The organism is Paracoccus aurantiacus, from assembly GCF_007993065.1.
Lineage (GTDB): Bacteria > Pseudomonadota > Alphaproteobacteria > Rhodobacterales > Rhodobacteraceae > Paracoccus > Paracoccus aurantiacus.
The window spans coordinates 1-57,671 of sequence record NZ_VOPL01000014.1 but is presented as its reverse complement, the minus strand read 5'-3'; the positions used below and the strand labels follow the sequence as shown (position 1 = coordinate 57,671).

General features: G+C 61.6%; 53 protein-coding genes (1 of these 53 running past the window's edge). 17 read left to right on the top strand and 36 right to left on the bottom strand.

Annotated features, from left to right (window positions below; translation table 11 throughout):
- The 14 genes from FQV27_RS18155 to FQV27_RS18090 form a co-directional block, all read right to left on the bottom strand.
- Positions 1–820, bottom strand: partial view of an acetyl-CoA C-acyltransferase gene (locus FQV27_RS18155; protein WP_147101322.1) — the 5' portion only. It extends 371 nt beyond the left edge of the window; only the first 820 of its 1,191 coding nucleotides appear in the window; its start codon is at positions 818–820; its stop codon lies beyond the left edge, outside the window.
- Positions 821–928: 108 nt separating this feature from the next.
- Complete coding sequence (locus tag FQV27_RS18150) at positions 929–2,905, bottom strand: TRAP transporter permease (RefSeq protein ID WP_246133175.1); 1,977 nt, start codon at positions 2,903–2,905, stop codon at positions 929–931.
- A gap of 133 nt (positions 2,906–3,038) precedes the next feature.
- Positions 3,039–4,184: a TAXI family TRAP transporter solute-binding subunit gene (locus tag FQV27_RS18145; protein WP_147101319.1), complete on the bottom strand. Its 1,146-nt coding sequence runs from the start codon at positions 4,182–4,184 to the stop codon at positions 3,039–3,041.
- A 604-nt stretch (positions 4,185–4,788) separates the two neighbouring features.
- Complete coding sequence (locus FQV27_RS18140; RefSeq protein WP_147101316.1) at positions 4,789–5,430, bottom strand: 3-oxoacid CoA-transferase subunit B; 642 nt, start codon at positions 5,428–5,430, stop codon at positions 4,789–4,791.
- Positions 5,427–6,092, bottom strand: a complete 666-nt coding sequence (locus tag FQV27_RS18135) for a 3-oxoacid CoA-transferase subunit A (RefSeq protein WP_147101312.1) — start codon at positions 6,090–6,092, stop codon at positions 5,427–5,429. Before FQV27_RS18135 ends, FQV27_RS18140 begins: the two co-directional genes overlap by 4 nt.
- Complete coding sequence (locus tag FQV27_RS18130) at positions 6,085–8,055, bottom strand: TRAP transporter permease (RefSeq protein ID WP_147101309.1); 1,971 nt, start codon at positions 8,053–8,055, stop codon at positions 6,085–6,087. The genes FQV27_RS18135 and FQV27_RS18130 overlap by 8 nt, the downstream gene beginning before the upstream one ends.
- 72 nt (positions 8,056–8,127) lie before the next feature.
- On the bottom strand, positions 8,128–9,243 hold the full coding sequence (locus FQV27_RS18125; protein ID WP_147101306.1) for a TAXI family TRAP transporter solute-binding subunit: 1,116 nt from the start codon (positions 9,241–9,243) through the stop codon (positions 8,128–8,130).
- 479 nt (positions 9,244–9,722) lie between these two features.
- Positions 9,723–11,276: a L,D-transpeptidase family protein gene (locus FQV27_RS18120; protein WP_222611735.1), complete on the bottom strand. Its 1,554-nt coding sequence runs from the start codon at positions 11,274–11,276 to the stop codon at positions 9,723–9,725.
- A complete protein-coding gene (locus FQV27_RS18115; RefSeq protein WP_147101303.1) occupies positions 11,269–12,288 on the bottom strand; it encodes an ABC transporter ATP-binding protein in 1,020 nt (339 codons plus the stop codon). Before FQV27_RS18115 ends, FQV27_RS18120 begins: the two co-directional genes overlap by 8 nt.
- A complete protein-coding gene (locus FQV27_RS18110) occupies positions 12,281–13,258 on the bottom strand; it encodes an ABC transporter ATP-binding protein (protein ID WP_147101301.1) in 978 nt (325 codons plus the stop codon). The genes FQV27_RS18115 and FQV27_RS18110 overlap by 8 nt, the downstream gene beginning before the upstream one ends.
- Complete coding sequence (locus FQV27_RS18105; protein WP_147101298.1) at positions 13,255–14,073, bottom strand: ABC transporter permease; 819 nt, start codon at positions 14,071–14,073, stop codon at positions 13,255–13,257. The genes FQV27_RS18110 and FQV27_RS18105 overlap by 4 nt, the downstream gene beginning before the upstream one ends.
- A 10-nt stretch (positions 14,074–14,083) precedes the next feature.
- Positions 14,084–15,016, bottom strand: a complete 933-nt coding sequence (locus tag FQV27_RS18100; RefSeq protein ID WP_147101296.1) for an ABC transporter permease — start codon at positions 15,014–15,016, stop codon at positions 14,084–14,086.
- A gap of 58 nt (positions 15,017–15,074) precedes the next feature.
- Positions 15,075–16,712 (bottom strand): ABC transporter substrate-binding protein, encoded by a 1,638-nt coding sequence (locus FQV27_RS18095; RefSeq protein WP_147101293.1) that lies wholly within the window; start codon positions 16,710–16,712, stop codon positions 15,075–15,077.
- A 38-nt stretch (positions 16,713–16,750) separates the two neighbouring features.
- Positions 16,751–17,692: a serine hydrolase gene (locus FQV27_RS18090; protein ID WP_147101291.1), complete on the bottom strand. Its 942-nt coding sequence runs from the start codon at positions 17,690–17,692 to the stop codon at positions 16,751–16,753.
- A 131-nt stretch (positions 17,693–17,823) separates the two neighbouring features.
- Here FQV27_RS18090 and FQV27_RS18085 point away from each other — a divergent pair, with 131 nt between their 5' ends.
- From FQV27_RS18085 to FQV27_RS18075, 3 genes are all read left to right on the top strand, one after another.
- The gene (locus FQV27_RS18085; RefSeq protein ID WP_186827379.1) at positions 17,824–18,753 is read left to right on the top strand and encodes a LysR substrate-binding domain-containing protein; all 930 of its coding nucleotides are present in this window, start codon (positions 17,824–17,826) and stop codon (positions 18,751–18,753) included.
- 122 nt (positions 18,754–18,875) lie between these two features.
- Positions 18,876–19,274, top strand: a complete 399-nt coding sequence (locus FQV27_RS18080) for a DUF2177 family protein (protein ID WP_147101283.1) — start codon at positions 18,876–18,878, stop codon at positions 19,272–19,274.
- On the top strand, positions 19,271–19,933 hold the full coding sequence (locus FQV27_RS18075) for an SDR family NAD(P)-dependent oxidoreductase (RefSeq protein ID WP_246133174.1): 663 nt from the start codon (positions 19,271–19,273) through the stop codon (positions 19,931–19,933). The genes FQV27_RS18080 and FQV27_RS18075 overlap by 4 nt, the downstream gene beginning before the upstream one ends.
- A 71-nt stretch (positions 19,934–20,004) precedes the next feature.
- Here the strand turns inward: FQV27_RS18075 and FQV27_RS18070 are convergent, their stop codons facing one another.
- The 7 genes from FQV27_RS18070 to FQV27_RS18040 all read right to left on the bottom strand — a co-directional run bounded on the left by FQV27_RS18070 (position 20,005) and on the right by FQV27_RS18040 (position 27,597).
- Positions 20,005–20,736 carry an SDR family NAD(P)-dependent oxidoreductase gene (locus FQV27_RS18070; protein WP_246133173.1) on the bottom strand — a complete coding sequence of 244 codons (732 nt, stop codon included), beginning with the start codon at positions 20,734–20,736 and terminating at the stop codon, positions 20,005–20,007.
- 40 nt (positions 20,737–20,776) lie between these two features.
- Positions 20,777–21,934 (bottom strand): SAM-dependent methyltransferase, encoded by a 1,158-nt coding sequence (locus FQV27_RS18065; protein WP_147101275.1) that lies wholly within the window; start codon positions 21,932–21,934, stop codon positions 20,777–20,779.
- Positions 21,927–22,715, bottom strand: a complete 789-nt coding sequence (locus tag FQV27_RS18060; RefSeq protein WP_147101272.1) for a DUF1365 domain-containing protein — start codon at positions 22,713–22,715, stop codon at positions 21,927–21,929. Before FQV27_RS18060 ends, FQV27_RS18065 begins: the two co-directional genes overlap by 8 nt.
- The gene (locus FQV27_RS18055; protein WP_147101267.1) at positions 22,712–24,007 is read right to left on the bottom strand and encodes an NAD(P)/FAD-dependent oxidoreductase; all 1,296 of its coding nucleotides are present in this window, start codon (positions 24,005–24,007) and stop codon (positions 22,712–22,714) included. Before FQV27_RS18055 ends, FQV27_RS18060 begins: the two co-directional genes overlap by 4 nt.
- A gap of 385 nt (positions 24,008–24,392) precedes the next feature.
- Positions 24,393–25,277, bottom strand: coding sequence for a hypothetical protein (locus tag FQV27_RS18050; RefSeq protein WP_147101264.1), 885 nt, complete (start codon positions 25,275–25,277; stop codon positions 24,393–24,395).
- 72 nt (positions 25,278–25,349) lie between these two features.
- Positions 25,350–25,697 (bottom strand): hypothetical protein, encoded by a 348-nt coding sequence (locus FQV27_RS18045; protein ID WP_147101260.1) that lies wholly within the window; start codon positions 25,695–25,697, stop codon positions 25,350–25,352.
- Positions 25,698–26,233: 536 nt separating this feature from the next.
- Positions 26,234–27,597, bottom strand: a protein-coding gene (locus FQV27_RS18040; RefSeq protein ID WP_147101258.1) for an IS3 family transposase whose coding sequence is annotated in 2 segments (ribosomal slippage) — positions 26,234–27,249 and positions 27,249–27,597 — 1,365 coding nt in all. Because the reading frame shifts where the segments join, the coding sequence is not laid out codon by codon here.
- 142 nt (positions 27,598–27,739) lie between these two features.
- Here FQV27_RS18040 and FQV27_RS18970 point away from each other — a divergent pair.
- Complete coding sequence (locus FQV27_RS18970; RefSeq protein ID WP_186827378.1) at positions 27,740–28,180, top strand: helix-turn-helix transcriptional regulator; 441 nt, start codon at positions 27,740–27,742, stop codon at positions 28,178–28,180.
- 66 nt (positions 28,181–28,246) lie between these two features.
- Here FQV27_RS18970 and FQV27_RS18025 read toward each other — a convergent pair whose 3' ends face one another.
- Positions 28,247–29,218 (bottom strand): LysR family transcriptional regulator, encoded by a 972-nt coding sequence (locus FQV27_RS18025; RefSeq protein ID WP_147101252.1) that lies wholly within the window; start codon positions 29,216–29,218, stop codon positions 28,247–28,249.
- Positions 29,219–29,352: 134 nt separating this feature from the next.
- Between FQV27_RS18025 and chvE the strand changes: the two genes are divergently transcribed.
- From chvE to FQV27_RS17960, 13 genes are all read left to right on the top strand, one after another.
- Positions 29,353–30,408, top strand: coding sequence for a multiple monosaccharide ABC transporter substrate-binding protein (chvE, locus tag FQV27_RS18020; RefSeq protein WP_147101250.1), 1,056 nt, complete (start codon positions 29,353–29,355; stop codon positions 30,406–30,408).
- A 59-nt stretch (positions 30,409–30,467) separates the two neighbouring features.
- Positions 30,468–31,988 (top strand): multiple monosaccharide ABC transporter ATP-binding protein, encoded by a 1,521-nt coding sequence (gene mmsA / locus FQV27_RS18015; protein ID WP_147101247.1) that lies wholly within the window; start codon positions 30,468–30,470, stop codon positions 31,986–31,988.
- A gap of 4 nt (positions 31,989–31,992) precedes the next feature.
- Complete coding sequence (mmsB, locus tag FQV27_RS18010) at positions 31,993–33,180, top strand: multiple monosaccharide ABC transporter permease (RefSeq protein ID WP_147101245.1); 1,188 nt, start codon at positions 31,993–31,995, stop codon at positions 33,178–33,180.
- Positions 33,180–34,175 carry an AraD1 family protein gene (araD1, locus tag FQV27_RS18005; protein ID WP_281290038.1) on the top strand — a complete coding sequence of 332 codons (996 nt, stop codon included), beginning with the start codon at positions 33,180–33,182 and terminating at the stop codon, positions 34,173–34,175. Before mmsB ends, araD1 begins: the two co-directional genes overlap by 1 nt.
- A gap of 9 nt (positions 34,176–34,184) precedes the next feature.
- Positions 34,185–35,927, top strand: coding sequence for an L-arabinonate dehydratase (araD, locus tag FQV27_RS18000; protein WP_147101242.1), 1,743 nt, complete (start codon positions 34,185–34,187; stop codon positions 35,925–35,927).
- Positions 35,927–36,838 carry a Gfo/Idh/MocA family protein gene (locus FQV27_RS17995; protein WP_147101241.1) on the top strand — a complete coding sequence of 304 codons (912 nt, stop codon included), beginning with the start codon at positions 35,927–35,929 and terminating at the stop codon, positions 36,836–36,838. Before araD ends, FQV27_RS17995 begins: the two co-directional genes overlap by 1 nt.
- Positions 36,839–36,909: 71 nt before the next feature.
- A complete protein-coding gene (gene ytfQ, locus FQV27_RS17990) occupies positions 36,910–37,869 on the top strand; it encodes a galactofuranose ABC transporter, galactofuranose-binding protein YtfQ (protein WP_147101238.1) in 960 nt (319 codons plus the stop codon).
- Between the two features lie 61 nt (positions 37,870–37,930).
- On the top strand, positions 37,931–39,439 hold the full coding sequence (locus FQV27_RS17985) for a sugar ABC transporter ATP-binding protein (protein ID WP_147101235.1): 1,509 nt from the start codon (positions 37,931–37,933) through the stop codon (positions 39,437–39,439).
- Entirely contained in the window at positions 39,439–40,449 is a 1,011-nt protein-coding gene (locus tag FQV27_RS17980) for an ABC transporter permease (protein ID WP_147101232.1), read from the top strand. The genes FQV27_RS17985 and FQV27_RS17980 overlap by 1 nt, the downstream gene beginning before the upstream one ends.
- Positions 40,446–41,420, top strand: a complete 975-nt coding sequence (gene yjfF / locus FQV27_RS17975) for a galactofuranose ABC transporter, permease protein YjfF (RefSeq protein ID WP_147101230.1) — start codon at positions 40,446–40,448, stop codon at positions 41,418–41,420. The genes FQV27_RS17980 and yjfF overlap by 4 nt, the downstream gene beginning before the upstream one ends.
- Positions 41,417–42,259 carry an SMP-30/gluconolactonase/LRE family protein gene (locus FQV27_RS17970; RefSeq protein ID WP_147101227.1) on the top strand — a complete coding sequence of 281 codons (843 nt, stop codon included), beginning with the start codon at positions 41,417–41,419 and terminating at the stop codon, positions 42,257–42,259. Before yjfF ends, FQV27_RS17970 begins: the two co-directional genes overlap by 4 nt.
- The gene (locus tag FQV27_RS17965; protein ID WP_147101226.1) at positions 42,256–43,236 is read left to right on the top strand and encodes an aldose epimerase family protein; all 981 of its coding nucleotides are present in this window, start codon (positions 42,256–42,258) and stop codon (positions 43,234–43,236) included. Before FQV27_RS17970 ends, FQV27_RS17965 begins: the two co-directional genes overlap by 4 nt.
- A gap of 115 nt (positions 43,237–43,351) precedes the next feature.
- Complete coding sequence (locus tag FQV27_RS17960; RefSeq protein WP_147101223.1) at positions 43,352–43,630, top strand: SH3 domain-containing protein; 279 nt, start codon at positions 43,352–43,354, stop codon at positions 43,628–43,630.
- Between the two features lie 67 nt (positions 43,631–43,697).
- Here FQV27_RS17960 and FQV27_RS17955 read toward each other — a convergent pair whose 3' ends face one another.
- From FQV27_RS17955 to FQV27_RS17890, 14 genes are all read right to left on the bottom strand, one after another.
- Entirely contained in the window at positions 43,698–46,325 is a 2,628-nt protein-coding gene (locus tag FQV27_RS17955; protein ID WP_246133172.1) for a nitrate reductase, read from the bottom strand.
- A 9-nt stretch (positions 46,326–46,334) separates the two neighbouring features.
- Positions 46,335–47,186, bottom strand: a complete 852-nt coding sequence (locus FQV27_RS17950) for a formate/nitrite transporter family protein (RefSeq protein WP_147101221.1) — start codon at positions 47,184–47,186, stop codon at positions 46,335–46,337.
- Between the two features lie 22 nt (positions 47,187–47,208).
- The gene (gene cynS / locus FQV27_RS17945; protein WP_222611734.1) at positions 47,209–47,673 is read right to left on the bottom strand and encodes a cyanase; all 465 of its coding nucleotides are present in this window, start codon (positions 47,671–47,673) and stop codon (positions 47,209–47,211) included.
- 13 nt (positions 47,674–47,686) lie between these two features.
- Positions 47,687–48,022, bottom strand: a complete 336-nt coding sequence (gene nirD / locus FQV27_RS17940; protein ID WP_147101218.1) for a nitrite reductase small subunit NirD — start codon at positions 48,020–48,022, stop codon at positions 47,687–47,689.
- Positions 48,019–50,451: a nitrite reductase large subunit NirB gene (nirB, locus tag FQV27_RS17935; protein WP_147101215.1), complete on the bottom strand. Its 2,433-nt coding sequence runs from the start codon at positions 50,449–50,451 to the stop codon at positions 48,019–48,021. The genes nirD and nirB overlap by 4 nt, the downstream gene beginning before the upstream one ends.
- 14 nt (positions 50,452–50,465) lie before the next feature.
- Positions 50,466–51,671 carry an MFS transporter gene (locus FQV27_RS17930; protein WP_147101212.1) on the bottom strand — a complete coding sequence of 402 codons (1,206 nt, stop codon included), beginning with the start codon at positions 51,669–51,671 and terminating at the stop codon, positions 50,466–50,468.
- A gap of 466 nt (positions 51,672–52,137) precedes the next feature.
- Complete coding sequence (locus FQV27_RS17925) at positions 52,138–52,836, bottom strand: HpcH/HpaI aldolase family protein (protein ID WP_342779898.1); 699 nt, start codon at positions 52,834–52,836, stop codon at positions 52,138–52,140.
- Positions 52,837–52,929: 93 nt separating this feature from the next.
- A complete protein-coding gene (gene hpaH, locus FQV27_RS17920; RefSeq protein ID WP_147101209.1) occupies positions 52,930–53,712 on the bottom strand; it encodes a 2-oxo-hept-4-ene-1,7-dioate hydratase in 783 nt (260 codons plus the stop codon).
- A 7-nt stretch (positions 53,713–53,719) separates the two neighbouring features.
- A complete protein-coding gene (locus FQV27_RS17915; protein WP_147101206.1) occupies positions 53,720–54,613 on the bottom strand; it encodes a dioxygenase family protein in 894 nt (297 codons plus the stop codon).
- The gene (locus FQV27_RS17910; protein WP_246133171.1) at positions 54,610–55,143 is read right to left on the bottom strand and encodes a Gfo/Idh/MocA family protein; all 534 of its coding nucleotides are present in this window, start codon (positions 55,141–55,143) and stop codon (positions 54,610–54,612) included. The genes FQV27_RS17915 and FQV27_RS17910 overlap by 4 nt, the downstream gene beginning before the upstream one ends.
- 20 nt (positions 55,144–55,163) lie before the next feature.
- On the bottom strand, positions 55,164–55,604 hold the full coding sequence (aroQ, locus tag FQV27_RS17905) for a type II 3-dehydroquinate dehydratase (protein ID WP_147101200.1): 441 nt from the start codon (positions 55,602–55,604) through the stop codon (positions 55,164–55,166).
- On the bottom strand, positions 55,601–56,395 hold the full coding sequence (locus tag FQV27_RS17900) for a sugar phosphate isomerase/epimerase family protein (RefSeq protein WP_147101197.1): 795 nt from the start codon (positions 56,393–56,395) through the stop codon (positions 55,601–55,603). Before FQV27_RS17900 ends, aroQ begins: the two co-directional genes overlap by 4 nt.
- Positions 56,395–57,099, bottom strand: coding sequence for a GntR family transcriptional regulator (locus FQV27_RS17895; RefSeq protein ID WP_147101194.1), 705 nt, complete (start codon positions 57,097–57,099; stop codon positions 56,395–56,397). The genes FQV27_RS17900 and FQV27_RS17895 overlap by 1 nt, the downstream gene beginning before the upstream one ends.
- Positions 57,100–57,492: 393 nt before the next feature.
- On the bottom strand, positions 57,493–57,671 hold a 179-nt coding region (locus FQV27_RS17890), incomplete at its 5' end, for a 5-deoxy-glucuronate isomerase (protein ID WP_186827278.1).

Here is a 57,671-nt window from a genome sequence, read left to right as displayed (position 1 = left end):
CTCGGGGCTTTGGCCCAAGTTCCTTGCCGCCGATCAGAAGTGCCGCTGCGCCGTCATTCACGCCCGAGGCATTGGCCGCCGTGACCACCCCGCCTTCATAAAGCGAGCGAAGCGACGCCATTTTTTCCAGCGAGGTATCGGGTCTTGGATGTTCGTCCTCGCTGACCACCGTTACCTTGCCTTTGCGGCCGGGAATTTCGATGGGGTGAATTTCGTCCTTGAAGAAGCCCGCCGCCCGCGCGGCCTCATAGCGCTGCTGGCTGCGATAGGCATAGGCGTCACACTGCTCTCGCGAGATGTCGTAATCCGCTGCCAGATTATCGGCGGTCTGCGGCATCGCGTAATCGCCGAATTCTGCCGCGACGGTCTTGTTCGGAAAGCGCGTGCCGATGGTGGAATCGTAGATGACCGGCTGGCGATCCCAGGCCGAGGGCGACTTGGCGACCACGAAGGGCGCGCGCGTCATGCTTTCAGTGCCGCCTGCCAGATACAGGTCAGCCTCGCCCACGGTGATCGAACGCGCGGCATCCAGCGCCGCCGCCATGCCCGAGCCACAAAGGCGGTTCACCGTCTGGCCGCCCGCCTCGACATTGATCCCGCTCAGCAGACCGACGAAGCGCGCGACGTTGCGGCTGTCCTCGCCCGACTGGCAGACATTGCCCATGATGACATCTTCGATCCGCTCGACCGGAAGGTCAGAACGTTCGACAAGCGCACGGACCACCTGCGCCGCCAGATCGTCGGGGCGGATGCCGGACAGGGCACCTGCATGGCGGCCAAAGGGGCTGCGAAGACCATCATAAATATATCCGTTGAGCATCAGCTACATTCCTTTCGCTTGCGACGGCGGCGCGGCGGCCTTCACCCGTCCTGATTTCTGAATTCGCGCAGGGTTCGGCCCGCAGCTATGGCAGGCCGGGGGTTTCAGTCATTCCGCCGCCTCCACCGCTGGCAGCACATGGCCCCGCTGCCGGGCGACGAGGATCGGCACTGCCGCCAAAGCTGCGCCAAGCAAGGCCGTGATGCCGAATCCAATCCCCGCAAAGGGCATCGCGGGCATGGCAAAAAGGAACCCGCCGAACACCAGCATCGCCCGCAGCGGCAGTTCGAACCGACCGGCCAGCGTGCCAACGAAGGTGACGTATCCCTGCAACCCCATGCAGATCATGCCGACGCCGATGAAGGCACAACTGACGGCCAGAAACACCTCCAGCGCAGGGGCGTGGCCGATCAGGGACGGGTTCAGCACGAACAGGAACGGCACCAGATAGATGATACTGCCGAGCCGCATCGCCTCGAACCCGGCGCGCATGGGGCTGCATTTCGCCAGTGTTGCTGCCGCATATGCGCCAAGCGCGACGGGCGGGGTGATATAGCTGACCATGCCCCAGTAAAGAATGAACAGGTGCACGGAGAGGCGGTTCAGGCCACCCGCTTCCAACGCCGGCGCGAGCACGATGGCAAGGAAGATGTAACAGGCCGTGGCGGTCATCCCCATGCCGAAGATGAAGGCCGTGAAGGCGCCCATCACCAGCAGGATGAAGACATTGTCACCCGCAATGAACAGCAGCTCGTTCACCAGCGTACCCGCCAGCCCGGTCGCGGAAAACGACCCGACCACGAGGCCCACGCCAAGGATGATCGCGGTCAGTTCAGCCAGGCTGGAGCCGATGCCCAGCAGAATGTCGCAGAATTTTCGGAAACCGATGCGGGTGCGGCGAGAGATCTGGTTGATGACCAGCAGCAGCGCGACCGAATAGAACGGCGCCGCAGTTTCCTGCCGCATGACGACCATCATGAAGATCAGCAAGCCGAAGACCAGCACATAGGGCCAGCCGTTACGCAGCGTGTCGCGCAGACGCGGCACCTCGTCGCGTTCCAGCCCGCGCAGGCCCCGGCGCGCGGCATAGGCGTCGATCTGGGCGAAAAGCGCGAAATAGAACAGCGCCGAAGGGATGATCGCGGCCAGAACGACCTCGGTATAGGGGATCGCCAGGAACGAGGCCATGATGAAGGCTGTGGCCCCCATGACCGGCGGCATCAGCACACCCCCGGTCGAGGCACAGGCCTCGGTCGCGGCGGCCGTGTTGGCGGAAAAGCCCGTGCGTTTCATGGCCGGGATCGACACCGCGCCGGTCGTCAGCACGTTGGAGATCACGCTGCCCGACATGGAGCCCATGAACCCGCTGCCGAAGATCGACACCTTGGCCGCGCCGCCGCGATAGCGGCCGACCAGCCCCAGGGCGAGGTCGTTGAAGAAGCTGCCGCCGCCCGTATGCTGAAGCACGGCACCGAAGATGATGAAGCCGATCACCACGCCCCCGAAGGCTTTCATCGGGATGCCGAAAATGCTCTCCGAGGAATAGACGTGATAGGCGAAGGTTTGGCTAAGCGTGCTTTGAAAGCCCGAAAATGGTGCCGGAACATGGCTTGCGAAGCTGGGATAAAACGCGACGACCGTCACGATGCAGGCAAGAACCAGCCCGCCCGCGCGTCGCGTCGCCTCCAGCACAAGTGCCGCGAAGACGAAGGCGACCCATTGCGCGGTTTGCGGGGCCGCGAATTCCCAGCCCTGGTTGAGGTTTTCCATCGCGTTGACGGCAAGATAGCTGCCGCTCGCAATCGCGAGTGCCGCCAGCGCCCAGTCAATCAGGCTGACTTTCTCGAAACGATGGCCGCGAATGTCGAAGATCAGATAGGTCGCGGCCAGAAAGATCGTCGCGAGGATGTTCAGATAGCGACCGTCCATCAAAACGATGCCGAAGGTCCGCAGGTTGAACAGCTGGTTGATGACCAGCAGCAGCGCAGCGATGGTCAGGCCCATCAGGGCGATATTGCGTGCGTTGAACAGGTTGCCGGTCGGCAAGCTTTCGGGGTCTGTCAGGACGTCATCGTTATGATTCACCTTGGCCTCCTCTCAGGCAAAGCTCGGCTTGCGGGATGCGGCGAACCGCACCCCTTGGCTGTTTCGATGTCGCAGGAATCTGTCTTCAGTACGTCTTGCTCTGGCCCGCCTCAGCAGGCGGGCCAGAAACGGATCAGAACACGACCTGCTGACCTGCTTCCTCCAATGCCGCGCGGCGGGCCTCTGCCCAGGCGGCCTCCCAATCGGCAGGGTCTTCTTCGACCAGCTTGTCCCAAGCCGTCTTCAGCACCGCCTGACGCTCGATCAGTTCGTCATTGCGGGCCTGCGCCTCATCGCTCCAGACGCCGATCTCCTTGAAATAGGCGATGGCGCCTTCGTGATAGGGAACGACCCATTCGAAATTCTGGTTCTCGATGGCCCAGCCGTTAATGCCCGGCGCCTTGCCGTCATAGGCCGGGAACAGCTCGACCATCGCCTTCGTCATGTTGTAAACGAGATCGGGATCGGCCTTATCCATCGTGATGAGAACCGGATATGCATAGGTCGCGCCGTCGAAGCCATCTGTTCCGTCGACATTCGCACCCAGCGTCACATGCGACAGTACGAAGAAGGGCGCGATATCGGTCATGCGCTTGAAGCCTTCGGCGTCGCTGTGGTCGATGGGAATCCATGACAGACCGCGCGGACCCGCTGCCGCCTCATACGCAGGACCGGTATTCGTCGATCCGAAAACGCCGTCAACCTGGCCTTCGATCAGCCCGGTCCATGCGGCACCATAGCCCCCGAACTCGACCTTCTCGACATCGTCCCAGGTCAACCCGGCATTAGCGAGATAGGCTTCTATATTCAGGTTCAGACCGGGAGCACCGGCGACCCATGCCATGCGCTTGCCGCGCATATCGGCGGTCGAGTTGATCCCTGCATCGCCTGCAACCCCGACGGAAAGGCCAATGCCCCCGCCCGAGTTCAGCAGAACCACGCGAATCGGCTGCGGACCCCAGTTTTTGGCTGCGAACTCGAACGCGCCTTCCTGCGCCATGAAGCTGCCGCCGACGCCTGTCGCAGAAAATTCGACCCGGCCCTGGCGAAGCGGTTCGGTACGCGAAATATCGTTCTTGCCGGGCAGGACGCGCAGGCTCGTGCCGGCCGCTTTCTGGATTTCGCCACCGATCGCAACCGCCTGATTGAACCCGGCCGAGCCGGTATCATACGCCGTCCACGACAGCTGGCGTGGCAAAGTGATGCCATCTGCGAATGCCGGGCCCAAAATAACTGTCGCAAGCAACGCAGCGCCGCTCGCACGCATCAAATAATTCATAATCCCCTCCCTAGGTTCGCATAGCAGATTTAATGTCCGCATAGCGAACAGATACCACAAAGCACACTAAAATCAACCATTCTGTGCAAAATTTGGGCGAGCTGATATCGAATGTGACTCAGCGTAACGACCAGATTCATATAATTATCTGATTTTAAATAATTAATTTTGAATCAGGCGTGTTTTGTTAAGCGAACACCTCGTCCGCGAGCTGTGTCGATTCTTCACTACAGCGGCAGAAGGGCGCCCCTGGCATCGTCGTTATCGCAATTTCACGACCGCCAAGCGAAATTGCGCCGCCGCCCCGCCATTCGATTCGCACCTTTAAGTGGCCGGGTGTCGGCGGCAATTCAAAGGGCGGCGCGGCGAACTCAGCTGACTGGCGCGTGCCGCCATCCGCATCAGCGGACGCGCGAGATGTGTTGTGACGAACAGGCGCGCCGCGCAAAAAACTTGCGGGCGGCGCGAACTGCAGGTCCGGGGAGCGTCCCGCACGCGGCCACCCGCAAGCAACACTCGTGAACCACAGTTGGCCCTGCACATATGCGGGCGTGCGAAGTCACGTGCAGCACGCCGGCATATGGCGCGGGCCTTCCCGCCGCGCTCAGACGGGCGGCAGGATTCGCGCCTCGGTCACGGCCTGGACATCGTCCAGACTGTTGCCGTCGGTCAGTTCGACCAGACGAAAGCCTTCGGGCGTCACATCCAGCACAGCCAGATCAGTATAGACGCGGTTGACGACAGCCAGTCCTGTCAGCGGATATGTGCACCGCTTCAGCAGCTTTGGACTGCCGTCCTTGTTCACATGTTTCATCATGACGAAAATCTTGGGCACACCGACCACAAGGTCCATCGCACCGCCGACGGCAGGCGGAAATTTCTCATCAAGGGTCGCCCAGTTGGCCAGATCGCCATTTTCAGCAACCTGATAGGCCCCGAGCACCGCGATATCGATATGCCCGCCGCGCATGATCGCAAAGCTGTCGGCATGTTCGAAGAAGGCAGCACCCGGTGCGACGGTAATCAGCCGCTTGCTGGCGTCAATCATCTCGGGGTCTTCCTCACCCTCGGCAGGGGTCGGACCGACACCGATGATGCCGTTTTCCGAATGGTAAAGAACTTCGCGGTCCGATGGCACGTAAGACGACACATAGGTCGGCTTGCCGATGCCCAGATTTACATAGGCCCCGTCCGGGATATCCAGTGCCAGACGGGCGGCAAGCTGCTGGTCGGTCAGGCTGTTCATGGCCTTACTCCGTATTCAACGATACTTTTGACGAAGATGCCGGGCGAGACGACGCTTTCGGGGTCGAGCGGCGCCTCCGAAAGCTGGCGGACCTCGGCAATGGTATGACGTGCGGCCGATGCCATGATCGGGTTAAAGTTTCGCGCCGTCCCGTGATAGCTTAGATTGCCCCAGCGGTCGCCTTTCTCACCCCGGATAAGCGCGAAATCGGCGGATAAGGGTGCCTCGAACACATAGCCCTTGCCGTCAATCACGCGGGTTTCCTTCCCCTCGGCAAGCCGGGTTCCAAAGCCGGTTGGCGTCAGGAAACCACCCAGCCCAGCACCCGCCGCGCGGATGCGTTCGGCCAGCGTGCCCTGCGGCACGATTTCCAGCGCGATTTCACCTGCGGCATAGGCTTTCTCGAACCAGACAGAGCCTCTGGATCGTGGGTAGGAACAGACGAATTTCGAGACCTGCCCCTCTTTCAGCAGCCGTCCCAGCCCGAAATCCCCTGCCCCCGCATTGTTCGAGATGATCGTCAGATTCTTTGCCCCGTGATCGATCAGGGCATCGACAAGGCCGAATGGCACGCCGGAATTCCCAAACCCCCCAATCATCACCGAGGCCCCGTCCGGGATATTCCGGACTGCCTCGGCCAGTGTTGCGACACGCTTATCCATGGTCAGCCTCCTTCAAACCAGCGGCGGGAGTGGCGGCGCCGCGATGCAGCAGCCGGTTTGCCACGCAAACGACAATCAGAACGCCCAGCCCGATGACGCTGGTCATCAGCTCCGGAAGGATGATCAGCACCCCGCCGATCCCGAACGCGATACGGCTGATGATGCCGATACGTCCGACGCGGTAGATCCAGCCTTCGAAGGCCGATGTGATCGCCCAAAGCGCAATGACCGTGACGACGACGCGGAACACGATATCGACAAAGCTGCCCGCCATGATCAGGGCAGGATCGTTCACGAAGATGAACGGCAGCACGAACAGCGGCAGACCAAGACGCATGGCGCGGAAGCCCGTCTCCATCGGTTTCGATCCGGCGATATTGGCCGCCGTGATCGCTGCCAGCGCCACGGGGGGAGTGATGTAAGACAGCATGCCCCAGTACAGGATGAACAGGTGGCTGGCGATCGGATGCAGCCCCGCTTCTACCAGCGCAGGCGCCAGCAGGATCGACAGGAAGATGTAGCAGGCCGTCACCGTCATCCCCATTCCAAGGACAAAACTGGTCACAGCGCCTGCAATCAGCATCAGTGCCACATTGCCACCGGCATAGAGCAGCAACTCGCGAGAGAAGGCACCCGCGATCCCGGTATAGGACAGGCCGCCCACGACCAGACCGATACCTGCCAGAACCGCGACGAGGCCTGCGATATTGATGGCGATGTCGCGCATCAGGTCGATCGCGCGCGCAAGCGTGATCCGGGTTTCCTTGCGGAAGGCCGTCGCGATCAGCATCACGGCGGATGCATAGTAAGGCGAGCGCGCTTCCATCCGCAGGCCCATCAGTACGAAGATCAGCACCGCGAGGCTGAGAAGATAGGGCCAGCCCTGTTTCAACACCGGCCAGACCGGCGGAATATCCTCGCGCGGCAGACCTTCCAGACCGCGACGGGCGGCGAACATGTCAACCTGAAACAGCAGCGCGACGTAGAACAGAACTGCCGGGATAATGGCGGCGATCACGATGGTCGAATAGGGGACACCCAGGAACGACGCCATGACGAACGCGACCGTCCCCATGACCGGCGGCATCAGCGTCGCCCCGGTCGAGGCACAGGCCTCGATCGCGGCGGCATAGCTGGCCGGATAGCCGACCTTGCGCATCGTCGGGATGGAAAACGGCCCCGAGGTCAGGATGTTCGAAATCACGCTGCCAGACAGCGAACCCAGAATACCCGAACCCATAACGGCGACCTTCGCAGGCCCGCCCCGGCTGTGACCCAGCAGGGCGGCAGCCAGATCCATGAAGAAATCGCTGCCCTTGGTGATAACCAGCACCGCGCCGAAGATGACAAAGCCGATGACCAGCTCGGCCACGACCTGCATCGGAATGCCGATGATACCCTCGACCCCCAGCACATAAGCACGAACGGTGCTAACCGGCGAATATTGCGTGCCCCACAGAAAGCCCGGCAGGCTGTCGGCATAAAGCGGCAGCGACCCGAACAGCAGCGCCGTCACCAGCAGTATCGTGCCCCCTGCCCGGCGCACGCCTTCAAGCACCAGCACGATCATGATGCCCGCCATGATGTCGGCCATTGGCGGCGCGTCATATTCCCATCCGCGCTGGATGATATCCAGACCATGCGCGCCCAGCCAGAAGCCGCTGACAAGGGCGAGCCCCGCAAGCACCAGATCCAGCACCAACAGCGGCCCGCGCGACTGACGGTTGACGGGCAACACAAGGAACGTGACCGCCAGAAAGATCGCGATCAGATAGTAAAGATAAGCATTCCCCAGCGGCTGAAAGCCGAACAGGTTCAACAGGAATTGCTGGTTGATCGCCATCAGCACACCCAAGGTGCCAAGCGCGATGACCATCCAGCCAACGACACGCTGCACCGGCGTTGGCGCGATTGTTCCGGGCGTTCCGGCCAAGCCGTCAGCCACCTCTGTCTCGGTAGTCATGGTTCTTCAGCCTCGATCATATGGTCCCGGCCGGCGAAGGATTCCGCCGGTCGGCCGGCCATGGGCCAAGCTTCAGTCAAGCGATGCGACGACCTCGGCCCGGCGCGCCATCCAGGCGGCGGCGAATTCGTCTTCAGGCAGGCCGGCGTTTTCAGCCTTGAACGGCTCCCACGCGGCGATCAGCGCGTCCTGGCGCGCAATCCGCTTGTCGTTCCAGGCATCATCTTCGGCCGTCCAGATGCCCTTTTCCTTCAGATAGCGGATCGCCCCTTCATGGAACGGCACGTCGATAGGCGGCTTGCCCGCCTGATCCAGCGACCAGCGTTCCATGGTCGCGGTGCCTTCCTTGTAAAGGTCATAGGATTCATCCAGCGCCTTGATGAAGGCATAGACATCATCGGCCGACTTATCGGGCGTGGTTGCGATCACCGGATAGCGATAGGCGGCCATTTGCGCCGTCTCGCCCTCTGGCAGACCGGCAGCGACAGTTTCGCTCTGCGGACTCATTATAGGCAAAACTTTCTCCAGCTTTGCCCAACCTTCCGCGTTGTCAGGCTCTAGCGGCGGGTAGAAGATGCCACGAGGGCTTTCGGCCAGTTCATAGAACTGACTGGTCGTGGGCGACGTGCAGGTCGCGTCGGATTCGTTGCGGGTCATCGACGACATGGCCGCGGCATAGGTCGGAAACGTGATGACCTCGACATCGTCCAGCGTCAGTCCGCCGAAGGCCAGGATCGCCTCGCATTTGACATTGATGGACGGATTGCCCGCCACGAAGGCAATGCGTTTGCCGCGCGCATCGGCGACCGTCTTGATACCGGAATCGGCAGCGGCGGCCATCGCGGTGCTGGCGGGACGGCCCGCAATCGCCCGAAGCGGGCGCGGACCCCATTCCGGCGTCGCGAAATCATATGCGCCTTCGCTAAGGAAAAACGCCTCTGTCGCAAGGAAAGCGTAATCTGCGCGGCCCTGCAGCAGCGGTTGCAGGCGACCGATGCTGCTGCCCGACGGCTGAATGCGGACGCGCGTTCCGAACTCTTTTCCGAAGGCGTCGGCAATGGCCGATGCCTCGGCATAGCCGGCCGAGCCGACGTCATAGGAACTCCATATCATTGTCTTCGGCAGCTCTTGCGCCGCCGCTGCGCCCGCAAGCGCCAGTGACAGGCTTGCCGCGTGGATCACTTTCATCGTCGTCTCCTCCCAATCCACAAACACACCTTTTCGCCTGCCCGGCATGTGGCCGACGGGAAAAGTTGTCTTGTCGAAATGCTTCGCCTGCTGGATCGAATCAGCCCGGACGAAGCGCGCTCCTCCAGAAATTTTTGCGGACATAACGTCCGCTATGCGAACTTATAATAAGATAAAATGCGTTTTGTCAAGAAAAACTGCACTCTAGGACGACAGGAGTACGAACCCGCTTCGGAGGCACCTCATTTCCCGGATTCACAAGCACGGCCGACCGCCCTGCGGGGCCGCTGGGCATTAGCTGTCCAGCACGCAAGCACAGATGAGCAAAGGTGAGCGGGCAAGATCAGTTCCAGCGGGCGAACAGGATCAGCGACGTCCGAGAATTTCGCGCAAATGGGGTTCAGATACCGCGTTAGGCCGAAACCTGCCGGCGCTGCGGAGCCAATGCGCTTTCTCGCAGCGCGAGAGATTTCCCTGCCTTACACGGATTTCGGCGGATGCTGATCCGGTGGCACGAAGCGGCACAAAAAGCACATTTCTGTCCCTGCCCTGATCCTGCCGCTTGCAAAGATGATCGCGCCGTCATGCGGTGCCGTGATGGCTGTGCCATCGGCGCGGTGTCCGATGACCTCGCCGGCCTTTACCGCTTCGCCTGTCGTGAAGTCCCGCGCCAACCTGTCGTCATCGGAATCCGCCAGAATCGCATCGCTGATCTTCAAAACCTTTGACGAACCCGACTTACGCGTCACTTCGCCTTTCATGACGCCCATGCAGACAAGGCAATCTGCGATCACCGAATAGGCGACCTCGACCGAGGCAGGGTCGGTATGCTCTCCGCATTCGACCGTTACAGCCGCACCGCCACAGCGACGCATATACTCTGTCGTGCCGACAGCGAAACCGATGTCGTCTGCACGCCCCTGAGTTGCGAGCGAACGATGATGCGCTTCCATCCACCCATAAACGGCGAATGGCAGCCCCATGGCATTCACGAGCGCCTGCTCGGTCCTGCGCTGCACGCGCGGTTCCAGCTCTCCACCTTCAATGTCCGGCCCGAAAAGCACGAAGGGTGGCCCTTGTGACGCAAAGGAATGCAGATCAATCAGCACGTCATGGGCGCGCAGCATGGGACAAAGCACGTTTGCGACACGATCCTCATTGACCAGCGGCACGGGATATTCGCGAAGCGCGCGGTTAAGATTGCGGTCGCCTTCGCGGCGGTCGTGACGATAGGCAAGACCGTTGACCACGGGCACGAATGTCACGGACCCCGAAGAAATCCGCCTTCTGCCGTGACGCAGATCGGCAATCATTCGCGTAATCGCCTTCGGTCCGCAGGGTTCATTTCCGTGAACGCTGCCCGTGACGATCACACGCGGGCCGGGCTTCAGCCCGTGAAAGGTCACGGACTCGATTGCGTCATCGTGCACCTGCGGCATTGCGGCAGTGTCAGCGGACGCGATGTCGATCATCATGCCCGGCCGAAGCCGCTTCGCCAGATTCATCAACTGATCGCGTGCAACCGCTATGCACCCCGCCGTGCCTGACATGTCGGGACGCGCAGCATGCAGAAAGATCGCGCTGCCGCCCGCCGCAACCGGCACCGCGTCGTTCCAACCCAGCGGAACAAAAAGATCGAACAGCTCAGCCGCGCGATCTTCCGGCGGCTCACCATCACGCAGCGCGCGCATCCGGTTGTAGTCCGGGCTGGTCGCGTCCTCTATCCACGAATAGCTGTCCGGCTTGGGCTTGAATGGAAAATCCAGTGCGGCCATCTCTGCATCGCCGAAAACACCAGGCTCATAAAATCCGTATCGCAAGGGGAAGCGACCGGCGGGGGTGGCGGCGTCGCCTTCGCGCTTCAAGCCTGGCGCGACGATGCCCGAACGCCCGACAGCACAGGGAACCGACCAATCCCCGATCCGGAGCGTTCCGCGGTGGGGGGCCTCGGGGTCGTCGCCAGCCCGCACATGGATCATCAGGTCGTCGCCAACCCGTGGAGCGGTGCCGCCCGAAAAGTGTTTGTCACGCATCTTGAAGTTCCGATTCAATCAGATGGCAGCGTCCCCGGTGATCGGGGCCAATGGTGGTGAATTCTGGATTTGCGCCCGCGCTGCAGCGATCCATGGCCACGGGACAGCGCGGGTGGAAAGCGCAGCCGGGGGGCGGGTTCAGCGGGCTGGGGATTTCGCCGCGCAGCCGCTCCGGCGCTTGATCGCGATGCAGCGGGTCGGGGATCGCCGAAATCAGGGCGCGGGTATATGGGTGCGCAGGATCGGTGAAGATTTCGCGCCAGCCGCCTTCTTCGACTATCCTGCCCAGATACATGACCGCGATCCGATCACTCATGTGTTCGACGACGCCAAGGTCATGCGAAATCAGCAGCAGGGCGATTCCCAGTTCATCCTTCAGTTCCAGCAGCAGGTTGATGATCTGCGCCCGGATCGAGACATCCAGCGCTGATACCGGCTCGTCACAGATCACCAGCTTCGGGTTCAGGATAAGCGCACGGGCGATGCACAGACGCTGTCGCTGACCACCCGAAAACTCATCGGGCCTTCGTGAGGCTGCATCCGGTTTCATCCCGACAAGGCGCAACATCTCCTGCACGCGGGCGTCGCGTTCGTCGCGGTTGCCCATGCCGTGCAGCCGCAGCGGACCGGCAAGGATTTCGCGGATTGTCTGGCGCGGGTTAAGCGATGACATCGGGTCCTGAAAAACCATCTGCGCCGAACGTGCCAACTGCATCGGATCGGCCCTGCGTCCGCCGGTAATGTCATGGCCGTCAACGCGGATATGTCCCGATGTCGCAGGAACCAGCCCGAGTATGGCCTGCGCGATGGTCGACTTGCCACACCCGCTTTCCCCGACAAGACCAAGGCATTGCCCGGCCCGAAGGCTCAGATCCACGCCGTCAACCGCCCTTACGGCCAGCGACCTGCCGCGCCAGCCCTGTCGCACAGGGTAATGCACCTTCAGTCCCTTCACCGAGAGAAGGGCCTCGGCATCCTGCGAGGCGGATCTGTGAAGCAGCGTATCAGACATGATGCAGACAGCGGACGATGCCGCCCCCATCCAGTTGTGTGACGGGAACCGACGCTGCTGTGCATTCGCTTGTCACCCTGGGACAGCGCGCGGCAAAGCGGCACCCTTCCGGAAATTCGTGAAGTGCCGGCACGACACCCGCGATTTCGGTCAGTCGCCGCTGCCCGCGTTCAAGCCTGCGCCCCAGCCGTGGCAACGCATCGACAAGGCCGCGCGTATAGGGATGGGAAGGATGATTGAAAATCTCGGCCGAGGCGCGCTCTTCCACGATCTGACCTGCATACATGACAGCAACCCGGTTACAGATTCGCGCGACGAGGCCAAGGTCATGAGAGATCATCATGACGGCTGTGCCTTTCGCGCGGCAAAGCTCCAGCACAAGCTCGACGATTTCGGCCTGTATGGTCACGTCCAGTGCGGTTGTCGGTTCATCCGCAATCAGCAGCTTGGGGTCGCAGGCCAGGGCGATCGCGATCATAACGCGCTGACGCATTCCGCCCGAAAGCTGGTGCGGGTATGCGTTGATGCGCCGCTCCGGGCTGGAAACACGGACCTGATCCAGCGCCTCAATTGCCTTCTTGCGCGCGGCACGCCTGCTCAGCCCGCGATGCAGCACGAACATCTCGCCGATCTGGTCGCCGACCGTCATCAGCGGGTTCAGCGCTGTCATCGGCTCTTGGAAGATCATGGACACATCGTCACCGCGCATCCTGCGCATCTGCCGTTGCGGGATCGTGGCAAGATCGGTGGCACCCAGCATGATCTGGCCACCCGTCACCTGCATGGGCTGGCGCAGCAGTCCTGCGATTGCCAGCGCGCAAAGGCTTTTGCCGCAGCCGCTTTCGCCGACCAGTCCGAAAACCTCGCCACGCCCGATGGTCAGGTTCACCCTGTCAACGGCCCCGATGGGGGGCCCGCTGCCCACAAGTGACACGCTCAGATCGCGGACATCCAGAATAGGCTCGCTCATCGCCGCGTTCTCCCATGCGGGTCCAGCAGGTCGCGAAGCCCGTCGCCCAGCAGATTGAAGCCAAGCACCGTCACGAACAGCGCAAGCCCCGGAAATACCGCGACCCAGGGTGCGATCATCAACTGTTCGCGCGCCGATGACAGCATCCCGCCCCAGCTTGGGTTCGGGGGAATGACCCCGAGGCCAAGAAATGACAACGATGCCTCGGCAATGATCGCCGAACCCACCCCCATCGTGGCGACGACGATAAGCGGCCCCGCGATGTTCGGCAGCAATTCGCGAAACATGACATGCAGCGGCCCGAACCCGATGATCCGGGCGGACTGGACGTAGTTAAGCGATTTTTGCGTCAAGACCTGCGCGCGCGAAATCCGGCAGCTATAGGCCCAATCCGTCATGCCGAGCGCGATCAACAGGCTTGGCAATCCGGGACCGAGTATCGCCATCAGCGCGAGCGCAAAGACGATTGTGGGAATAGACAGCATCAGGCCGGTAAGCCCCTGCACGAATTCGTCCCACCAGCCGCCGAAATACCCGGCCGACAGCCCCAGCGAGACGCCGATCGCAGTGTTCATCACCTGCACCGCCAGCCCGATGAACAGCGAAATCCTTGCGCCATAGGCGATCCGCGAAAAAATATCCCGGCCCTGCTCGTCCGTGCCCAGCCAGAACTGCATGCTTGGGGGTTCCTCTGCATACATCAGATTGGCAGAGGTGACCGGGTGATAAGGCGCAATCAGCGGCGCGAAGATGGCCAGCAAGGCCACCAACAGGATGATCCCACCGCCAATGTAAAGGTTTGGTCCGGCTTTCATGATCCCGCCTTCAGTTGTAACGAATGCGGGGATCGACAACCAGATAGGCAAGATCGACCAACGTATTGATAAGAAGGAAGAACAGGACGATCACAAGTATCGCGCCCTGAACCGCGGGAATGTCACGAAGCCCGACCGAGTCGATCAGCAGCGACCCAACGCCGGGCCACGCGAAAAGCTTCTCGATCACAACGGACCCGCCCAGCATCGAGCCGAACTGCAGGCCGATGGTCGTCAGCACCAGCACGAAGGCATTGCGCGCAAGATGCCGCGTGACCAGACGCCGCTCGGACATGCCCTTTGACCGCGCGGTGCGGATGAAATCGGCATTCAGCGTTTCCAGAACAGCCGCCCGCGTGGTCCGCGCAAGAAGCGCCATCGGGGCAATGCCCAACGTAATCGCTGGCAGGATCAGGTGCGATAACCCGCCCGAGCCATAACCGAAAGTCGGCAGCAAATGCAGTTTCAGCGAAAACAGATACATCAGCAACAGGCCGGCCCAGAAGCCCGGAATCGACAAGCCCGATACGGCAAACGTCATCGCTGCGGTGTCGATCCAGCTGCCCTGACGTATCGCCGCGATGAACCCGAGCGGCAGGCCGACGCACACCGCAAAAAAGATCGCAGCGCAGGCCAGCTTGAACGATGCCCAGATGCGCCCGGACAGCATGTCGCTGACGGGCCGCCGTGTCGCGTAAGACACGCCAAGATCGCCTTGCGCCAGATCGGTGACATAGTTCGCGAAGCGGACCGGCAGCGGATCGTTCAGGCCCAGTTCATCCTCCAGACGCTCGATTACGTCCTGAGAGACGTCACGCTTGTCAGCCTGCAAAGACGACGTGAACGTGCCGGGAATGACACTGAACAGCACAAAGACCAGTGAGATCACGATGAAAACTGTCAGCGCGGCCTGGGCAAGCCGCCTTAGCAGGAGCTGAAGCATGACAAACCTCTACCGGCAGGGCGAAGCGATACCGGGGCCAGCGATGGCCCCGACAAGATCAGCGCGACGGCGCGTTTTCGTCGAGCCAGACTGAATCCACCTCGATAATCGCGGCTTCGGTCACGTTTCCATCGACGCCATGCACCCAAGGCTGCGTCGCAAGCACCGCCTTGTTATAATTGTGGAACCACACCGGCGCCTGTTCAAATATATGTCCGTCGGCCTGACGGATCAGCGCAAGGCGCTTGTCCGGATCGGTGGTGCCAAGCGCCTCATCCAGCATCGCGTCGAACGCGGGGTCGTTGTAGGCGGCGCGGTTCTTCGAACGCGGCTGCCTGCTGTCGAAGCTGCGCAGTGCCGATATCGGATCGGGGCCGGTGCCGTTCGAACGGAACCAGGCCGTCGCCTCGCCGCTGTTGATCGCATCGACCAGGACCCCTGCCTCAACGACCTTGGGGGTGGCCGTGATGCCGACCGCTGCAAGATAAGGCGTCATCGCCTGCAACACGCCCAGTGACGATGTGGAATCCGTGACCCATGCCTCGAACTCGAAGCCATCTGAAAGCCCGGCTTCGTCCAGAAGCGCCTTGGCCTTTTCGGGATCGAACGGATAAGGCGCGCGATCCGGGTCAAAACCCGAGGACGGTGTCGGAAGCCAGCCAACCGCCTTGAACGCCTTGTTCTTCAAAAGTTTTTCGATGATTATATCGCGATCAATCGCATAATTGATCGCCTGACGCACGCGAACGTCGCCGAACGGTTCGACCTCAAGGTTCATGCCCATATGGCGCGTGAACATCTCGGCGATTTCGATCAGGCCCTTCGAAAGTTCGGGGTCCTGCGTATAAAGAACATAGGCACTTTCGCCCAGAACCGTGGCGTCCAGCTCTCCCGCGCGGAAGGCAAGGTCGAGGGCCGAATAGTCGTCAGTGATCGTGAACTCGATTTCATCGGCGTAGGGCTTGCCTTGCTTGTAATACTTGTCGAACTTCGTCCCCGAAATCCGCGAGCCTTCGATATGCTCGGCAAAGACGAATGGACCGCAGCCAACCGGATTGGACAGGAAGTCGCCGCCATCGACAGCTTCCTTCGGCAAAATTGACGTCACCGCATCGAACAGCAGATAGCCCGGCTCGACAAAGCCATCGAATGTGATCGAGAAGCTCAGATCGTCGATCTGCTTGAGACCTTCGATCTGGTCCGCATTCCCATCAAGAAAATCTCTCGCGCCGACGATGCCGCTCAGGTTCGGGATGCCGGAAAAACTGCTGCCCGGCGAAAGTATCCGGGTGAACGACCAGATCACGTCATCTGCGGTGACCTGCCGGCCGTTATGGAAATAGATGTTGTCATGCAGCCGGTAGGTAAAAGTCTTTCCATCCTCGCTCTGCTCGACCTCGGCTGCGAGGTCCGGGACAACGGAATTCGACGCAGAATCCCATACGTAAAGCGAGCGATGGAACGCCTTGGACACCGCCATATCCTGCGATTCATAGGTCGCATGCGGGTCGAGGCTTTGCAGCGCCGATCCATAGGGCGCGACCAGCCGCAACTTGCCGCCGGTCTGCGGTTCGGCACTATCCTGCGCGCGGGCCACCATTGGCGCAAACCCGGTTGCAGCCAGTGCCGTGCTTGCGAGCATGGCCGTCAGTATACGGCGACGGCTAATCAGCATCGGGTCGATTTTTCTTGTCATGATTGCCTTCCTGTCAGCTTGTCGATTTCAGATCTCGTTCAGTTGGTTTTCGTCGCGTTCGGCTTTGCAAATGCCTCGTGGATGAATGCTCGCGCAAAGGCTGGCAGCGTATGCGCGTTCTCGGCAGCGGCATTGCCTTCGGTCATGACCGCTACCGTTGCAGCGCGGCCGTCCGGGGCTTCGACATATGCCACATCATGGCGTGTCCATGACGTGTGACCCGCCTTCGACCACACCTTGAATCCGGGCGGTATCGCTTCGGTCAGAAATCCCTCGACCTGATTGCCTTCGTCTCGCGGATAGGCATTGCGCTGCCAGTCGCGCGACAGATGCGATGCCATCCAGTCCCGCCCAGGCAGCGCGCCACGCAGGATTTCATGAATCATCGCCGCGCAGGCCCGCGCCGACAGCCTGTTGCCGACCTGTTCCTGGCGCGCCTGCTTCGCCCGGCCATAGGGGCTGTCGTCATAGGTTGAATGACTCAGGTGGATACCGTCAAACGCTGTCAGTTGCAGCCTTTGCAGCCAATCCATGACGAAGTGCCGCTGGCGCATCCAGTCGCGCATCGCGTCGGGCGGAAGCGGGGGGCCGTCAAAAGCGCCGGTCAACCGACCAAGCAGATATGTCGTGGCGTCGTTCGAGGATGTCGCGATCATGGCCTTCACCGCCCGATGATCCTCGTCCTCAAGCTCTATTTTGCCCTCCGCAGCCGAGGCGGAAAGGGCCGCGAGATAGAACATCTTGCAGACAGAGGCCGGATAGATCTGCTCTGCTCCGCGATGTTCCCAGACGATCTGACGGTCGAAGGAACCGGGGTCAGATGAAAACAGGCTGGTCTGATACAGACACGCGCAGATGCCCACCTGATCCGGCGACACCGCATCCTCGGCGGCATCAAGCAGGTGCTGAAGCCCTGCCGTTCCGGCGCGATCAAGGGCCGTGGCGTCGATCCTGTTGGGCTTTATGGCTGGTTGCGGCATCTGCTCGGCACTGTTGTTGCTGACAGGAATGCTAAGCCCGCCGCGTGATCGGCGGATACAGAAAATACTGTCGGACTTTATTCGATATGGATATGCTCCCACATGCGAACTGCATAATAATGGAGCATCGGTTGGTTAGTGGCCTGAACTTGCGACAGGTTGACGTGTTTCGCGCCGTCATGAAGTTTGAGACAGTGACCGCCGCGGCCTCTGCGCTGGGTTCATCGCAGCCAACGGTCACGCGCGAGATTCTGCGGCTGGAAACGACCGTCGGCTTCACGCTGTTCGACCGCAGACGCCAGCGGCTGCATCCGACCGCGCGCGCACTGAAACTTTACCACGCGATCGAACAGGCCTATGCCGGGCTCGACCATATCAATAATTCTCTGCACCGAATGCGGACCGCAGATGGCGAGATCCTTCAGATTTCAAGCCTGCCGACCTTTGCCCAAAGCCTGTTGCCCGAGGCCGTGTCGCGGCTGCAGCGCGAAACCCCCGGCGTCACGGTCGAAATCGACAGTGGCGATCCCCGAAATCAATCGCCGATTTCCGGATTCAACTTCGATCTTGGCCTGATCGAAGGCGACTATGACGAATCGACGACGGAGGTAATCCACCTCGCGACCTTCCAGCAGGTCTGCCTGATCCCTCGCGGTCATGAACTGGCAAACGCGCGCGGACCACTGCGGCTGCATGATCTTGATGGTCAGTCATTCATATCGCTCGGGCCGAAGGACCCTTACCGGCTTATTCTTGACAAGATGCTCGACGAGGCCGGTGTGTCGCGGCGCATTCCGGTTATCATCCAATCGGCAAACGCCGCCTGCGAGATGGTCGCCCAAGGCTTGGGCATCACCATCGTCAACCCGCTTACCGCCTTGTCACATGCCGGCGATAGGGCGGTCCTGCGCCCATTCTTTCCAGACGCGAAGTTCGTCGTTTCTGCCCTGCATCCGGTGGACCGGCCGTGGGTCGACAGTGCCGGGAAGCTGGTCGAGCATCTCAAGGCGGTCTGCGCAGAGGTGAATGCGCGGCTGAAGACATATTCCGATGCCGCGTGACGCGATGGTAAGCTTGGCCGGGCAGGTGTCGCCAGCGCGAGCATCAGCCGGACGATAGCAGCAGCAACTTTGATCGCGCCAGCTTCGTAACCTTATTGGTCCAGTCAGCCGCGGAGCAACTCATGCAACTCGTCATACTCTATATCTCGACCCTGAGCATTTTTCTGCTCATTGATCTTCTTGGCATCACGCAGATCATACGACCTGTTTTCGAACGCCATGTCGGCGACCTTCTGGCAGAACCGTTCCGCATGGCCCCCGCCGCAGTTTTCTATGCAGCCTATATTGTCGGCGTGCTTTATTTCGTGTCCGTCCCGGCCTTGGCAGACGGCCGCCCGGTCAAGGCGCTGATCGGCGGGGCGCTGATCGGGCTGATGTGCTATGGCACATATGAATTTACAAACTATTCGACGCTGCGCGACTGGTCGATGCAGCAGGTCATCACGGACACGATCTGGGGCGGGTTTCTGACAGGCTTTTCGGCATGGGCCGGGGTCACAGTCACGCGGTGGGTGACGTGAAAGCGCTCGTCTTCGGCGACAGCGGCGGGATCGGCACTGCCATCGCCGATGCGCTGCGCGTGCGCGGGTCAGAAGTAACCGGGCTTTCGCGGCGCGACGGGCTGGAGCTGACCAACCAGCAGAGCGTCGCGGCAGCGGCAGATGCGTTGGGGGATCAGCGCTTCGACCTGATCTTCAACGCTACCGGGGCGCTTGTCATCGACGGGCGCGGGCCGGAAAAGACAATTCAATCGGCGGACGCCGATGCCATGGCCGCGCAATTCGCGCTGAACGCGACCGGGGTGGCGATGCTGCTTCGCTATTTCAGCCCGCTGATGCGTGAAAATGCGAGGGCCGTCTTTGCCTCGCTTTCGGCGCGCGTCGGATCAATCGGCGACAACGGGTTCGGCGGCTGGATCGGCTACCGCGCCGCCAAGGCCGCGCAGAACCAGATCATCCGGACCGCCTCGATCGAGATCGGGCGCAAACAAAAGCACCACATCGTCGTCGCATTGCATCCCGGCACGGTCGAAACGGCACTGACACGCGACTATGCCGACCGCTACCCGACGATAGCGCCGGAACAGTCGGCCAAGGCGTTGCTGGACGTCATCGACGGGCTGACGCCAAGGGATAACGGCACCTTCAGGGACTGGAAGGGTAACCCGGTCGAATGGTGAGGGCGCGCGGCTGGGGCGATAGCCGCCAGTCGGATGCGAAGCAGCCGTGCCAGATCCGCCAGACGCGTGCCCTATTGACGAAGCCTTCTGGTCAGGCGCAGCGACATCCAGTACGGCATCGCGCGAAGCGCCTTCAGGGGCAGGGTCAGTCGTCGCGGGAAATGCAACTCGAACCCGCCTTTGTCGAGCCCGCGGGAAATCGCGTCGGCGGCAGCGTCGGGCTGCATCAGGAACGGCATCCTGAAATCGTTCTTCTCGGTCAGTCGCGTATCGACAAAGCCGGGGCAGACCAGACGAACATCGACAGCCGGTGCCAGCTCCACGCGCAGGGTTTCCGCCAGGTTGATGACGCCCGCCTTGCTGGCCGAATAGATCTGGCCTTGCGGCAGGCCCAGATAACCGGCGACCGACGCTGTCAGGACAAGCTGCCCGCCCGGTCGCAGCAGCGGCGCGGCGATGCGGGCGAAGTTGTAACTGCCAGTCAGGTTGACCTCGACGATCTTCGCCGCAAGGTCGGGATCTGTGTCCATCACCTGCCCTGGATCGTAAATCGCAGCCAGCGTGATCGCGCGATCCAACGCGCCGCCTTCCCCGATCTCGCGGGCGGCTGCGGCAAGACTGCCGGGATCAGTGACATCGCATGGCAATATCGCTGCCGCGTCCCCCAGCTTCTGGCGCAAACCGGACAATTTATCCGCGGACCGCGCCGACAGGATAAGCTGCGCCCCCTGCTTCACCCAGACATCGGCAAGCGCCGCGCCAATCCCTTCTGACGCGCCCATGATCCAGATCCGCTCTCTCATATCGCGTCCTTTCTGCGCCGAAAATCCGGTGGCGGCGGCATCATGCATGAGCCAGGCGGTATTGCAGCACCTCTGTCCGCCCGACCGAGAATGAGGCGATGCAGGCCGCAAGATAGAACCGCCAGACGCGGATGAACGCGTCGTCAAAACCCATTGCCTGAACCTGCGCGCGGCGCGAATCGAACCGGTCCAGCCAGTGCGACAGGGTGCGGGCATAGTCGCGGCCAAAGCCAAACGCATCCTCGATCCGCAGGCCCGCGCGTTCTGCCTCGGCCCGAAAGCGCGATGTCGAGGGCAGCATTCCGCCCGGAAAGATGAAGCTGCGGATCATGTCGCCGCCTTTGCGGTAGCGGTCGAAATAGCGATCCGCGACGGTGATCGTCTGGATCATCGCACGGCCCTGCCGCGTGAGCGCCCCAGCCAGTTTGCCGAAATAGACCGGCCAGTATCTTTCGCCGACGGCCTCGAACATCTCGATCGAGACGATATGGTCGAAACGGCTTTGCTCGTCACGATAATCCTGCAGCGCGATCTCGGCACCCTGCCCCAGCCTCGCGCGGGCATAGGCAGCCTGTTCGGTCGAAAGCGTCAGGCCCTTGGGCGCAAAGTCCCCGCGCTGAAGCGCACGTTCGGCAAAGCCGCCCCAGCCGCACCCGATTTCCAGCAGGCGACCCGATTCACCCGCAAGACCGTCGATGATGCGGTCGTATTTCCGTCTCTGCGCCGCCGCCAGATCGTCGCCGTCCGCGAAAAGCGCCGATGAATAGGTCATCGTTTCGTCCAGCCAAAGGCGATAGAACTCATTGCCCAGGTCATAATGCTCCGAGATATTGCGCCGGGCACCTGAACGCGTGTTGCGGTTCAAGAGGTAAAGCAGCCGCATCGCGAGCGCCTGCAAAGGCTTGCCATAGATATAGCGGTCGAGCGCATCTTCATTCATCAGGCCCAGGGTCAGCAGCGCTGTCAAGTCAGGCGTATCGCACCAGCCGTCGCGATACGCTTCGGTCAGGCCGATATCGCCCTTTGCCGCGAGCGCAGGCACCATGCGCCAGTCGTGGATCGTCAGTGCTGCATCAGGCCCCGGTTCTTCGCCCGCGAATATACGCACCGTCCCGTCAGGGGTGGTCAGGTGCAGTTTGCCAAAGCGGATACCTTCCAGGCTGCTCAGGAATTTCGATCTGATACGATCTTCAAACATCCGGCTTCTCCGTCACCGCGTCAGATCGGCGTATCGCAAGCTGCGGGGGCTTGGTGCGATAGCGCACGCCACGAGAGAACAGCTTCGCCGCCTGCCAGTGGATCAGCCCGGTAACGCGCAGCGGTTGAAAGGCATGGCGAAACGCAGCACGGCGAAGTGACGTTCGCGTCAGCGCCCGCGCCTTGCCGGTCATCGAGGTCTGAAGCGACAGATTTCCGTCCTGCCCGAACCAGTCGATCCAGGCCCCGAACCGCCCCGGCCTAGTATCGAAGCGAAAGACGTAATGCCCCTCACGCGGCAGGAACGGCGAAACGTGGAACATTTTCTTGCCTCTCAGCCGGTCACCAGGCCTGATTTCGCGATTGTCGGCATGACGGCAAAGATAGACATGGCTTTCGCCGAAGGTATTCGACACCTCCGCCAGGACTGCGCGCAGGCCGCCATGATCGCGCGCAAGCCAGAAGCTGACGGGGTTGAAACCGTGCAGCAACCCACGCGGCATCGTAACCAGCGTGATGCGGCAATGGGCCAGCCCGACCGGCGCGAGCTGCGCCTCGGCGAAGGCCGTCAGCCTGCTGCCGTCACGGTGTCCGTGGTCACGACGCCGCAGGCGCCACAGGCCGGGACTGTCCGGACGAAGCGGCAAGCGCCCGGACTCGAGCTGATCGACCGGCAAGGCCACGTAAAGCGCGCGATACCGGAACTGCCGCGAAACATCGCCAGTCCGTGAATGCCAGATCGACGCATCTATCAGGGCAGAATCCCACAGATCGACGCTCATGCGGCAACCGTTGCGCTGTCAGCCCAAGGGTCCTGTCCAAGGGGCCATTCCACCCCCATCGCCTGCGCAACGCGCAGCGCAGAAAGAAGCCCGTCCTCGTGAAAGCCATATCGGGTCCACGCACCAGCGTAATATATACCGCCGCGGCCTTGTATACCGGGCAGCCTTGCCTGCGCGGCAATGGCAGGCGCATCAAACTGCGGATGCGCAAAAATCGTTTCGTCATGGATGCGCTTCGGCTCGATCTCGGGGTTGAGCGTGACGATCAATGGTCGCGACGTGTGCAGGTTCTGAAGCCGGTTCATCCAGTAGGACAGACTGATCGGACGATCAGTGGAGGTGGTGGCACCTCGGGTGACGTAATTCCACGATGCCCATACCGAACGGCGTCTCGGCATCAGGCGGGGATCGGAATGCAGCACCATCCGGTTGGGCTGCGTGCGAAACGCTGCAAGAACGTTGATCTCATCGTGGCCGGCATCCGATAGCATCGCCAAAGCCTGCGGCGCATGGGTTGCGAAAACAACCCTGTCGAAACACTCTTTCCCGCGCGCGCTGATGACTTCGACCCCGTCAGGCATTCGTGTTACGGCGCGAACCGGACAGGAAAGCCTCACATCGCCCGAAATTTGCTTCAGAATTGCAGTAACATAGGCCTGCGAGCCACCAGCGACGGTCAGCCATTGCGGCTGGCCCTTCACCGATAGCAGGCCGTGATTGTCAAAGAAGCGCACGAAGGCGCTGGCTGGAAACTGCATCATCTCGGCCGTTGGCGTCGACCAGATCGCGCCCGAGATCGGCAGCAGAAACCGATTCTGAAAATCTTCCCCAAGGCTCAGCGTGCGGATCAGGTCGCCGATGCTGCCTGCATGCGCATGATGGGCCGGGGCATGTCTGAAGAAGCGCAGAATATCGCGGATAAGCCGCCAATGCCGCGTGTCCACCAAACACATGGGCTGGGCGAACAGCGCGCGCGTCGAAAAGGTGCCATATTCGTAGCGCCCGCCCTCAAAACTGGCCGAGAAAGACATATCGCTTGGCGCCAATCGCACGCCCAGCCTTTCCATCAACGGGACAAAAAGTGGATAGGTGCGCCGGTTGCAGACGATGAAGCCCGTATCGACGTCCACGCCCTCTGCCCGGACGGTGCGGGCGTGGCCACCGGGGCGAGGCTGCGCCTCGAACAGGGTGATATCGTGATGCGGGTCCAGCAGCCAGGCAGCACCAAGCCCCGAAATGCCGCTGCCGATGATCGCGATGCGCTTCCTACCGGGCCGGCCCGGAGCTGTCATCGCGATGCACCCGAATCGCCGCAGCGGATGCCGCGCGCGGGCGCCTGCGACGTCACTAGTTTATTAGCGGTATAGCCTGACACGCGCGTTGCGCAGGCCCCGGCAGGTATGAGCGTTGCGGTCATCGTGAACTTCTGAACTAGCGTTAAACTTCCCAGCGACTGGTGTTCAAGTGACGCTGGACGGCGCGCGTTTTGTTGCACCGCTCACGATCTTGTGAAGTCTAGTTCCCGTCGATATCCGTAGTGCTAGCGGCATGCAATCCGTTTGCTGAGCGCTGTGTGACCAAGGTCGCCACTTCGGTCGAAAGGAACGCCGAAACGCCGGGCAAGCCCCGGCGTCTCGCGTCAAACCTGCGGATCTCCGCCGCGTTGCGCAGTCGGCCTTAATACCCGACCACAGAACCCCACATCAGATTTTCAAAACGCTTCTTCGGGAGGTTTACTTTATGTTCCTTGCCCCACGAGTATGCTCGGAAGCTGACGCGACCGTGATCGCCGGGACCTATATCGGTCTCGCCATGAAGAACGATCCAGTGATCCGGAAACTTCGGATCACTGTCGCTACCGGGCCTATTGAGCATGTCGGAGTGGATCTTCAGAAAAGCCACTCCGCCGCGGTCGATCGACGATTGAGCGCTTCGCAGAGCCTTCACTTCACCGGAGAAAGTAGACCCGTGACTATGCTGCGACCTCATCCCGAGAACGACGCGCGTCCACATTTCCATCTCTCCAGAGGTCGTAAGCCCGTTGACCAGGGCGCCTTCGTCAGCATCGACGTCGAAGAGAAGATTCGCTTCATCACGCAGTGTGGCGCAGAATATCCAGTCCGCTGCCGATATCGGGCTACGGCTTCCTTTCAGATCGCCGGAAGCCTCTATTTTCTCACCCCGAACACGATAAGCTCCTGTCTCGTATATCTCCTGACATGCCCTGACGAATTCCGCAGGATCGCGGCGCACCAGCTCGTATGCGATTGAAGCTGGCCCGCAGAACGGCGTGGACTGCTGATCGACCTGCAGTGGATCTCGGACGGTCTTTCGAAGGTCCGAGACGAGTTTGGACTTAGAGATTTTTGGAAACAGGCCTTTGCTGCTCGAACTTTCGAAACGGCGGATCGCGATCAACGCGTCGAAAACCGGCGCTGGTATTGCAAGTATCTCTCGAAGCGATACGACTGCCTGACGCGACGAGTGCGTCATACCCGCAACCTCGCGCAAGCCGACAGTTCGCGAAATTCCAGCGCGTTCAGTAATATTTGAAAACGACATTCTTCCAACTCCAACAGATTATGCGGCAGTCAATTCATGTTTTGCTGTGGCATTGTCATGAAACGCAGCCTCTCACCTCATGGAAACAAAGATGGGAATCATGCCTACGCCTTCGACATGCGGCGCAAGGGCCTTGCCGATGACGCAGCCGAAAGCCTGCTCTGGATCTGCTGCGACCATCGCGGCGCCCGCCGTAGGAGATGTCGTCAGCATGTCCCCGACCGAAATCGGGCCGAAAGCCGCATCGACCAGGCAATATACCTTCCCCATCAACGCAATCGGCAGCCTAGGCCGCCCGGTGTCCCGCTGATCCAGAATCAGCGCCGGACGATAGCTTCCGGCGCCTGAGATGACGCCAGCGACCTTTCGATCATACGCCTTGTCGCACGGTCGCAATTCGCCCGCTTCGTCGAAAACCATGACGGAGCCTGCTGCGACATCGCTGACAGCTATATCAAATGACTCCGCGCAATCGGCGTTTACGAGCCTGACATCGCCGGTGACGTTGACATCCCCTTTCACTTGCACATTGCCGACAAACTCTGCCGCATTTGTGCCGCCCTGCGCAAATAACCCGACACCCCCGCTCAGCGCGCGAACGCCAATTCCGCCTTCGCTCCAACCCGAGACCCCGGCTTCGGGTCCGTTGCCCTGAACCCCGACACCGCTTGTCCCCCGGGAATTGTTTGTGCCGAATATGCCAGCACCACCGGGCGACAACGTTACCCCCAGAACGCCAGAACCTTCAGGGCCCTTCGCGGTCTGCGTCCCGCCGTTATGCGCAACGATCGCGCATTTCTTGGATGAAGCGGTCGTGGCATAGATCCCGTCGCCATTCTTGCTTTCCGCGACGACGCCCTTGCCGTTTTCGCTCCACCCACCTGTCCGTCGTCAGAACATTTGGCGCAACTCGGGGCGTGGATTAGCGGAGAGCGGGCCTCGTCTTTGGGATGATGTTATGCAGCGAGCTTGCGGTGCTGCAAGCGCCGATATTCGAGGGTTTGTCGTTTGATCCTTTCACGTTGTTTGAGGATGTCCGGCGCCCTGCCGAAGTAGGCGTCGGCGGGCGTCACGTTGTTCAGGCTCTCGTGGTAGCGCTGGTGGTTGTAGTGCTCGACGAAGGCCTCGATCTGGGCCTCGAGGTCGCCGGGCAGGAAGTAGTTTTCGAGCAAGATGCGGTTCTTCAGGGTCTGGTGCCAGCGCTCGATCTTGCCCTGGGTCTGGGGATGACACGGGGCGCCGCGGACATGGCTCATCTTGTTGGCCTCGATGTATTCCGCCAGTTCGCCAGCGATGTAGCTGGGGCCGTTGTCGCTGAGCAGCCGGGGCTTGTGCAGCACGGTGGCGCTGTCGCAGCCCGAAGCCGCCAAGGCGCGGTCCAGCGTGTCAGTCACGTCCTCGGCCCGCATGTTGGTGCACAGCTTCCAGGCGATGATGTAGCGCGAGAAGTCGTCGAGGACAGTTGAGAGATACATCCAACCCCACCCGATGATCTTGAAGTAGGTGAAGTCGGTCTGCCACATCTCGTTCGGGCGGGTGGTCTTCGTGTGGAACTGGTCGGCCGCCTTGATCACGACATAGGCCGGACTGGTGATCAGGTCGTGGGCCTTGAGCAGCCGGTAAACCGTGGCTTCCGACACGAAGTAGCGCTGCTCGTCGGTGAAGCGCACGGCCAGCTCTCGGGGGCTCAGCTCGGACTGTTCCAGCGCCAGCTCGATGATCTGGTCGTGGATGCCCGCCGGGATGCGGTTCCATACCCGGCTCGGCGCCGATGGCCGATCTTCCAACGCCTCCGGCCCGCCTTCAAGGTAACGGTCATACCAGCGATAGAACGTCCGGCGGGGAATGCCGAGCTGGTCCAGCGTGCGCTTGGCGGGCAGGTGAGACTGCTCGACGATCCGGATGATTTCGAGCTTCTCGGATGCGGGATACCTCATTCGTCGTCGCCCCCATCCGCGATCATGCTTTTTTTAAGCAAGCGGTTTTCCAGCGTCAGATCGGCCACGCATTCCTTCAGTGCGCGGGCTTCGCGACGCAGGTCCTGCACCTCGCCGGTGGTCGCGGCACGGGCAGTGTCGCCCGCCAGGCGGCGCTTGCCCGCTTCCATAAATTCCTTCGACCAGTTGTAGTAAAGGCTCTGGGCGATCCCTTCCTTGCGGCACAGCTCGGCGATGCTGTCGTCACCGCGCAAGCCTTCCAGCACGATCCGGATCTTGTCCTCGGCCGAGAAATGGCGACGGGTCTGACGCCGGATGTCTTTGACCACTCGATCTGCAGGGGGCTTGGTCGGCGATTTTGTATTGGAGGATTTGGGCTTCATCTTCGTTCCTTCGTCACTACGACGAAGCCCAAATCCTCCTCAAATCACAACCTCAAATCTGTGCCGTAGGCGCTGACGGGGGACAAACAAAGCCTTCGACGCAGTTTCAGACACTCTGCGCATTGGCGCTTTTGGACGGCTATTGCTGTCGGACCGCGCAGCCCATTCAAAATTTCAGCAGGCGCTGACCCGACTGCAGGTCGGCGATGACCCCGTTCAACCGATCGCAATTGCAAGCGCCGCCGGTCGCCCGCCAATCGCACTATATCTGTCCCCGCTTGCTCGGAACGCTAGAGATATATGTGTAGGAGGAGATATTCTGCTGCATGCGGTAGAGTTGCGTGAAGCTGCTAACCTGCCACACAGTGAACTGTTGCAGGAACTGCTGGACATGACACCCGCGCAGGCACAACTCGCATTGGCGCTGGCGCGCGGGATCAGCCTTCAGAAATACGCAGCAGAGGCCGGGATCAGCATATCGACAGCACGCAAATATGCAGAGGTCGTATTCAGCAAAACGAATACACATCAGCAGCATGCCCTCGTTGCCCTGCTAAAATCCGTAGCCTGGCCAAAGCCTTGAATTCGGAAGAAGGTTTTACCGCATCTAGTCCGCAAGGGTCACGACCTCGAAAAGCGGTACCCTGCGTCAGGCCGGGCCAACTGGATGGGGCTGCTCGTAACCACCGTTTGCGTTGGCGTGATTCAGTAATGCGCGTCGGAAGCTCAGCATCAGTGGCGTCAGCGGGCGACGGCGCAGATTCAGCAGATAATACGGCGACACGCGGACGACGCGCCCGACTTTCAGGCGGGCCAGCTGTGCGCGGATCGGATGCGCGATCAGCAGCTCTGCCACCTCTTCGGAGATCGGCGATATCGCATCGCTTTGTGCAAGATAGGCGATCGTAAAAAGAAGTGAGGGGCTGCTGACGATGTTCGCCGGCTCTGACAAACCGACATCCGCAAAGGCAGCCAAAGCCGCTTCGCGGATCGGCGCGCCCCGCTGCTGCATGATCCACTCGGCGTCAGCAATCTCTGTCAGGGTGACGGAGGGCGCACGCGCCAAAGGATGGTCCGCGCGGACAAGGAACCGGACCCGCTCTTCGTCGAGCGGCACGATATCAAAATCGCGGCTGTCAAACTCGGGCAGGATACGACCGACGACGAAGTCCATGTCGCCCGCGACAAGATGCTCCAGCAGATCGCGCGAGGGCATGACATCGACGCTGATATCCGCGCCCGGCGCTGTCCGCTTGATTTCGCGGATTGCGCTGACCAGAAAGCGGACTGCAGGGCCTGTCACTGCGCCGATATGAAGCGTGCCCGCCCTGCCTTCGCGAAGGGCCAGGGCATCGCGTCCCATGTGATCGAGTTCGCGCAGGATCGTGCGCGCGTGGCGCAGCGTTTGCCGCCCGATCTCGGTCGGCTCCATTCCGGTTGGGTGCCGCACAAAAAGCGGGGCGCCGAACTGCCGTTCGGTCTCTGCCAGCATACGCGACGCGGCAGGCTGGCTGACCGCGCAGGTTTCGGCGGCGAGTTGCAGTTTCCCGTGATCCTCAATCGCGCGCAGAAGCCGAAGCTGATTTGGCTTCAGCATCATTCGGGGCGGCAGATTGGACATAACATTTCCGGTATGCAAATGGTCTGAAATTGCATTTTACCATTATGCGAAGCGGTTGTTAACATTCTTCGCACCGGCTGGGAGGTCGCCGGGACAGCTCAAGTGACCCGAGAGGTCACAGCAGGGAGGAAAACATGAATTTCAGAACCGTATTCGCCGTTCTGGCAATCGGTGCATCGGCCATTGGGACCGGGGCAATCGCCGAAACCGTGGGGATCTCGATGCCGACCAAGTCGTCGGCCCGCTGGATCGACGACGGCAACAATATGGTCAAGCAGTTCCAGGACGCCGGTTACGACACCGACCTGCAATATGCCGAGGATGACATTCCGAACCAGTTGGCCCAGGTCGAGAACATGATCACCAAGGGCGTGGACGTGCTGGTGATCGCGGCCATCGACGGCACGACGCTGTCAAATGCGCTGGCAAATGCCAAGGCCGCCGATATCAAGGTCATCGCCTATGACCGCCTGATCCGCGACACGCCGGATGTCGATTACTACGCCACTTTCGACAACTTCAAGGTCGGGGTCGAGCAGGCGAATACGCTGGTGGCCGGCCTGAAAGAACGCTTCCCGGATGTGAAGCCGTGGAATGTCGAACTGTTCGGCGGCAGCCCCGACGACAACAACGCCTACTTCTTCTATGATGGCGCGATGTCGGTCCTGCAGCCGCTGATCGACGACGGATCAATCGTGATCCCGTCGGGTCAGGAAGGCATGGACACGGTCGGCACGCTGCGTTGGGACGGCGCGGTGGCGCAGTCCAGGATGGATAACCTTCTGTCGGCGAACTATACCGACAAGCAGGTGCAGGGCGTGCTGTCACCCTATGACGGGTTGTCGATTGGTATCCTGTCGTCGCTGAAAGGTGTCGGATACGGCTCTGGCGACATGCCGATGCCCATCGTGACCGGTCAGGATGCCGAAGTGCAGTCGGTCAAGTCGATCCTTGCGGACGAACAGTATTCGACCATCTTCAAGGACACTCGCGAACTGGCAAAGGTCACGGTCGGCATGGTCAACGCCATGCTGAAAGACGAAGAGCCGGAAATCAACGACACCGAAACCTATGATAACGGCGTCAAGGTTGTGCCGTCCTATCTGCTGGAGCCGGTGGCCGTCGACAAGGCGAACTGGGAAGAGGTGCTGGTCGGGTCCGGCTACTATACGAAGGACCAGATCGAGTAATCGACCGGCGGGCCGCCCGGCTTGACCGGACGGCCCTTGACCTTCGGGGGAACGTCGCCATGAACGCGCTTCTGGAAATGCGGAACATCACCAAGACATTTCCGGGGGTCAAGGCCCTGGACAATGTCAGCCTGTCGGTGCGCGAGGGCGAAATTCACGCCATCTGCGGCGAGAACGGCGCAGGCAAATCCACCCTGATGAAGGTGCTGTCGGGCGTCTATCCGGCCGGCAGCTATGACGGCGAAATTCACTATGACAACAGCATGGCAGAGTTTCGCAGCATCCGCGACAGCGAGGATCGCGGCATCATCATCATCCATCAGGAGCTGGCGCTGGTGCCGCTTCTGTCCATCGCGGAAAACATCTTTCTGGGCAATGAACGCGCCAGCCGCGGCGTCATTGACTGGCCCGAAACTTTCCGCCTGACCGAAGAGTTGCTGGCCAAGGTGGGCCTGCGCGAAGCGCCGGGGGTCAAGGTCGACAGCCTTGGCGTCGGAAAGCAGCAACTGGTGGAAATCGCTAAGGCCCTGTCAAAGAACGTGCGCCTGCTGATCCTTGACGAACCCACCGCCGCTTTGTCCGAAGCAGACAGTCAGGCGCTGCTTGACCTGCTGCTGGAATTGAAATCGCAGGGCGTCACCTCGATCATCATCAGCCACAAGCTGAACGAGGTCCGCCGCGTTGCCGACAGCGTGACCGTGATACGCGACGGTGCCACCATTTCCACCATCGATGCGCGCGGCGGCGATCTGACCGAAGACCGGATCGTGCGCGACATGGTCGGCCGCGACATGGCGCATCGCTATCCGGAACGCGAACGCCGTGCCGGGGAAACGGTTTTCGAGTTGAAGAACTGGAATGTCTGGCATCCCGAACAGACCGAACGTCAGGTGATCGACGACATCTCGATGACCGTCCGCGCAGGAGAGGTCGTGGGCATCGCAGGCCTGATGGGTGCGGGCCGAACCGAGCTGGCAATGAGCATCTTTGGCCGATCCTATGGCCGCAATATCTCGGGTCAGGTGCTGATGCATGGCAAGCCTGCCGATGTCTCGACCGTGGACCGCGCGATAAATGCAGGTCTGGCCTACGTGACCGAGGATCGCAAAACGCTTGGCCTGATCCTTGAAGATACGATCAGGCGCAACACGGTCGTGGCGAACCTGCCCGGCGTGTCACAGCGTGGTGTCATCGACGAAAGCCGCGAGACCGAAGTGGCCGAGGGCTATCGCAGCGCATTGCGCATCCGCACGCCGTCAGTCTTCCAGAAAGTCATGAACCTGTCGGGCGGCAACCAGCAAAAGGTGGTTCTGGCGAAGTGGCTGTTCACCGAACCCGAACTGCTGATCCTGGATGAGCCGACGCGCGGCATCGACGTCGGCGCGAAATATGAAATCTACAGCATCATCAACGAACTGAGCGCGGCGGGAAAAGCCGTCATCATGATCTCGTCCGAGATGCCGGAACTGCTGGGCATGTGCGACCGGATCCATGTGATGAACGAGGGCCGCTTCGTGGGAGAGCTGACAGCCGATCAGGCCAGTCAGGAAGCCATCATGTCGATGATCGTCAGGGAGTAGGGGCATGGAACAAGTCGAAAAAGCCTCGGGGATCGGCATTGGTGCCTATATCTCCAAGCATATCCGCGAATACGGGCTGCTGTTCGCGCTGATTGCGATCATGATCTTCTTTCAGATCGTGACCGGCGGCGTCCTGTTGCGCCCGGTCAACATCACCAACCTGTTCCTGCAGAACAGCTATATCATCATCATGGCGCTCGGGATGCTGATGGTGATCGTGGCGGGGCATATCGACCTGTCCGTCGGGTCCGTCATGGGCTTTGTCGGCGCGTTCGCGGCCGTCATGATCGTGCAATGGGACATGCCGGTGATCGTCGCCGTGATCGCCAGCCTTGCCTGCGGCGCGGCGATCGGGGCGGCTCAGGGCTATTTCGTGGCCTATTGGAAGATCCCCTCTTTCATCGTGACGCTTGCCGGGATGCTGGTCTTTCGCGGGCTGTCGCTTTGGCTTCTGGCGGGGCAGTCGGTGGGGCCGTTCCCGGCCAGCTTCCAGTCGCTGGCCAACGGCTTCATCCCCGACCCGTTCGGCGCGGACAAGCCCAACATGCTGGCCATGCTGGTCGGCATTGCAACCGTCCTGATCCTGATATGGCTGGGCCTGCGCACCCGCGCCCGCAACACCCGATACGGGATCGAGGATGAGCCCTTCGGCCTCTTCGTCGCCCGCAACGCGATTGTCGCAGCGGCATTGCTGTTCGTGACCTGGAAGCTTGCGTGGTTCCGCGGCCTGCCGAACGTCATGCTGTCCATGGTCGTGCTGACCGTGATCTATGTCTTCATCACCGAACGCACGACCCTTGGCCGCCGCGTCTATGCGGTCGGCGGCAATGCCAAGGCTGCCAAACTTTCGGGAATCCGCACCGAGCGGCTGACCTTCCTGACCTTCGTGAACATGGGCTTTCTGGCAGCACTTGGCGGGCTGGTCTATGCCGCGCGGCTGAACACGGCGACCCCCAAGGCAGGTTTTGCGGTGGAACTCGACGTCATTGCGGCCGTCTTCATCGGCGGCGCGTCCATGGCGGGCGGATCGGGCAAGATCGTCGGCGCGGTCGTGGGCGCCTTCATCATGGGCGTGATGAATAACGGCATGTCGATCATGGGGATCGGCATTGATTACCAGCAGGTCATCAAGGGGCTGGTTCTGTTGGCTGCTGTCTTCTTCGACGTCTACAACAAGAACAAGGAAGCCTGATGATGTTCCTTTCGCAGATAATGCTTCCTGATGGCGGGCGTGCAGTCGTGATGCGCAAGGGCGAGGCCGCGCATCTGGTTCCCGACACCCGGTCCACCCGAGAACTGGCGCTGGCGGCAATCGCCGCAGGCCGCAGCCTCGCCGACGAGATCGCGGCGCGCGGCACGGGTGAAGCGGTCGCTCTCGGGCAGGCTTTGTCCGAAGGCCGCGTGACCCTGCCACTGGACCATCCCGACCCGGCGCATCTTCACCTGACCGGCACCGGGCTGACGCATCTGGGCTCTGCCGCGACGCGCGACGCGATGCATCAGAAGGCCATAGAGACAGAGGATCTGACCGACAGCATGAAGATGTTCCGCATGGGACTCGAGGGCGGCAAGCCTGCCGGCGGACAGGTCGGGGCGCAGCCAGAATGGTTCTACAAAGGCAACGGCTTTGCCGCTGCTGCCCCCGGTAAGCCGCTTGCCAGCCCCGGCTTTGCGCTGGATGCCGGCGAAGAGCCAGAGATCGCGGGCCTTTATGTCATCGCACCAGATGGCAGCCCTTTCCGGCTGGGCTTTGCGCTTGGCAACGAATTCTCGGACCATGTGACGGAGCGCGGCAATTACCTGTGGCTCGCCCATTCCAAGCTGCGCCCCGCCAGCTTCGGGCCGGAAATGCTGGTCGGCCCGCTGCCCGATCACGTCGAAGGCAAAAGCCGCGTGATCCGCGACGGCGAGGTGATCTGGGAAAAACCCTTCCTGTCAGGAGAGGCGAACATGTCCCACAGCCTGTCCAATCTGGAACATCACCATTTCAAATACGACCTGTTCCGCCAGCCCGGCGATGTGCATGTGCATTTCTTCGGCACCGCGACCCTGTCCTTTGCGGACGGCATCACCACGCGCCCCGGCGACGAATTCGAAATCGCCTGCGACGCCTTTGGCCTGCCGCTGCGCAACCCCGTCACCCAGCAGGACGCGCAGACCGCCCCGGTCGCCGTCGCAGCACTTTAGGGTCGTCCAATGACATTCAAACCGGCAGAATGGCCCCGCAAGCTGCGTTCGCAGGAATGGTATGGCGGCAATTCCCGCGACACGATCTATCATCGCGGCTGGATGAAAAATCAGGGCTACCCGCATGATCTGTTCGACGGCCGCCCGATCATCGGCATCCTGAATACCTGGTCGGACCTGACGCCATGCAATGGACATCTGCGCGAGCTGGCCGAAAAGGTGAAGGCCGGCGTCTGGGAGGCAGGCGGCTTCCCGGTCGAGGTTCCGGTCTTTTCCGCCAGCGAAAACACCTTCCGCCCCACCGCCATGATGTTCCGCAACCTCGCCGCACTGGCGATCGAGGAAACGATGCGCGGCCAGCCGATCGACGGCGCCGTGCTGCTGGTCGGCTGCGACAAGACCACGCCCAGCCTGCTGATGGCGGCAGCCTCGACCGATATTCCATCCATCGTTGTGACCGGCGGGCCGATGCTGAACGGCTATTTCCGGGGCGAGCGGGTGGGGTCCGGCACGCATCTGTGGAAGTTCAGCGAGGCCGTGAAGGCTGGCGATATGACGCAGGACGAGTTTCTGGAGGCCGAGCAGTCGATGAGCCGGTCCTCCGGCACCTGCAACACGATGGGCACCGCATCCACCATGGCCTCGATGGCTGAAGCGCTTGGCATGGCGCTGTCCGGCAATGCCGCGATCCCCGCCGTGGACAGTCGCCGCCGGGTCATGGCGCAGCTTTCCGGGCGGCGCATCGTGCAGATGGTCAAGGACGATCTGAAACCCTCCGACATCATGACGAAAGACGCCTTCGAAAACGCCATCCGCACCAATGGGGCCATCGGCGGATCGACCAATGCGGTCATCCATCTGCTGGCGCTGGCAGGTCGGGTTGGCGTCGATGTGACGCTGGACGACTGGGACCGCTGCGGGCGCGACGTGGCCACCATCGTGAACCTGATGCCCTCGGGCAAATATCTGATGGAAGAATTTTTCTATGCCGGCGGCCTGCCCGTGGTGCTGAAACGCCTGGGCGAAGCAGGGCTGCTGCACAAGGACGCGCTGACCGTCAGCGGCGAGACAATCTGGGACGAGGTCAAGGACGTCCAGAACCACAACGAAGACGTGATCCTGCCCGCCGACAAGCCGCTGACAGCGCATGGCGGCATTGCGGTGCTGCGCGGGAACCTCGCGCCGAATGGGGCAGTGCTGAAACCCTCTGCCGCGTCGGAACATCTGCTGAGCCATCGCGGCCGCGCCGTCGTGTTCGAGGATATTGACGACTACAAGGCCCGCATCAATGACGAGGCGCTGGATATTGACGAAACCTGCGTGATGGTGCTGAAGAATTGCGGCCCGAAGGGCTATCCCGGCATGTCCGAGGTCGGGAATATGGGCCTGCCACCCAAGGTTCTTCGCAAGGGCATTACCGACATGGTGCGGATAAGCGATGCGCGCATGTCCGGTACGGCTTACGGGACGGTGGTGCTGCACACCTCGCCAGAGGCGGCGGCGGGCGGGCCGCTGGCCGTGGTGCGCGACGGCGACATGATCGAGCTCGATGTGCAGAACCGCCGCCTGCATCTGGATATCAGCGATACGGAACTGGCCGAACGTCTGGCCGAATGGCAGCCCAGCCATGAACGCCCTGACAGCGGCTATGCCTGGCTGCATCAGGCGCATGTCATGGGGGCCGACACCGGCGCGGATCTGGACTTTCTGCAGGGTTGCCGGGGCAATCCGGTCGGACGGGACAGTCACTGATGAAAATTGCGCTGGCAGGGATAGGAAAGATCGCGCTGGATCAGCATGTACCCGCAATCGCGGCCAGCCCCGATTGGGAACTGGCGGCGACAATCAGTCGTCACGGTCGCGTCGACGGGGTCGAGGCCTTTACCGGTATCACCGACATGCTGGCTGCTCGTCCCGACATCGCAACCGTCAGCCTGTGCCTGCCACCGGTGCCGCGCTTTGAGGTCGCGCAGGCGGTGCTGCAGGCGGGCCGAAACCTGATGCTGGAAAAGCCACCCGGCGCAACACTGGCCGAGGTCCATATCCTGCAGGACATGGCCCACGCGAAGGGTGTAAGCCTTTACGCAACATGGCACAGCCGCATGGCACATGCCGTTGCGGCGGCTAGGGCGTGGCTGGCAGGAAAGACCATTCATGAGGGCCGGATCATCTGGCGCGAGGATGTGCGCAAATGGCACCCCGGTCAGGACTGGATCTTCGAAGCCGGCGGCATGGGCGTATTCGACCCCGGCATCAATGCGCTGTCGATTCTGACCGAGATCCTGCCCCAGCCCGTCCACCTGACCGGCGCAGACCTGGACTTTCCTGACAACCGGCAGGCCCCCATCGCAGCGCGGCTTTCGCTGTCGGGCAACATCACCGCCGATTTGGACTTCCGGCAGGAAGGCCCGCAGACCTGGGATATGGAATTCCAAACCGATGCTGGACGTCTGGCGCTGCGGATGGGCGGCAACCTGCTGGAGGTGGACGGCGAGCCGTCGGGCGGCGCTGACAGCATCATGGGCGAATATCCGGCGCTTTACGCACGCATGGCCGAACTTGTTCAGCAAGGACAATCCGAATGCGACCTGTCGCCGATGGTCCTCGTCTCGGATGCCTTCACTTTGGGTCGTCGAATGACTGTCGAGCCGTTCGAATTCTGACGGATGCACGGGAAGGCATCCGCAGATCTGCGGGGCTGCAAGGGCCCCGATAACAACCACGGGAGGAAACGATGAAACTCAAGGCACTGACCATATCGACCGCTCTGCTGGCAATTTCCTGCACTGCCGCATTCGCCGAGGGCGAGACCATCGGCTTTTCGCAGATCGGGTCTGAATCCGGCTGGCGCGCTGCCGAAACAACCCTGACCCGGAATCAGGCCGAACAACGTGGGTATCAGCTTCAGTTCTCGGACGCGCAGCAGCGTCAGGAAAACCAGATCGCCGCGATCCGGTCCTTTATTGCGCAGGGCGTTGACGCGATCCTGCTGGCGCCGGTTGTCGCAACCGGCTGGGATTCCGTACTGGAAGAAGCGCAGGAGGCCGAGATTCCGGTCGTGCTTCTTGATCGTCAGGTCGACAGCAGCGATGACCTGTATCTGACCGCCGTCGGATCAAACCTGGTGCATGAGGGCGAGGTTGCCGGTCAGTGGCTGGTCGAACAGGTGGGCGAAGAACCGTGCCGGGTCGTCGAATTGCAGGGCACCACCGGATCCAGTCCGGCCATCGACCGAAAGACCGGCTTCGAGAATGCGATCAAGGATCATCCGAACCTTGAAATCGTGCGCAGCCAGACCGGCGACTTTACCCGTGCGCAGGGCAAGGAAGTCATGGAAAGCTTCCTTCAGGCGGAAAATGGCGGCGCGGATATCTGCGCGCTTTACGCCCATAACGACGATATGGCGGTGGGCGCGATTCAGGCCATCAAGGAAGCCGGGCTGAAACCCGGCGAGGATATCCTTGTCGTCTCGATCGACGGCGTTCCCGACATCTTTCAGGCCATGGCCGCAGGCGAGGCGAATGCCACGGTCGAGCTGACCCCGAATATGGCAGGCCCCGCATTTGACGCGCTGGAGGCTTATTGGGCCGACGGGACAATGCCCGAGAAGTTCATCCAGACCGAATCCAAGCTGTACACGCAGGCCGATGATCCCGCCGGCGAATACGAGGCCCGCAAGGGTCTGGGTTACTGAACCTGTCTGCCGGGCGACCGCCTGTGCCGCCCGGCAGCATCCGTCAGATGAGGGCGCTGCCATGCTGCTATCCATCCGCTCACTGACCAAGAGCTTTCCCGGCACGGTCGCGCTGGATCAGGTGGATTTCGACCTGCAAGCCGGAGAGATCCACGCCCTGCTGGGCGAGAATGGCGCGGGGAAGTCGACGCTTATCAAATGCCTGACAGGGGCTTATCGACGTGATGGCGGAACGATCAGCCTTGACGGTGCAGAGGTCGATCCGCGCTCGACCGTCGAGGCGCAGGATCTGGGTATCGGCACCGTCTATCAGGAGGTAAACCTGCTGCCCAACCTGACCGTGGCGCAAAACCTGATGTTCGGCCGAGAGCCGCGCCGCATGGGTCTTATCAACAGCCGCGCGATGCGTGACGAGGCGCGGGGCATGTTGCACCAATATGGTCTGGATATTGACGTTGGCCGCGATCTCGGCAGCTATCCGGTGGCGATCCAGCAGATCATCGCGATCGCTCGTGCGGTTTCCTTGTCCGGGAAGGTACTGATCCTTGATGAGCCGACCGCCAGCCTTGACGCGGCAGAGGTGCGCATGGTCTTCGACGTGGTGCGCGGGCTTCGCGATCGGGGCCTTGACATCATCTTCGTGTCACATTTTCTGGATCAGGTCTTCGATCTGACCGACCGCGTCACCGTGCTGCGCAATGGCCGGAAGGTTGTGACAGAAAGCACAGCGGCCCTGAACCGTGTGTCGCTTATCGAACATATGCTTGGGCGGGAACTGGAAGATCAGGTTGACGAGCTTTCCTCGGACGCACCGCATTCGGCACTGCCAGAGCTGCTGCGGTTCACGAATTTCGGTCGCCGTGGCGTGATCGAGCCGTTCGATATGGTCGTGGGCAGGGGCGAGGTCGTCGGACTGGCCGGATTGCTGGGATCGGGTCGGACCGAAAGCGCCGAACTGATTTTCGGGCTACGTCCCGCGCAGACTGGCACTGCCAGTGATGCCAACGGCGAACTGGACCTGAAATCGCCGCCAGCCGCCATAGCAGCGGGCTTCGGCTTTGCGCCCGAGGATCGCAAGACCGACGGGATCGTCGCTGATCTGTCAATCCGCGAGAATATCATCCTCGCCCTTCAGGCGCGGCGCGGATGGGCGCGCCCCCTGCCCCGGTCCGAACAGAACCGGTTGGCCGATGACTATATCGACAAGCTGGATATCCGCACATCGGGCCGCGAAAAGGCGATCGGCGATCTGTCGGGCGGCAACCAGCAAAAGGTGGTTCTTGCGCGCTGGCTGGCGATGAACCCGCGCTTCCTGATCCTTGACGAGCCGACGCGCGGCATTGATGTCGGCGCGCATGCCGAAATCCTGCGCCTGATCCATCGGCTGACAGAACAGGGGATGTCGGTGCTTATCATCAGCAGCGAGATCGACGAGCTGGTCGCCGTCGCGGACCGCGTGATGGTCCTGCGCGACCGCCGCTTCGTTGCCGAGCTGGAAGGCCCGCTCGTGACCGGGGACGAGATCATGCGCGCCATTGCCAGTGACGACGGCAACAGGGGGGCGGCGTGATGACGCTGCTGAAACGCCTCGCCCCGCAGCTTATCGCGCTGGCAGCCCTAGTGCTGCTGGTGACGGTTTTCTTCCCCGGCTTTCTGAACATTTCCTACAGCGACGACCGGCTTGTCGGGCCGGTGATCGACGTTCTCAAGCGGGTGGCGCCGGTTGCGCTGCTGTCCATCGGCATGACGCTGGTGATCGCCACGAAAGGGATCGACCTGTCGGTCGGCGCGACCATGGCGATCTGCGGTGCGGTGGCGGCATCGGCCATTACCGGCGGCATGGGGCTGTTGCCTGCATTGCTGCTGGCACTTGGTGCAGGGGCGCTTGCGGGTCTTTGGAACGGCACGCTTGTCGCGGTGGTGGGCGTCCAGCCCTTCGTGGCAACGCTGATCCTGATGACCATGGGGCGCGGCATCGCGCAGTTGATTACCGAGGGCCGCATCCTGACCTTCAGCGATCGCGCCTTCGCCTATATCGGTTCCGGCACTTTCCTTGGCCTTCCTGTTCCGGCATGGCTGTGGCTGGGGACCGGGATCGGGGTTGCGGCGCTGATACGGCGTACGGCGCTTGGCCTGCTGATCGAATCCATCGGCATCAATCGCCGCGCCAGCGCATTGGCCGGGGTCAATGCGACGGTTCTGCTAATCGCGGTCTATGTCTTTGCCGGCCTTTGTGCGGCGCTGGCAGGGGTCATCGTCACCGCAGACATTCGCGGTGCCGACGCCAATAATGCGGGCCTCTGGCTGGAACTGGACGCCATTCTGGCGGTCGTGATCGGCGGGAACTCTCTGCTCGGCGGCCGCTTCTCGATCATCGCGTCGCTTCTGGGCGCGCTGATTATCCAGACGATCGACACGGGCGTCCTGCTGGCGGGCTTTCCGCCGGAATACAACCTGGTCATCAAGGCGGTGCTGGTGCTGATTATTCTGGTCCTGCAATCGCCACGCATCGCCGCGGAATGGCGCGTCTGGCGCAATTCACGTCGAGAACCGCAGCCTGCGGCGAGGGGGCAGGCATGAACACGCGCGCCCTGCCCCTTTACGCGACCATCGTGATCTTTCTGCTGGCCTATCTGCTGTGCTGGCTGCAATTTCCGAACATCCTCTCGACACGGGTTATCGGCAACCTGCTGACCGACAACGCCTATCCTGGCATCGTCGCGGTGGGCATGACACTGGTGATCCTGTCGGGCGGGATCGACCTTTCTGTCGGCAGCGTGATCGCCTTTTCGGGCGTGTTCATCGCCGTTCTGCTGCGCGACACCTCGTTGCATCCGCTGATCGTGTTTGCGCTGCTGCTGGCGCTGACCACAGCCTTTGGCGCGGCGATGGGGTTTCTGATCTATCGGCTGGCGATGCCTGCCTTCATCGTGACGCTGGCCGGCATGTTTCTGGCGCGCGGTGCCGCCTATATGCTGTCCATCGAATCCGTCCCCATCCAGCATCCGTTCTATGAGGCTTTGAAAGACGCGTATTGGCTGATGCCGGGCAAGGGGCGGCTGACGCTGATCGGCATAGCCATGCTTCTGACCGTTCTTGGGGGCACGATCATCGCGCATGGGACACGCTTCGGCGCCAGCGTCTATGCGCTTGGCGGCGGCGAGGCGACGGCACGGCTGATGGGCGTGCGGCAGGGCAGGACGACCGTCCTGATCTATGCGTTTTCCGGTTTCATGGCCGGGCTGTCGGGAATCGTCTTTTCGATCTATACCGGTTCTGGCTATTCGCTGGCGACCGTCGGAACCGAACTGACCGCGATTGCTGCCGTCGTGATCGGTGGCACGCTGCTGACCGGCGGCGCGGGGTATATGTTCGGCACCCTGATCGGCGTTCTGACGATGGGGCTGATCCAGACATACATCGTCTTCGACGGCACCTTGTCCAGCTGGTGGACAAAGATTGTCATCGGCACATTGCTGCTTGGCTTCATCCTGCTGCAGAAGGGCCTGCTGAAGCTGTCACAATCGCGACTGAACAGAGGTGGCGCATGAAGGTTTTCGATGATCGCCCCTGCGAATTGGGCGAGGGTGCGATCTGGCACCCAGAGCGGGGACAGTTCTTCTGGTTCGACATTCTGGGGCGGAGACTTCTGTCACGGGACGCAAGCGGCCCGCTGGAATGGCGGCTCGACCGGATGAGCTCTGCCGCAGGTTGGGTGGATCGCGACCGTTTCCTGATCGCGGATGAGACAGGGCTTCTGCTGTTCGATCTGCGCGACGAGAGCCTGCGCCCCCTTGTCGCGATAGAGGCTGACGACACCGCCACACGTTCGAATGACGGGCGCGCGGATCGGCAGGGCGGGTTCTGGATCGGCACGATGGGCAAGGGTGGAGAGCCGGACCGGGGCGCGATCTACAGATATTATCGCGGCGAGTTGCGCCGTCTGATCGCACCGATCAGCATTCCCAACGCAATCTGCTTCAGCCCCGACGGAACGACTGCCTATTTCGCGGACACGGCGATCAGCCGGGTCTGGACCTGGCGGCTGGATGCCGACGGCTGGCCGGTCGGGGAACCAGCGCTTTTTCTTGACCTGACCGATGCGGGCCTGTCCCCCGATGGTGCGGTGATCGACAGCGCCGGCGCTTTCTGCGTTGCCTGCTGGGGCGCGGGCAAGGTTGTCAGGTTTTCACGCCGCGGCGAAAGGCTGGATGAAATGCCCGTCGGCGGGGCCCATAGCAGCTGCCCAAGCTATGGCGGCAGCGATTTGCGCGATGTGCTGGTGACCACCGCGCTTCAGGACATTCGGCAGCCGGACCGCTTTCAGGGGCTGACGTTCATTACCCGCGCTTCTGTTCCGGGACTGCCCGAACCACGCGTGCTGTTATGACCGCAACGCGGGTTATCGCCTTGCCGGATGGTCGCGAGGTCACGCAGATCACGCTGCGGAACGGGCCGATGCGCGCCGAGGTGCTGACGCTGGGTGCCATCGTGCAAGGATTGTGGATTGAGGGGGTGGCGCATTCTGTGATCCTCGGCTGTCCCGATATCGCCCATTATCTTGGCAAAGCCCGCTACTTCGGTGCTATCGTCGGTCGTGTCGCGAACCGGATTGGCGGGGGCAGGTTCATGCTGGACGGACAGGAACATCGGACCGACCGCAATTTTCTTGGCAAGCATACGCTGCATGGTGGCGATGACGGTGCCGATATTCAGATCTGGCAAATCGGGGAACTGTCTGAAAGCTGCGCCACTCTTACGCTCTCGTTGCCCGATGGGCATATGGGGTTTCCGGGCCGGATGGATATGGCGGCACGGATCAGCCTTGCGAGTGATGGCATAGCATTCGATCTGACCGCCCGAAGCGATGCGGCGACACCCTGCAGCCTGACGCATCACGGGCTGTTCGATCTCGACGGCGCGGGCGACATTCGAAACCACCGGCTTTGGATCGACGCAGAGCATTACCTTCCGATCGATGACGAGTTGATCCCGACCGGTGACATCGCCCCTGTTGCCGGAACCGGATTCGATTTCCGCGCTGCCCGTCCGATCGGCGATACCGGCCTCGATCACAATTTCTGCCTGTCGGACGCCTCGCAGCCGCTGCGCCGCGTCGCCGAACTGACAGGCGCGAGCGGTCTGAAAATGACAATCGAAACGACGGCCTGTGGTTTGCAGCTTTATGACGGCGCCTATATCGACGATCTGCCGGGGCATGACGGACATCAATACGGCGCTCATGCAGGTGTCGCGCTGGAGGCGCAGGAATGGCCGGACGCGGTCAACCGGCCAGCCTTTCCGACCTGTATTCTTCTGCCGGGCGAGACATATTCGTCATCTACGCGCTATGTTTTCGGACGATGAAACGCTTCTTTTGGCGGAACAGTCCCGCCGACTGCGCAGCCTGATGCTGACCGGATGCGCCTGTCATTTAGCGCGATGGTGTCGTAGTTAGGGCAAAACGATTCAGGGACACATCATGCGAACTCATTTTGCTGCTCTTCTCGCACTCATGATTGCCGGCGGATGCGCGGTCGGGACTGGTGCGGTGGTCAAGGGTGCCGGACCGGACGATCTGCTGAAACTTCGCGAAGGCCCCGGCCTCGAACACAGAATCATTATCGGTCTGCCCGACGGAACGCGGCTTACCCGCCAGAACTGCGTGACGAATAACGGCAAGCTCTGGTGCCGGGTCTCGCTCACCGACAGGCCCGGCGTTTCGGGCTATGTGTCGGCGGAGTATCTGGCACCTCGCTGACGGCAGGGCTCCCGGACCACAGCCTGGAAGGCAAATCAAGGTTTGAACAACATCTTTCGGCAGCGCCTCAAAGTGTCTCTGCCGCGACGGCCTCGGCGAGCATCCGCCTCAGTTCGGGACGGCACGATCCGCAGTTCGTCCCCGCACCAAGCGCATCGCCGATACGATCCAGCGTTGCCGCTTGCTCGGTCGCGATGAAGCGCGAGATCCTGTTCGCTCCGATCCCCAGGCAGGCGCAGACCACTGCACCTTCATCCTGCCGATCACCCCCCGGCCTGCCGGCGAGGATGTCTGCGGTTTCGCTGCTTCCAAGTGCCTCGGCGATATGGCTGCGCGACAGGGCCACCGGTTCGGGCGACACGAACAGCGCGGCCTGCAGAACACCGTCCTGAATGAAGGCAAGCCGTATGGTCCCGTGATGGCTGTCGCGCATGACCACGGGTTCACAATCAAGACCGAAAAGCGCCGCAGCTTCCGCCGCCCAATCGCGCGGAGTTCCTGCCCAGGCAAGCTCTGCCTGCCAGCCTTTCGGCAGGCGCGCGAAAGCCCAGTAATCACCGACCTGGCTGATCGCGGACCGAGACACGGCAAACCCATAGTGAACGGCGCGGAAGGCACGGATGTTCACCTTCGCGGATTTCGACGCTGGCTGGCCAGAAATCGGATCTGCGAGTTCAGAAACCAGCGCGGACACACGGCCCGCGCTGGAACTCTCGCCGCTCCAGTGGATGGGCGCGAAGGGATGGCCCGGCGCGACGCGATCCGTTACCAGAACCCGCAGGATGCAGCGGCCCTGCGCATTCTCGACCTGCGCCAGACTGGCCGGCGAAAGCTGCAGGCGCGCGGCATCCCTCGGGTGAATTTCCAGAAACGGCTCGGCGATGTGGCGTGACAACCGGGCCGCGCGCCCCGTCCGCGTCATCGTATGCCAATGGTCACGCACGCGGCCTGTATTCAGTGTGAATGGTGCCGCCAGATCGACTGGCCGAAGGATGGCGGGGGCGACCGCAACCATGCGCGCCCGACCGGATGGGGTGTGAAACCGCCCATCGCCAAAGAAACGCCCGCCGCGACGTGCCGGGGATTGCGGCCAGAGAAACGGCGACATCAGGTCGTAATCCTGCCCCGACGCATCGCGGTAGCCGGAGATATCAAAATCGCTGCCGAGCGTTCCCGCGATGCCGGACAGGGCTGCATGTTCGGCGAATATCTGTGCGGGGGTTTCCCAGGCGAAGGCATCCCTCCATCCCATTCGCCCTGCAACATCGGCCATGATGCGCCAGTCGTCCCGCGCCCTGCCCGGCGCCGGAAGCGCACGGCGCTGGCGGCTGATGCGCCGTTCGGAATTGGTGACGGTGCCGTCTTTTTCCGCCCAGCCCGTCGCCGGCAGCAGCACGTCTGCAAGCCGCGTCGTGTCCGTGTCCGCGACGATGTCGGAAACCACGGTGAAATCGCAGCCCTTTATGGCGCGTGCCACGCGCTCTGCCTCGGGCATGGACACGGCGGGATTGGTTCCCATGATCCAAAGCGCCTTGATCCGTCCATCCTCGACGGCGCGGAACATGTCCACTGCCTTCAACCCCGGTTTTTCGGCCATGCGAGGGGCATTCCAGAAGCGGCGAACCGCGTCGCGATGATCTGCATTCTCGATATCCAGATGGCAGGCCAGCATATTGGCCAGACCGCCGACCTCGCGCCCGCCCATGGCGTTGGGCTGGCCCGTGACCGAAAACGGCCCCATACCCGGCCTGCCGATACGGCCCGTCGCAAGGTGACAATTCAGAATCGCGTTCACCTTGTCGGTTCCGCTGTCGGACTGGTTGATGCCCTGCGAATAGACGGTCACGACGCGTTCGCTTTCGGTCCAGATGTCCAGAAAGCGGGTCAGGTCGGGCTGGGGCAGTCCGGTCGCGGCGGCCTTCGTTTCTCGGGCAGCGCCAAGCGCCTGTTCCATCCCGTCCAGACCACGGGCGACGTCATCGTCGATCAGGCCGCGTCGCTCGATCTCGGCCAGAAGAATGTTGAACAGGGCGGCATCTGTGCCAGCATCCAGCGTCAAATGCAGATCGGCGATATCGCAGGTGGCGGTGCGGCGCGGATCAACGACGACAATCCTGGTGCCGCGTTCTTCTTTTGCAGCGGCGAGGCGCTGATAAAGGATCGGGTGGCACCATGCCAGATTCGAACCGACAAGGACCACCGTATCCGCGCATTCGAGATCCTCATAAAGCCCCGGCACCGTGTCCGTGCCGAAGGCGCGCTTATGCCCCGCGACCGAGGACGCCATGCAAAGCCGCGAATTGGTGTCGATATTCGCGCTGCCAATGAAACCCTTCATCAGCTTGTTGGCGACATAGTAGTCTTCGGTCAGCAATTGGCCCGAAACGTAGAAGGCGACGGAATCCGGGCCGTGGGCCGCGATGGTCTCGCGGAAACGCGAGGCCACGAGATCAAGCGCCTGATCCCAGCCCGACCTTTTACCGTGGATCATCGGGTCCAGCAGGCGACCCTTCAGTCCCAGCGTCTCGCCCAGGGCAGCGCCCTTGACGCAAAGGCGGCCCTTGTTGGCGGGGTGGTCCGGGTCGCCCTTGATCGCCAGCCCGCCATCCGGCAGCGGGGTCGCCAGAACCCCGCAGCCTACGCCGCAATAAGGGCATGTCGTCCGTATCGGGCTGATCGCCTGCTGCATATTCATCGCGCGCGCCTATTCGGCCGGCATGGCGGCGGGCGGCGCATCGACCGACTCGGCCCGGCTTCGTTCGGGCAAGGTCTTGTAATGCGTCGCATAGATCATCGCGCCAACGAAGGTCAGCCCGCCCACAAGGTTGCCGATGACCGTCGGGATCTCGTTCCAGATCAGGTAATCGGCAATGGTGAACTCACCCCCCAGCATCAGGCCGGAAGGGAACAGGAACATGTTCACGATGGAATGTTCGAACCCCATGTAGAAAAACACCATGATCGGCATCCACATGGCGATGACCTTGCCCGATACGCTGGTCGACATCATCGCGGCGACAACCCCGGTCGAGACCATCCAGTTGCACATCACCGCGCGCACGAACAGCGTCAGCATCCCCGCCGCGCCATGTGCGGCATAGCCGACCGTGCGGCCCTCGCCGATATGGCCGATCTTCTGGCCGACCTCGTTCGGGGCCTCGGAAAAGCCGAAGGTCACGATGATCGCCATGAACAGCGCAACCGTCATCGCGCCCAGAAAATTGCCGGTAAAGACCAGCCCCCAGTTGCGCAGCATGCCGTTGACGGTAACCCCCCGGCGCTTGTCCAGAAGCGCCAGAGGAACGAGGGTAAAGACCCCGGTCAGCAAATCGAAACCCATCAGATACAGCATACAGAAGCCGACCGGGAACAGCAGCGCCCCGATCAACGGGTTGCCGGTGTTGACTGTGACGGTGACAGCGAATGCCGCCGCAAGCGCAAGGATCGCGCCTGCCATATAGGCGCGGATGATCGTGTCGCGGGTGGACATGAACACCTTTGCTTCGCCCGCGTCGATCATCTTCGTGGCGAAGTCTTTCGGGGTAACATAGGACATGGGTTCTTCCTTTCCTGCGGGCTTACCAGTTCGCGTATTCGAGGTATTTGCCGGACATGGTGACCTTCACGCGGTCGCCCCTGGGGTTCGCTTCGCGTTCGACATGCATCGAGAAATCGATCTCCGACATGATGCCGTTGCCGAATTCCTCGTTGATAAGTGCCTTCAAGGTCGGGCCGTAAACGCCGACGACCTCGTAGAAGCGATAGATGCAGGGATCGGTCGGCACCGCCTGCGTCCAGACCTTCAGCGGGCTTTCTACCAGCAAGGGAATGGCGCTTTCCGGCAGGCCCAGCAATGCGACGAAGGCCTCGGCGCTATCCTTGGGGAAAGCGTTCATTCCGGTGGCGGCGGAATGTGTCCAGACGGCGGACTTGCCGATCCGGGCGGCGATCTGATCCCAGCTCAGCCCGGCGCGGCGCTTGGCGCGCAGGATCAGCGCAGTCAGGTCGTCACGGTCCATTTCGTCCACGATCATCTTGTTCATGTCACTGTCCTTTTCAGGCCGCATGGCGGCGGGCGATGATTTCGGAACCGACCAGCACGCGGCCGTTTTCGACCCGTGCCGGATAGGTCGCGACGCTGCCGTCATCCGCGCCCTGTGCGATGCCGGTATTCAGATCGAACACCCAGTTATGCAGCGGGCAGGTGATGGTGTGGCCTGCGACGATGCCTTCCGACAGCGGACCGCCCTTATGGGGGCAGCGGTCATCCAGCGCGAAGACGCGGTCGTCATGGGTGCGAAAGACCGCCACGCAGCCGGTGCGGGTGCGGATCAGCCGCGCGCCTTGCGGGGGGATGTCGTCCAGTGCGGCGATGTCGATCCAGTTGGTCATTCTGCTGCCTCCAGTCGGAAATCGGCCAGCGGCGAGAACTCGTCGCGGGCACCGGGTTTCGCATGTTCGGCCCAGGGGTCGCGGCGATAGACCGACTGGCTGAGTTCGAAGCGTTCGTTCAGCGCGCGGCGGTTTTCCGCGTCAGATAGATGTTCCTTCACCCAGTCGAGCCCGACTTTCGCCGTCCACTTCCAGGCCCGGTCCAGATAGCGCGCGTTCTCGCGGTAAAGCTGGATGAAGGCGGCGGTCCATTCGACGGCCTCGTCCTCGGTCGGGACGGTGACAAGGGCCTCGGTTTCCTTGACCTCCATCCCCGCAGCACCGGAAACGCTGATCTGATAGCCGCTGTCGACGCAGACGATGCCCACATCCTTGCAGGTTGCCTCGGCGCAGTTCCTTGGGCATCCGGAAACGCCGAGCTTGACCTTATGTGGCGTCCAGCTGCCCCAGAGCAGTTTTTCCAGCCGGATGCCCAGACCCGTCGAATCCTGTGTTCCGAAGCGGCAGAACTCTTTCCCAACACAGGTTTTGACCGTGCGCAGCCCCTTGGAATAGGCGTGGCCCGAAACCAGCCCGGCGGCATTCAGATCTGCCCACATATCGGGAAGATCCTCTTTTCTGACACCCAGCAGGTCGATCCGCTGACCGCCCGTGACCTTGACCATTGGCACATTGTACCTGTCGGCCGCATCGGCAATCGCGCGCAATTCGGCAGGTGTGGTGACACCGCCCCACATCCGCGGGACCACCGAATAGGTGCCGTCCTTCTGGATATTCGCGTGATTACGTTCGTTGACGAAACGGGACTGGCGGTCGTCGCGGTATTCCAGCGGCCATTCGGTCAGCAGGTAGAAATTCAGCGCCGGGCGGCAGGAATGGCAGCCCCCGACGGTTTTCCAGCCCAGTTCCTGCATGACGGCCGGGATGGATTTCAGGTCCATCGTCCGGATCAGGCGGCGCACATCCTCATGCGTGTGGTCTGTGCATTTGCACATGCCCTGCGGGGTTTCTGCGACATCACTGCCAAGAGTAAAGGCCATGACCTGCTGCACCAGCCCGGTGCATGTGCCGCAGGAACCGCTGGCCTTGGTCGTGGCGCGCACCGCATCGAGCGTGGTCGCGCCGCCTTGCACGGCCTGAACGATGGTGCCTTTGCATACGCCGTTGCAGCCGCAGATCTCCGCCTCAGGCGGCAATGCTGCAACGGCCGCCATAGGGTCCGGTGCGGCACCCCCCTGATAGGCCGGGCCGAAGATCAGCGTATCGCGCATCTCGCTGATATCGGTGCCGTCCTTCATCAGCCCGTAGAACCAGTTCCCGTCGGCGGTATCGCCATACATGACGACGCCGATGATGCGGTCGTCCTGCAGAACCAGCCGCTTGTAGATCCCTCGCCCCGGATCGCGGAACACGATGTCTTCGCGACCCTCACCCTCGGCGAAATCGCCTGCACTGAACAGGTCGCAGCCCGTAACCTTCAGCTTGGTCGCGGTCTTGACGGGCTGAAACGCGGCCTCCTCGCCCAGCAGGGTCCGCGCCAAGACCTTGGCCTGATCGTAAAGGGGCGCGACCAGACCGAACAATTGCTGGCGGTGTTCGACGCATTCGCCAAGCGCGAAGATATGCGGATCGCTGGTCCGCAGCGCATCATCGACGGTGATGCCGCGCTCGACCTCCAGATGGGCGTCGACGGCGATGCGGGTCTCGGGGCGAATGCCGACGGCCATGCAGACCAGATCGGCGGGATAGACGGTGCCGTCTTCCAGCAGAACGGCCTCGGCCTTGCCGTGACCCATGATCGCCTTGGTCGCGCCCTTGCAGTGAACCGTGATGCCGCGCTTTTCCAGATCGCGCTGCAGAAGATAGCCCGCCGCCGGATCAAGCTGGCGTTCCATCAGATGTCCCATCAGGTGAATGACGGTCACGCTCGCCCCGCGTGCGGCCATGCCGGCCGCCGCCTCCAGCCCCAGGAGGCCGCCGCCGATGACGACGGCATCCTTGCCAGCGACGCCTGCGTCGATCATCGCGTTGGTATCTTCCAGATCACGATAGGTCACGACGCCGGGCAGTTCCTTGCCCACGACCGGGATGATGAACGGCGCGGAACCAGTGGCGATCACCAGCGCGTCATATTCCGCGCTGGAATGGTTGGAATGGACGATCCGGTTTTCGCGGTCTATCCGCACCACCGGCTCGCCGAAGCGGCAGTCTACGCCATTGGCTTCGTACCAGGCCGCGTCATGGGTGACGATGTCGTCGTAGGTTTTTTCGCCCGACAGAACCGGCGACAGCATCAGGCGGTTATAGTTTCCGCGCGGCTCGCCATTGAACAGCGTGACGTCATAGGCGCCGGGATCGGCCTCGAACAGCTGTTCCAACATTCGGCCAGAGGCCATGCCCGCGCCGATTACGACAAGTTTCTTTTTCATCTCTGGCACTCCTTTCAGGCGGCTTGCGGTGTCGCGGCGCGGTCGATGCGGCGGATCGAGGCGTGCATCCAGACAAGGCAGCCGATCACCAGCGCGAAGATCACCATGAAGCAGGTCGACCAAAGGCCGGTTTCCTCGCGCAGCCAGCCAAACAGAAGCGGCAGCACGAACCCGCCAAGGCCGCCGATCATCCCGACCAGCCCGCCAACGGCACCGACATTGCCTGGATAATAGGTCGGGATGTGCTTGTAGACCGCGGCCTTGCCGAGGCTCATGAAGAAGCCAAGCACGAAGATCACGACAAGGAAAATCGCGACAGGAATACCGGACGGCATCGACAGGATCGCGGTCGCGACGGCTGACACGACCAGCGTCCAGTACATGACTGTCCGCGCGCCGATACGGTCCGACAGAACGCCGCCATAAGCGCGGAAAATCGACGCGGGGATCGAATAGGCCGCGCCGACCATGCCGGCGGTCTTCACATCGAAACCATAAACCCCGATCAGGTAATGCGGCAGCCAGAGCGCCAGTGCGACGAACCCGCCGAAGCTGAAGAAATAATAGGCCGAGAAGCGCCAGACCTGCACATTCTTCAATGGCGCCAGTTCGGATTTCATGCTGCGCAGCGGCAGCTTTTCGCTCTGCCGCGCTGCGGTGACGGGGTCATCCTTGCTGAGAAGCCAGAACAGGACGGCGGTGGCCGCAAGCACGGCGGCCCAGATCTGCGCCGTCGCTTCCCAGCCGAAGGCCACCATGACGAAGGGCGCGACGAATTTCGTCACCGCGGCGCCGACATTGCCGACGCCGAAGATGCCAAGCGCCGTACCCTGCCTGCTGCCGTCGAAAAAGCGCGAGACATAAGCGACGCCCACGGCAAAGGACCCGCCGGCCAGACCGACACCCAGTGCCGCGATCAGCATCTGCGGATAGGTTGTCGCCCAGCTTAGAAGAAATGTCGCCAGCGCCGCAGCAAGCATGGTCAGCGTATAGACGATGCGCCCGCCCAGACGGTCGGTCAGCACGCCAAGGCCAAGTCTGACCAGCGATCCTGTCAGGATCGGCATGCCGACCAGCAGGCCGAATTGTGTTTCGCTGAGGCCGAGTTGCTGTTTGATCTGGATTCCGATGATCGAGAAAATCGTCCAGACGGCGAAGCAGATGGTGAAGGCGAAGGTGGACAGGCTGAGCGCGGTGCGCGATTCGCTTGGTGTCGTCATGGGTCGCAAGCTCCGGTGGCATGACTGGGTTACAGTGGCTTTCGGAAGATGCAGGCATAGCGGGGCCGAGAACCCGGTCGCGGGCTGATGGCGGTAAACCGCAGCTGCACTTTCAGAGGAGTTGCCGCATCGTTGCGAGCAAGCCGGGAAACGCGCCATTGCGTCGGGCCATGACCAAGCATTGTTCCGCGCCCCAGCCTCGCACAACAAAAAATGCTGCGCGGCAGCGAATCAAACCCTCCCGTGCATCGCAGCGCCACGAAAACATGCGAACCGGGTCAGTGATGCTTAAAGTTTGGTCAGCGCCAGAACGAAATTGCTGCCGATGGACCGACGGGGAACGCATCGAAACAACATATCTCGCGCGCAACCATCTTCGCGTTCGGCCGCGCGCTTCTATCGGCCAGGATCGCGCGCGCCAGACATTGCTATTGGCGATTGATGCCGACGCGCGGCTTTGGCAAGCTCATTTCTGCCATCTGCCAAGAGCGCTGATCGCGCCGCGACGCAACTGGACAGTATCGACGCCGATTGCGATGAACTGAGCACCGGCCTGCGCGGCCTCATCAAGAAACGCGTCATCGAGCGAGAGTATACCTGCGGGAAGCCCCGCAAGCGTGATCCGGCGTATGGAATCGAGTATCGCCGCCTTCACCTCTGGGTAGGATGGCTCGCCCGGATGACCCATCGAGGCTGCCAGATCCGCTGGCCCCACGAAGATGCCATCGACCCCATCGACGGCCGCGATTTCTTCGATGTTTTCCAAGGCTCCGACAGTCTCGACCTGAACCAGCAGGCAGATTTCGTCATTGGCGCGCTTGATGTAATCATTGACGGCGCCGTATCTGCTGGCCCGGGTGCTCCCGGCAACGCCGCGTATTCCGGCTGGCGGGTAGCGGACGGCGGCCACTGCCTGCGCTGCCTCGGCGGCGTTCTGCACATAAGGGATCAACAGGGTCTGCGCGCCGCTGTCCAGCATCTTCTTGATCTCGACCGGGTTGTTCCAGCCCGGCCGCACGACGACAGAGACCGCATAGGGCGCCGCCGCCTGCATCAGCGGCATGGTGCTGACCGCGTCCATCGGCGAGTGCTCGGTGTCCAGAAGCAGCCAGTCGAAGCCGCACCCGGCCAGCATCTCGACCACGCCGCCATCCGGGATCGACACCCAGAAACCGATCTAGCGTTTACTGGCTTGCAAGGCAGCCTTGAAATGGTTCTTGGGCAGGTCCATCGCAGTTCCTTCGGGTTGCTTACGGGGTTATTCGAACGAGACGCCAATCGCCCCGAGCGGGCCGAAATCGGCAAAGATCACATCTTCCGATGCGATATCCACCGGCCGCGTAAATGATCCGCCAAGGACGATCTCGCCCTTCTTGAGGCCGTCCCCAAGAGGGGCCAGCTTGTTTACCAGCCATGCGAGACCGGCTGCAGGATGCCCCATGACCGCCGCCGAAAGTCCGGTTTCCTCGATCGTGCCATTCTGCGACAGCGTTGCCCCGATCCAGCGAAGATCGGCATCGAAAGGCCGGATCGTACGACCGCCCAGCACGATGGCGCCGAAGGCCGCATTGTCGGCGATGGTGTCAACGATCTGTCGCGGCACTTCGGTGCGATAGTCGATGATCTCCAGCGCAGGCTGCACGAATTCGGTCGCACGCAGCACGTCGTGAACCTGACAGCCCGGACCTGACAGATCCGCGCCCATGATGAAGGCCAGCTCCACCTCAAGCCGGGGCTTGATGAAGGTGCCCGCCGGGATGCGCGCGCCGTCGCGAAACAGCGCATCGTCCAGCATGACACCATAATCCGGTTCAGTCATTTTCGAGGCCTGCTGCATCGCTCGGCTGGTCAGGCCGATCTTGCGCCCGATGATCTTCGCCCCCGCCGCGATCCGCGCCTCGGCCCAACGGCGCTGAACCTCATAGGCGTCCTCCAGCGTCATTTCGGGCCATGTTGCCGATGGTTGCGGGCAGACCTTGCGGGTCCGTTCGGCTGTCAGGATCGCGTCGGCCGCAGCCTGTCGTTCAGTGTCTGTCAGCATTGCGGCCTCATTTGATCGGGGGAATGGGCAGTTCGGATTTTCCGGGTTCAAGCACGAGTTCGTGGTTCAGCGCATACCATTCGCCCACATCGCCATCCTCTGGATGCGGTCCCAAGTGCTTTTCCAGACGCGCGACCAAGGCCTCGGTCACGCCGAACTGCACGTCCGAGGTCAGATAATCCGTTTCATCGACATAGATCTGGCTGATCAGCGTCTTGAACCCGTCTTTATGGGCCAGAACATGCACATGCGCCGGGCGATAGGGATGACGGTTCTGAGCCTTGAGCAACAGCCCGACGGTTGTATCGGTCGGGATAGGATAGCCGATCGGCTTGACCGATTTGAAGGACACTACCCCATCCGGGCCGGTCACGAATTTGCCGCGCAGATTGAACTCTGCCTGGCTCTCGTCCTGATTTTCGTAAAGTCCCACGGGCGAGGCATGCCAGATATCGACCTCTAACCCCTCGATCGGGTTTCCTTGCTGATCCCTGAAGGTAAACCGTCCGTAAAGCCGTGGGCCCGGTGTTTCCGATCTCAGGATAGAACCTCCGTTCTCTGTCATCGGATGGTTCAGCCGCCAGAACGGACCCAAAAGCGATTGCGTCGTCTCAGTGGTGCCATTGTCGCCATTGTTCAGCAGGCAGACCAATGACGAAACACCAAGCGAGCCGGCCATCAGCACGAATTCGTTATGCTTATCATTGGATTGCTGCCCCATGGTATTCAGGATGCGTGTCGCCTGCTGAAACTCGGCTTCGGTCAGGCGCACGTCGCGAATGAAGGCGTGCAGATGGGTAATCAATGCGACCATGATCTCTCGCAGCCGGGGATCATCGGTCTGTTCCATGACCTTCAGGACCGCCGGAGTGACCTCTTTCTGGTTTGCGATGATGGTCATTGCAAACCCTCCAGCTCGACGGGCATACCAGTTTCGGCGGCACGCTTGACGGCTTCGATCACTGTCAGTGCGGCAAGGCCGTCGCGGGCTGATACGAGTGGCGGCACACCGTCCCGGATCACGGCAGCGAACTGATCGGCCTGAAGGATCAGCGGATCGGTGAAATCAAAGGGATAGCGCGTGGTCGAGATCGGTTCCCACCAGGAACGCTTTGCGGGATTGGCCCACAATGTCAGTTGCGGCAGCGACAGCGATCCCTCTGTCCCGCCGATCAGATAGCAATCCTGCGACGTCGCAGGATAGGCCGGGTTTTCGCGGGCTGTCAGCTCCCAACTCCACGGTGCGACGGCAGTGTCGCAAACATTCACCGTCCCGAGCGCGCCATTCGCGAAGCGCAGCAGGATCACAGCCGTATCCTCAACCTCATTGCCGCGCACCATACGCGATTCCATCGCCTGCACGCTTTGGACCGGACCCACCAGATGCTGCAACAGATCGACGTCGTGGATCAGGTTCAGATAGACCGGCAAGGCGAACAGCTTCGGCCATATCAGGTCTCCACGTGAATCAGTTGGCAGATGCGGCGGACGGCAGCCGCATAGCCCTCGGTCCCCAGCCCGGCGATCACGCCATCGCTGCGATGCGAGACATAGGAATGATGTCTGAATGGTTCACGCTTATGAACCTGACTGATATGGACCTCGATGACCGGTCCTTCGACGGTGTTGAGCGCATCCAGTATGGCGATCGATGTGTGTGTGAGCGCCGCCGGGTTAATGACGATCCCACAGCCGTCCTCTCTGGCCTCATGCACCCAATCGACGATCTGGCCTTCGTAGTTCGACTGCAGCATCCGGATCGTGACACCCTTCGCGCAGGCATCAGCACACAGGCGCTGAACATCGTCCAGCGTCTCATGACCATAGATCTGCGGCTGTCGCTTGCCCAGAAGGTTGAGGTTAGGACCGTTCAGAACATAGATCGTTTTCATATCGCCTCTCTTTGGAAAAGGGCAGCGGTCGCCGCGTATATTGCGCGCGCACGCTCAAGGGCTGAGCGACGGTCGGCGGCTGATGGCAGTTCGACAGACAGGACCGCATCGGGCGGCAAAGCCGCAACGATGTCGCGCAACGGAAGGCCGCCGTCACCCGGCAGCAGCCGTCCGCCGCGCGCCTCGGCGATCATGGCGGCGGCATCGCCCGGCGCGACAAACGATGCATCGCACAGCTGCGCCGACCGGATGCTGCCGGGTGGCATCGCGGCAATGTCGGCAGGGGTACCCCCACAGCGCATATGGTGCAGCGCATCGACTAGATAGCCGGCATTCGCCGCTCCGCTGCGATCAATCAGGTCAAGACAGGCTGCCGGGCTGGCGATGCCCCGCCAGGCCATGCACTCGATATCCACGCCCAGTTCCCGCTCATCCGCAAGTGCGCAGATTTGCGCAAACCGGGGCACGAGGTCCGGGAAGTCGTCTGCGCAGGTATTCACCCGGCTTGCGCCAAGCGCTGCCGCCGCGTCCATCGCCGGAATCAGTGCCTTCGGGTCAAGTTCCGCGTCAATCACGACGGTTTCGATATCGTAAAGATCGACCCCCTCACCATCCATCACGCGGGTCAGTTCCGCCAGACCGGCGGCATCCGGCAGCCAATGCAACTGCCCCGGCGCGACGGGATGAAAGCGCAATCCGACAAAGCCGAAACCGGCCGCCCGCGCCAGCCGAACCAGTTCTGTCGGAGACAGGTTCAGAAAGGTGAAATGCCCCAGCCCAAGTGAGCGCATCAGTCGGCCTCGGACGGGAGGTCAGCCACAATCAAGCGCCGAAGATTGGTTGTCGAGCCCTCGATATGCGCCTTCAGCAGCGCAGCGGCATCGTCGGCCCTGCGCTCTACCGCCGCGTTCGCGATTGCGGCATGTTCGTCGATCACATCACGCTGGATCGGAACCGCTTTCAGGTAAATGTGGCGATACCGATCATTCATGCTGACCAATGTGTGATGCATCTTCATCAATAGCGGCATGTTGCAGCGCTCGATAAGCGTCATGTGGAACGCATTGTTGGCAAGCTCCCACGCGGCGAGGCTTTGGCCGTCGCCCGGAACGCGTTCGGTTCTATTCAGCCGATAAAGTGCCGCCATGACCGCCGATTCCCAATCGAGATCGCCATTCGCGATTGACCGCCGCAATGCATAAGGCTCCAACTCAACCCGCAAGGCGTTGATCTCATCGAGATTGGCAACGGAAATCGGTGCAACGCGGTAACCACGCTGCGCCGCTACCTCAATCAACCCGTCGGACACCAGCCGCGTCACGGCCTCGCGCAAGGGGGACAGGCCCACGCCCATCTCTTCCTTCAGCCTGTCGAGGTTCAGTCGCGCGCCCGGAGCGAGAATTCCGTGAAGTATCTGCTGCCGCAGCCGCGCTTCGACCGTCCCGGCGATGGTCGGCTTTCCGGAGTTTTCGAATGTCAGATCAAGTGAGGCCATGCGACACCTCCTGCGGCAAGCCTTAACCCGAGGACGATCCGGAGTAAAGAAAAATAACGATTTTATAAAAACAAATCGATTTTTATGGAAACGAGTATCGCCACCCCAAGCATCGCGTCAGATTAAGATTGTCGCGACCATGATGAGCACGAGCAGGAAGCGCGCGATGAAAGCCCTGCCCGAAGATGTCGCTGTCCTATCATGGCACCGATTTGCACGAACTTCATGCTTCAGATCCCCACGCAGGACATGCGCACTGTGCCGTCTTGCAGGCGTTGGCATGCCTGTTGCCTATGCGATTCCGCGATCGCCTCAATACTCGCCGCAGCCTCTGTCGCCAGATCCTAAGGCGACCGAAAACGCTGTGCTCGCCAGCTTTGTCCTTCGCGTGGCTCACATCATCCGTTCGACCTCTGGTGCTGGGACGAAGCGCCATTTTCTGCGTGGTCCTGCCATGACGTTGAGGTAGTAGAGCTCGAAGCCGTGGGGGGCGCCGCAGGGGTGGTGGCCTTTGGGGACGCAGGTGACGTCGCCGTTTCTGACGGCCATGGTCTCATCAAGGCTGCCGTCAT

What these genes read in the sequence shown, in the direction of transcription:
- FQV27_RS18145 (WP_147101319.1), bottom strand. Translation starts at nt 4,184, where the DNA reads ATGAATTATTTGATGCGTGCGAGCGGCGCTGCGTTGCTTGCGACAGTT.
- FQV27_RS18140 (WP_147101316.1), bottom strand. Translation starts at nt 5,430, where the DNA reads ATGAACAGCCTGACCGACCAGCAGCTTGCCGCCCGTCTGGCACTGGAT.
- FQV27_RS18135 (WP_147101312.1), bottom strand. Translation starts at nt 6,092, where the DNA reads ATGGATAAGCGTGTCGCAACACTGGCCGAGGCAGTCCGGAATATCCCG.
- FQV27_RS18130 (WP_147101309.1), bottom strand. Translation starts at nt 8,055, where the DNA reads ATGACTACCGAGACAGAGGTGGCTGACGGCTTGGCCGGAACGCCCGGA.
- FQV27_RS18125 (WP_147101306.1), bottom strand. Translation starts at nt 9,243, where the DNA reads ATGAAAGTGATCCACGCGGCAAGCCTGTCACTGGCGCTTGCGGGCGCA.
- FQV27_RS18120 (WP_222611735.1), bottom strand. Translation starts at nt 11,276, where the DNA reads ATGCGTGACAAACACTTTTCGGGCGGCACCGCTCCACGGGTTGGCGAC.
- FQV27_RS18115 (WP_147101303.1), bottom strand. Translation starts at nt 12,288, where the DNA reads ATGTCTGATACGCTGCTTCACAGATCCGCCTCGCAGGATGCCGAGGCC.
- FQV27_RS18110 (WP_147101301.1), bottom strand. Translation starts at nt 13,258, where the DNA reads ATGAGCGAGCCTATTCTGGATGTCCGCGATCTGAGCGTGTCACTTGTG.
- FQV27_RS18105 (WP_147101298.1), bottom strand. Translation starts at nt 14,073, where the DNA reads ATGAAAGCCGGACCAAACCTTTACATTGGCGGTGGGATCATCCTGTTG.
- FQV27_RS18100 (WP_147101296.1), bottom strand. Translation starts at nt 15,016, where the DNA reads ATGCTTCAGCTCCTGCTAAGGCGGCTTGCCCAGGCCGCGCTGACAGTT.
- FQV27_RS18095 (WP_147101293.1), bottom strand. Translation starts at nt 16,712, where the DNA reads ATGACAAGAAAAATCGACCCGATGCTGATTAGCCGTCGCCGTATACTG.
- FQV27_RS18090 (WP_147101291.1), bottom strand. Translation starts at nt 17,692, where the DNA reads ATGCCGCAACCAGCCATAAAGCCCAACAGGATCGACGCCACGGCCCTT.
- FQV27_RS18080 (WP_147101283.1), top strand. Translation starts at nt 18,876, where the DNA reads ATGCAACTCGTCATACTCTATATCTCGACCCTGAGCATTTTTCTGCTC.
- FQV27_RS18070 (WP_246133173.1), bottom strand. Translation starts at nt 20,736, where the DNA reads ATGAGAGAGCGGATCTGGATCATGGGCGCGTCAGAAGGGATTGGCGCG.
- FQV27_RS18065 (WP_147101275.1), bottom strand. Translation starts at nt 21,934, where the DNA reads ATGTTTGAAGATCGTATCAGATCGAAATTCCTGAGCAGCCTGGAAGGT.
- FQV27_RS18060 (WP_147101272.1), bottom strand. Translation starts at nt 22,715, where the DNA reads ATGAGCGTCGATCTGTGGGATTCTGCCCTGATAGATGCGTCGATCTGG.
- FQV27_RS18055 (WP_147101267.1), bottom strand. Translation starts at nt 24,007, where the DNA reads ATGACAGCTCCGGGCCGGCCCGGTAGGAAGCGCATCGCGATCATCGGC.
- FQV27_RS18050 (WP_147101264.1), bottom strand. Translation starts at nt 25,277, where the DNA reads ATGTCGTTTTCAAATATTACTGAACGCGCTGGAATTTCGCGAACTGTC.
- FQV27_RS18045 (WP_147101260.1), bottom strand. Translation starts at nt 25,697, where the DNA reads ATGGTTTTCGACGAAGCGGGCGAATTGCGACCGTGCGACAAGGCGTAT.
- FQV27_RS18025 (WP_147101252.1), bottom strand. Translation starts at nt 29,218, where the DNA reads ATGTCCAATCTGCCGCCCCGAATGATGCTGAAGCCAAATCAGCTTCGG.
- chvE (WP_147101250.1), top strand. Translation starts at nt 29,353, where the DNA reads ATGAATTTCAGAACCGTATTCGCCGTTCTGGCAATCGGTGCATCGGCC.
- mmsA (WP_147101247.1), top strand. Translation starts at nt 30,468, where the DNA reads ATGAACGCGCTTCTGGAAATGCGGAACATCACCAAGACATTTCCGGGG.
- mmsB (WP_147101245.1), top strand. Translation starts at nt 31,993, where the DNA reads ATGGAACAAGTCGAAAAAGCCTCGGGGATCGGCATTGGTGCCTATATC.
- araD1 (WP_281290038.1), top strand. Translation starts at nt 33,180, where the DNA reads ATGATGTTCCTTTCGCAGATAATGCTTCCTGATGGCGGGCGTGCAGTC.
- araD (WP_147101242.1), top strand. Translation starts at nt 34,185, where the DNA reads ATGACATTCAAACCGGCAGAATGGCCCCGCAAGCTGCGTTCGCAGGAA.
- FQV27_RS17995 (WP_147101241.1), top strand. Translation starts at nt 35,927, where the DNA reads ATGAAAATTGCGCTGGCAGGGATAGGAAAGATCGCGCTGGATCAGCAT.
- ytfQ (WP_147101238.1), top strand. Translation starts at nt 36,910, where the DNA reads ATGAAACTCAAGGCACTGACCATATCGACCGCTCTGCTGGCAATTTCC.
- FQV27_RS17985 (WP_147101235.1), top strand. Translation starts at nt 37,931, where the DNA reads ATGCTGCTATCCATCCGCTCACTGACCAAGAGCTTTCCCGGCACGGTC.
- FQV27_RS17980 (WP_147101232.1), top strand. Translation starts at nt 39,439, where the DNA reads ATGACGCTGCTGAAACGCCTCGCCCCGCAGCTTATCGCGCTGGCAGCC.
- yjfF (WP_147101230.1), top strand. Translation starts at nt 40,446, where the DNA reads ATGAACACGCGCGCCCTGCCCCTTTACGCGACCATCGTGATCTTTCTG.
- FQV27_RS17970 (WP_147101227.1), top strand. Translation starts at nt 41,417, where the DNA reads ATGAAGGTTTTCGATGATCGCCCCTGCGAATTGGGCGAGGGTGCGATC.
- FQV27_RS17965 (WP_147101226.1), top strand. Translation starts at nt 42,256, where the DNA reads ATGACCGCAACGCGGGTTATCGCCTTGCCGGATGGTCGCGAGGTCACG.
- FQV27_RS17960 (WP_147101223.1), top strand. Translation starts at nt 43,352, where the DNA reads ATGCGAACTCATTTTGCTGCTCTTCTCGCACTCATGATTGCCGGCGGA.
- FQV27_RS17955 (WP_246133172.1), bottom strand. Translation starts at nt 46,325, where the DNA reads ATGAATATGCAGCAGGCGATCAGCCCGATACGGACGACATGCCCTTAT.
- FQV27_RS17950 (WP_147101221.1), bottom strand. Translation starts at nt 47,186, where the DNA reads ATGTCCTATGTTACCCCGAAAGACTTCGCCACGAAGATGATCGACGCG.
- cynS (WP_222611734.1), bottom strand. Translation starts at nt 47,673, where the DNA reads ATGAACAAGATGATCGTGGACGAAATGGACCGTGACGACCTGACTGCG.
- nirD (WP_147101218.1), bottom strand. Translation starts at nt 48,022, where the DNA reads ATGACCAACTGGATCGACATCGCCGCACTGGACGACATCCCCCCGCAA.
- nirB (WP_147101215.1), bottom strand. Translation starts at nt 50,451, where the DNA reads ATGAAAAAGAAACTTGTCGTAATCGGCGCGGGCATGGCCTCTGGCCGA.
- FQV27_RS17930 (WP_147101212.1), bottom strand. Translation starts at nt 51,671, where the DNA reads ATGACGACACCAAGCGAATCGCGCACCGCGCTCAGCCTGTCCACCTTC.
- hpaH (WP_147101209.1), bottom strand. Translation starts at nt 53,712, where the DNA reads ATGCTGACAGACACTGAACGACAGGCTGCGGCCGACGCGATCCTGACA.
- FQV27_RS17915 (WP_147101206.1), bottom strand. Translation starts at nt 54,613, where the DNA reads ATGACCATCATCGCAAACCAGAAAGAGGTCACTCCGGCGGTCCTGAAG.
- aroQ (WP_147101200.1), bottom strand. Translation starts at nt 55,604, where the DNA reads ATGAAAACGATCTATGTTCTGAACGGTCCTAACCTCAACCTTCTGGGC.
- FQV27_RS17900 (WP_147101197.1), bottom strand. Translation starts at nt 56,395, where the DNA reads ATGCGCTCACTTGGGCTGGGGCATTTCACCTTTCTGAACCTGTCTCCG.
- FQV27_RS17895 (WP_147101194.1), bottom strand. Translation starts at nt 57,099, where the DNA reads ATGGCCTCACTTGATCTGACATTCGAAAACTCCGGAAAGCCGACCATC.